At 38.0% G+C, this 57,640-nt stretch carries 42 protein-coding genes and 1 tRNA gene; 2 read left to right on the plus strand and 41 right to left on the minus strand.

What is annotated here, in order from left to right; all coding sequences use genetic code 11:
* Nucleotides 1-257: 257 nt before the first annotated feature.
* From CWC02_RS18330 to CWC02_RS18345, 4 genes are all read right to left on the minus strand, one after another.
* Nucleotides 258-2,330: a M13 family metallopeptidase gene (locus tag CWC02_RS18330; RefSeq protein WP_138619693.1), complete on the minus strand. Its 2,073-nt coding sequence runs from the start codon at nt 2,328-2,330 to the stop codon at nt 258-260.
* A gap of 485 nt (nt 2,331-2,815) precedes the next feature.
* Nucleotides 2,816-3,217 carry an 8-oxo-dGTP diphosphatase MutT gene (gene mutT / locus CWC02_RS18335; RefSeq protein ID WP_138619694.1) on the minus strand — a complete coding sequence of 134 codons (402 nt, stop codon included), beginning with the start codon at nt 3,215-3,217 and terminating at the stop codon, nt 2,816-2,818.
* A gap of 62 nt (nt 3,218-3,279) precedes the next feature.
* Entirely contained in the window at nt 3,280-5,988 is a 2,709-nt protein-coding gene (gene secA, locus CWC02_RS18340; protein WP_138619695.1) for a preprotein translocase subunit SecA, read from the minus strand.
* Between the two features lie 724 nt (nt 5,989-6,712).
* Complete coding sequence (locus tag CWC02_RS18345) at nt 6,713-7,189, minus strand: DUF721 domain-containing protein (protein WP_054552875.1); 477 nt, start codon at nt 7,187-7,189, stop codon at nt 6,713-6,715.
* 617 nt (nt 7,190-7,806) lie between these two features.
* On the opposite strand from CWC02_RS18345, the gene CWC02_RS18350 reads away from it, so the two are divergent.
* The gene (locus CWC02_RS18350) at nt 7,807-9,204 is read left to right on the plus strand and encodes an MBL fold metallo-hydrolase RNA specificity domain-containing protein (protein ID WP_138619696.1); all 1,398 of its coding nucleotides are present in this window, start codon (nt 7,807-7,809) and stop codon (nt 9,202-9,204) included.
* A gap of 72 nt (nt 9,205-9,276) precedes the next feature.
* Here CWC02_RS18350 and CWC02_RS18355 read toward each other — a convergent pair whose 3' ends face one another.
* From CWC02_RS18355 to CWC02_RS18525, 35 genes are all read right to left on the minus strand, one after another.
* Nucleotides 9,277-10,899: a hypothetical protein gene (locus CWC02_RS18355; protein WP_138619697.1), complete on the minus strand. Its 1,623-nt coding sequence runs from the start codon at nt 10,897-10,899 to the stop codon at nt 9,277-9,279.
* Nucleotides 10,900-11,108: 209 nt separating this feature from the next.
* Nucleotides 11,109-13,253 carry a YjbH domain-containing protein gene (locus CWC02_RS18360; RefSeq protein ID WP_138619698.1) on the minus strand — a complete coding sequence of 715 codons (2,145 nt, stop codon included), beginning with the start codon at nt 13,251-13,253 and terminating at the stop codon, nt 11,109-11,111.
* 178 nt (nt 13,254-13,431) lie between these two features.
* Nucleotides 13,432-14,340, minus strand: a complete 909-nt coding sequence (galU, locus tag CWC02_RS18365; protein WP_138619699.1) for a UTP--glucose-1-phosphate uridylyltransferase GalU — start codon at nt 14,338-14,340, stop codon at nt 13,432-13,434.
* A gap of 289 nt (nt 14,341-14,629) precedes the next feature.
* On the minus strand, nt 14,630-15,637 hold the full coding sequence (locus tag CWC02_RS18370) for an NAD-dependent epimerase (RefSeq protein ID WP_138619700.1): 1,008 nt from the start codon (nt 15,635-15,637) through the stop codon (nt 14,630-14,632).
* A gap of 258 nt (nt 15,638-15,895) precedes the next feature.
* Complete coding sequence (locus CWC02_RS18375; protein ID WP_138619701.1) at nt 15,896-17,062, minus strand: nucleotide sugar dehydrogenase; 1,167 nt, start codon at nt 17,060-17,062, stop codon at nt 15,896-15,898.
* A gap of 76 nt (nt 17,063-17,138) precedes the next feature.
* The gene (locus CWC02_RS18380) at nt 17,139-19,106 is read right to left on the minus strand and encodes a polysaccharide biosynthesis protein (RefSeq protein WP_138619702.1); all 1,968 of its coding nucleotides are present in this window, start codon (nt 19,104-19,106) and stop codon (nt 17,139-17,141) included.
* A 190-nt stretch (nt 19,107-19,296) separates the two neighbouring features.
* The gene (locus CWC02_RS18385; protein ID WP_138619703.1) at nt 19,297-19,845 is read right to left on the minus strand and encodes a sugar transferase; all 549 of its coding nucleotides are present in this window, start codon (nt 19,843-19,845) and stop codon (nt 19,297-19,299) included.
* A gap of 15 nt (nt 19,846-19,860) precedes the next feature.
* Nucleotides 19,861-20,787 (minus strand): UDP-glucose 4-epimerase family protein, encoded by a 927-nt coding sequence (locus CWC02_RS18390; protein ID WP_138619704.1) that lies wholly within the window; start codon nt 20,785-20,787, stop codon nt 19,861-19,863.
* Nucleotides 20,784-21,938, minus strand: coding sequence for a glycosyltransferase family 4 protein (locus CWC02_RS18395; RefSeq protein WP_138619705.1), 1,155 nt, complete (start codon nt 21,936-21,938; stop codon nt 20,784-20,786). The genes CWC02_RS18390 and CWC02_RS18395 overlap by 4 nt, the downstream gene beginning before the upstream one ends.
* 48 nt (nt 21,939-21,986) lie before the next feature.
* Entirely contained in the window at nt 21,987-23,126 is a 1,140-nt protein-coding gene (locus tag CWC02_RS18400; RefSeq protein WP_138619706.1) for a glycosyltransferase family 4 protein, read from the minus strand.
* Nucleotides 23,123-24,466 carry a polysaccharide pyruvyl transferase family protein gene (locus CWC02_RS18405; protein ID WP_138619707.1) on the minus strand — a complete coding sequence of 448 codons (1,344 nt, stop codon included), beginning with the start codon at nt 24,464-24,466 and terminating at the stop codon, nt 23,123-23,125. The genes CWC02_RS18400 and CWC02_RS18405 overlap by 4 nt, the downstream gene beginning before the upstream one ends.
* Before the next feature lie 135 nt (nt 24,467-24,601).
* On the minus strand, nt 24,602-25,651 hold the full coding sequence (locus CWC02_RS18410; protein ID WP_171043869.1) for an EpsG family protein: 1,050 nt from the start codon (nt 25,649-25,651) through the stop codon (nt 24,602-24,604).
* Between the two features lie 77 nt (nt 25,652-25,728).
* Entirely contained in the window at nt 25,729-26,808 is a 1,080-nt protein-coding gene (locus CWC02_RS18415; RefSeq protein ID WP_138619709.1) for a glycosyltransferase, read from the minus strand.
* Nucleotides 26,805-27,833, minus strand: a complete 1,029-nt coding sequence (locus CWC02_RS18420; protein ID WP_212751482.1) for a polysaccharide pyruvyl transferase family protein — start codon at nt 27,831-27,833, stop codon at nt 26,805-26,807. Before CWC02_RS18420 ends, CWC02_RS18415 begins: the two co-directional genes overlap by 4 nt.
* Nucleotides 27,830-29,026 (minus strand): oligosaccharide flippase family protein, encoded by a 1,197-nt coding sequence (locus tag CWC02_RS18425; RefSeq protein ID WP_138619710.1) that lies wholly within the window; start codon nt 29,024-29,026, stop codon nt 27,830-27,832. The genes CWC02_RS18420 and CWC02_RS18425 overlap by 4 nt, the downstream gene beginning before the upstream one ends.
* A gap of 14 nt (nt 29,027-29,040) precedes the next feature.
* Nucleotides 29,041-31,296 (minus strand): polysaccharide biosynthesis tyrosine autokinase, encoded by a 2,256-nt coding sequence (locus CWC02_RS18430; RefSeq protein ID WP_138619711.1) that lies wholly within the window; start codon nt 31,294-31,296, stop codon nt 29,041-29,043.
* Nucleotides 31,297-31,310: 14 nt separating this feature from the next.
* Nucleotides 31,311-31,745, minus strand: coding sequence for a low molecular weight protein-tyrosine-phosphatase (locus CWC02_RS18435; protein WP_138619712.1), 435 nt, complete (start codon nt 31,743-31,745; stop codon nt 31,311-31,313).
* Between the two features lie 8 nt (nt 31,746-31,753).
* Nucleotides 31,754-32,875: a polysaccharide export protein gene (locus CWC02_RS18440; protein ID WP_138619713.1), complete on the minus strand. Its 1,122-nt coding sequence runs from the start codon at nt 32,873-32,875 to the stop codon at nt 31,754-31,756.
* A 973-nt stretch (nt 32,876-33,848) separates the two neighbouring features.
* Nucleotides 33,849-34,334: a transcription/translation regulatory transformer protein RfaH gene (gene rfaH, locus CWC02_RS18445; RefSeq protein WP_138619731.1), complete on the minus strand. Its 486-nt coding sequence runs from the start codon at nt 34,332-34,334 to the stop codon at nt 33,849-33,851.
* 243 nt (nt 34,335-34,577) lie between these two features.
* Complete coding sequence (locus tag CWC02_RS18450) at nt 34,578-35,321, minus strand: glycosyltransferase family 2 protein (protein ID WP_138619714.1); 744 nt, start codon at nt 35,319-35,321, stop codon at nt 34,578-34,580.
* 3 nt (nt 35,322-35,324) lie between these two features.
* Complete coding sequence (locus CWC02_RS18455; RefSeq protein WP_171043870.1) at nt 35,325-36,275, minus strand: exopolysaccharide biosynthesis polyprenyl glycosylphosphotransferase; 951 nt, start codon at nt 36,273-36,275, stop codon at nt 35,325-35,327.
* A gap of 461 nt (nt 36,276-36,736) precedes the next feature.
* Nucleotides 36,737-37,528, minus strand: coding sequence for a glycosyltransferase family protein (locus CWC02_RS18460; protein ID WP_138619716.1), 792 nt, complete (start codon nt 37,526-37,528; stop codon nt 36,737-36,739).
* Nucleotides 37,529-37,576: 48 nt separating this feature from the next.
* Nucleotides 37,577-38,779, minus strand: a complete 1,203-nt coding sequence (locus CWC02_RS18465) for an O-antigen ligase family protein (protein ID WP_138619717.1) — start codon at nt 38,777-38,779, stop codon at nt 37,577-37,579.
* Between the two features lie 19 nt (nt 38,780-38,798).
* On the minus strand, nt 38,799-39,824 hold the full coding sequence (locus tag CWC02_RS18470; RefSeq protein ID WP_138619718.1) for a glycosyltransferase family 2 protein: 1,026 nt from the start codon (nt 39,822-39,824) through the stop codon (nt 38,799-38,801).
* Nucleotides 39,809-41,077, minus strand: a complete 1,269-nt coding sequence (locus tag CWC02_RS18475) for an ATP-grasp domain-containing protein (RefSeq protein WP_138619719.1) — start codon at nt 41,075-41,077, stop codon at nt 39,809-39,811. The genes CWC02_RS18470 and CWC02_RS18475 overlap by 16 nt, the downstream gene beginning before the upstream one ends.
* Nucleotides 41,074-41,820, minus strand: coding sequence for a LicD family protein (locus tag CWC02_RS18480; protein WP_138619720.1), 747 nt, complete (start codon nt 41,818-41,820; stop codon nt 41,074-41,076). Before CWC02_RS18480 ends, CWC02_RS18475 begins: the two co-directional genes overlap by 4 nt.
* A gap of 3 nt (nt 41,821-41,823) precedes the next feature.
* Nucleotides 41,824-42,291 carry a glycerol-3-phosphate cytidylyltransferase gene (gene tagD / locus CWC02_RS18485; protein WP_138619721.1) on the minus strand — a complete coding sequence of 156 codons (468 nt, stop codon included), beginning with the start codon at nt 42,289-42,291 and terminating at the stop codon, nt 41,824-41,826.
* Nucleotides 42,288-43,397, minus strand: a complete 1,110-nt coding sequence (locus CWC02_RS18490) for a DegT/DnrJ/EryC1/StrS family aminotransferase (RefSeq protein WP_138619722.1) — start codon at nt 43,395-43,397, stop codon at nt 42,288-42,290. The genes tagD and CWC02_RS18490 overlap by 4 nt, the downstream gene beginning before the upstream one ends.
* A 5-nt stretch (nt 43,398-43,402) precedes the next feature.
* Nucleotides 43,403-44,842: a lipopolysaccharide biosynthesis protein gene (locus CWC02_RS18495; RefSeq protein ID WP_138619723.1), complete on the minus strand. Its 1,440-nt coding sequence runs from the start codon at nt 44,840-44,842 to the stop codon at nt 43,403-43,405.
* The gene (gene rfbA, locus CWC02_RS18500) at nt 44,839-45,717 is read right to left on the minus strand and encodes a glucose-1-phosphate thymidylyltransferase RfbA (RefSeq protein ID WP_138619724.1); all 879 of its coding nucleotides are present in this window, start codon (nt 45,715-45,717) and stop codon (nt 44,839-44,841) included. Before rfbA ends, CWC02_RS18495 begins: the two co-directional genes overlap by 4 nt.
* Nucleotides 45,718-45,719: 2 nt before the next feature.
* The gene (rfbB, locus tag CWC02_RS18505) at nt 45,720-46,814 is read right to left on the minus strand and encodes a dTDP-glucose 4,6-dehydratase (RefSeq protein ID WP_138619725.1); all 1,095 of its coding nucleotides are present in this window, start codon (nt 46,812-46,814) and stop codon (nt 45,720-45,722) included.
* 34 nt (nt 46,815-46,848) lie between these two features.
* Nucleotides 46,849-47,799: a Wzz/FepE/Etk N-terminal domain-containing protein gene (locus CWC02_RS18510; protein WP_138619726.1), complete on the minus strand. Its 951-nt coding sequence runs from the start codon at nt 47,797-47,799 to the stop codon at nt 46,849-46,851.
* Nucleotides 47,800-47,852: 53 nt separating this feature from the next.
* A complete protein-coding gene (locus tag CWC02_RS18515) occupies nt 47,853-50,522 on the minus strand; it encodes an SLBB domain-containing protein (protein WP_138619732.1) in 2,670 nt (889 codons plus the stop codon).
* A gap of 126 nt (nt 50,523-50,648) precedes the next feature.
* Nucleotides 50,649-51,428: a DUF481 domain-containing protein gene (locus CWC02_RS18520; RefSeq protein WP_138619727.1), complete on the minus strand. Its 780-nt coding sequence runs from the start codon at nt 51,426-51,428 to the stop codon at nt 50,649-50,651.
* 26 nt (nt 51,429-51,454) lie between these two features.
* A complete protein-coding gene (locus CWC02_RS18525; protein WP_054552509.1) occupies nt 51,455-52,273 on the minus strand; it encodes a mechanosensitive ion channel family protein in 819 nt (272 codons plus the stop codon).
* 279 nt (nt 52,274-52,552) lie between these two features.
* On the opposite strand from CWC02_RS18525, the gene CWC02_RS18530 reads away from it, so the two are divergent.
* Nucleotides 52,553-52,628: transfer RNA gene (locus tag CWC02_RS18530), tRNA-His, on the plus strand.
* Nucleotides 52,629-52,998: 370 nt separating this feature from the next.
* Here CWC02_RS18530 and nagP read toward each other — a convergent pair.
* Both nagP and CWC02_RS18540 read right to left on the minus strand, forming a co-directional pair.
* Nucleotides 52,999-54,282, minus strand: coding sequence for an N-acetylglucosamine MFS transporter NagP (nagP, locus tag CWC02_RS18535; protein WP_138619728.1), 1,284 nt, complete (start codon nt 54,280-54,282; stop codon nt 52,999-53,001).
* A 402-nt stretch (nt 54,283-54,684) separates the two neighbouring features.
* Nucleotides 54,685-57,333, minus strand: a complete 2,649-nt coding sequence (locus CWC02_RS18540; protein ID WP_138619729.1) for a beta-N-acetylhexosaminidase — start codon at nt 57,331-57,333, stop codon at nt 54,685-54,687.
* Nucleotides 57,334-57,640: the final 307 nt, after the last annotated feature.

Here is a 57,640-nt window from a genome sequence, read left to right on the forward strand (position 1 = left end):
TCGACCATCGCGCGAAATAAATTTCGCGCCTACATCACCGTGGGCGTCACGCTTGCTTGGCGCGTCTTATATGCAACGCCATTCCATCAACCTATGCCTGACCAACAAACAACACAATTCGGCTCAAAACTGACGGCTGAAAGCTGATGGCTCACTAAATTTCACGTCTACATCAAATGTCGGCTTAAAGCTGACAACTCCTAAAACAAAAAAGGCTCTGAGCGTTCACTCAGAGCCTTTTTAAAATCGATAATCAATTACCAGATTTTTACGCGATCTTCTGGTTTGATATACATCTTGTCACCTTCTTTCACATCAAATGCCTGATAGAATTCTGGCATGTTTGAAAGAATACCGATTACACGGTAGTGGCTTGGTGAATGAGGGTCTGTCATTAGGCGGTTACGTAACTCTTCGTCACGATATTTACGACGCCAAATTTGCGACCAACCCATGAAGAAACGCTGATCACCTGTGTAACCATCAATAATAGGCGCTTTTTCATCACCAAGTGATAACTGGTATGCCGTATAAGCAACTGTTAAGCCGCCTAAGTCACCAATGTTTTCACCTAATGTAAGCTGACCATTTACGCTTGCATCTTCAAATGGTTTGTACTCGTTATATTGAGCAACTAACTGACCTGTGCGCTCCTCAAACTGTTTAAGGTCTGATTCGCTCCACCAGTTACGTAAGTTACCGTCACCATCGTACTTCGCACCTTGGTCATCAAAGCCGTGACCTAATTCGTGGCCGATTACCGCACCGATTGCACCGTAGTTAACAGCGTCATCAGCTTCTAGGTTGAAGAATGGCGGTTGTAAGATAGCCGCTGGGAATACGATTTCGTTGTTCACAGGGTTGTAGTAAGCGTTTACTGTTTGTGGTGTCATGTGCCACTCAGAACGGTCAACTGGCTTACCTAGTTTTGCAGTCATATCTGCATATTCCCACTCGCTGTGGCGAATGTAGTTACCTACTAAGTCATCACCTTTAACTTCAAGTGCTGAGTAGTCTTTCCATTTATCTGGGTAACCAATTTTTGGTGTGAACTTATCAAGCTTTTCTTTAGCCGCGATTTTTGTTTCAGGGCTCATCCACTCAAGATTTTCAATCGCAACTGCATAACCTTTGATAACGTTATCAACTAACTCTTCCATGCGCGCTTTTGCTTCAGGCGGGAAGTTTTCTTTTACGTATACTTTACCTAAAATTTCACCTAGTACACCGTTTGATGCATCAACCGCTTTTTTCCAAAGTGGAGATTGTTCTGTTACACCGCGAAGTGTTGTGCTGTAAAAATTAAAGTTAAGGTCTACTAGCTCTTTATCTAATAGGCGAGCATAGTTGCTAACAAAATGGAACTTAAGGTAGTTCTGCCACGTTGCTAAGTCTGTATCGTTGTAGATACCAGCAAATTTTTCTAGGTAGCTAGGCTGGCGAATGATTACATCTTCAGTTTTGATACCTGATGCATCAAGGTAAGCTGCAAAGTCAAAGTCGCCAGTAAGTTTGTTAGCATCTGCAACGCTCATTTTGTTGTAAGATTTAGTCGCATCACGGCTCTCAACACGGCTCCACTGCGCATCAGCAATGCTTGTTTCAAGATCAATAATTGCTTTTGCCGCAGACTCTGCATCAGCTACACCGGCTTTGCTTAAGATAGCTGTTACGTATGCTTGGTAAGCTTCACGAATTTTTGTGAATTTTTCTTCATCTTTTAGGTAGTAGTCGCGATCTGGTAAACCTAAACCAGACTGATAAACATACATCGCGTTTTCGCTAGAATTTTTCGCGTCGTTATTTACGTACCAACCAAACGGTAAGCTACCGCCTTTAATGCGAAGTTCTGCCATTAAAGCAACTAGATCAGACTTGTTCTTAACTGCATCAACGCTTTCTAGCACTGGTGTTAATGGCTTGATGCCTGCCGCTTCACGGCCTGCTTCGTCCATGTAGCTGTTATAGAATGCAGCTAGTTTAGCTTCATCAGAGCCTGGCTTTACGTCTTTATTTGCCGCTGCTTTTTCTAGTACTTCTTTCATCGCTTTTTGCGAATCATCGTAAAGCTGAGTGAATGAGCCGTAGTTTGATTTATCACCTGGAATTTCTGTTTTCTCTAACCATTCGCCGTTTACGTGATAGTAAAAGTCATCTTGTGCGCGAACAGACTTGTCCATGTTCGCCAATTCAATGCCTGAATTTAAAGGAGCTTTTGCTTCAGTGACGGTCGCAGTTGCTGGTGCTTTAGTTTCTTGTTCTTTTTCACCACAACCAACAAGACCGAGCGCAAGTGCAATACTTGCCGCGGTAAGTGTTACTTTTTTCATGAGGTTCCCGTACCAATTTAATTTATAAAGTATTTATCGAAAAACGAGTAAACCATACCAACAGTTAGTTTTTCGCTGTTTCCATAATAAACCTCTCGAGCAAAACAACAAAACCGAATATGTAACAATTCTTATCAAAACAAGATAAGCCGCATTTTTGAGCGATGAGAGGGGGAGATTAAGTGGTTAGTGGTTGCATTGTAGGCGCGATTTTATATCGCGCAATGTTTCTATGACTCACAAAGAGGATAAGAGGCGCTGCGCTTAAGAGAATACAAAAAAGCATTATTATCACTTCCTCATTCTTTTCTCATTCACTGCTCTTTGTGCAATTTTTTCGCGCGAAATAAATTTCACGCCTACATCAATCGTAGGCGTCACGCTTGCTTGGCGGGTCTTACATTCAGCACCAAGTCTGCAAATTAATAAAGAACCCGCAAACAATGCTGTTCAGCTTCAAACTGACAGCTGAAAGCTGACGGCTGTTACTGCTCGTACTTCTGTTTTATCTTTTCGATGATCTCAACATTGGCGGCAGGGAAGCTGTAATCATCAAGCTCGTTGAGTGCGACCCATTTGCCTTGTTGGCCTTCTGCGCCATGGGCTGTGCCTGTGAAATCATCAACAATGTGCACATCTAAGCGTACGCACTTATCGCCGTAGTCATGTTCGATAACCATTAGCTCTTCACTGCCATTTACGGTTAGGTTTACTTCTTCTAATAGCTCGCGCTGTAGCGCAGTAAATACGCTTTCGCCCTGCTCTACTTTACCGCCTGGGAATTCCCATAAGCCACCTTGGTGTTTGTCGTCTGGGCGTTTACAAATAAATAATTGCTGATCTTTATAAATAACACCAACTGCAACATGCACTATTTTTTTAGTCATTTGTTGTTTCCTTAATCATAAAAAAAGCGACGCAAGCGTCGCTTTTTATCACCGTGTTTTGGTTATTTTAATTTACCGCAACACTGCTTATATTTATTACCTGAACCACAAGGACACGGCTCGTTACGGCCTACTTTAGGTTCTGCGCGTTGTGTAACTACAGCACCTTCTGGTGTTTCGCCACCGATGTGCTCAGCTTCTTCGTGTTGGTATTCACGTGGCGCATTTTCGCTACGACGATGTTGCTCTTCAACTTTTTCAACATCTTCTTCAGCGCGAACTTGTACTTTACTTAAAATACCCACAACGTCGACTTTTAAGTTCTCAAGCATTTCAGAGAATAGCTCAAACGACTCGCGCTTGTACTCTTGCTTAGGATTCTTCTGTGCGTAACCACGTAAGTGGATACCTTGACGAAGGTGGTCCATCGCAGCCAAATGATCTTTCCAATGTTGGTCTAAGCTTTGTAGCATAATCGCTTTTTCGAATTGACGTAGTACAGACTCGCCTACCATCTCTTCTTTTTGTTTGTATGCTTGCTCAACCGCTTCTTCGATACGCTCACGAAGTTTCTCTTCGTATAGTTTGCTATCATCAGCTAGCCATTGCGAAATTGGCAGCTCGATTAAGAAATCTTGTTTTAAGCGTTCTTCAAGACCTGGGATATCCCACATTTCAGCAAGGCTTTGCGGTGCAATATACTGGTCGATTGTACCGTTTAGCACATCGCCACGAATTGCAGTGATAGTTTCTGAAATATCGCCTTCTTCAAGTAGCTCATTACGTTGCGAGTAAACAACACGACGTTGGTCGTTCGCTACATCATCGTATTCAAGTAATTGCTTACGAACATCGAAGTTACGTGCCTCAACTTTACGTTGTGCGTTTTCGATTGCGCGGTTAACCCAAGGGTGCTCAATCGCTTCGCCGCGTTGCATACCTAGTTTACGCATCATGTTAGTCATGCGCTCACCAGCGAAGATACGCATTAGCGCGTCGTCCATTGATAAATAGAAACGGCTTGAACCGGCATCACCTTGACGACCAGAACGACCACGTAGCTGGTTATCGATACGACGAGATTCGTGACGCTCAGTACCAATGATATGTAGACCACCCGCTTCGATTACTGCATCGTGACGTTTTTGCCACTCATCTTTAATCGCTTTGATTTGTTCATCAGTTGGGTTTTCTAGCTTTTCAACTTCGCTGTTCCAGTTACCACCCAACACGATATCGGTACCACGACCGGCCATGTTAGTTGCAATAGTTACTGTGCCAGGTAAACCTGCATCAGCAACGATGTCTGCTTCTTGTGCGTGGAACTTAGCATTAAGTACGTTGTGCTTAATTTTTTCTTTACGTAAGAACTGCGATAAGTACTCAGAACTTTCGATAGAGATAGTACCCACAAGTACCGGTTGACCACGTTCTTGACAATCTTTGATATCAGCAAGGATTGCTTCGTACTTTTCTTCTTGTGTTAGGTACACAAGATCAGCACGATCGTCACGGATCATCGGTTTGTTTGTTGGCATTACTACTGTGTCTAGACCATAGATAGACTGGAACTCAAACGCTTCTGTGTCTGCTGTACCAGTCATACCCGCTAGCGTGTCGTATAAACGGAAGTAGTTTTGGAATGTGATTGATGCCAATGTTTGGTTTTCGTTTTGAATGCGAACACCTTCTTTTGCTTCAACAGCTTGGTGTAAACCTTCTGACCAACGACGACCTTCCATTGTACGGCCTGTGTGCTCATCAACAATGATAACTTCGTTTTCTTTAACAACGTAATCAACGTCTTTTTGATAAAGCTTGTGAGCACGAAGTGCCGCATACACATGGCTTAATAATGTGATGCTTGAAGCTGAGTAAAGTGAATCACCTTCTTGAATTAAGCCGCGCTCAATTAGTAGCTCTTCAACTTTAATTTGACCACGTTCTGTTAGGTGAACTTGCTTAGACTTTTCATCGATCGTGTAATCGCCATCGCCTTCAACGCCTTCTTCATCTTCTTTTTCTTGTAGCTCTAGGTCAGGCACAATTTTGTTGATTTCGATGTAAAGCTCAGAGCTATCTTCAGCTGGGCCTGAGATAATCAGCGGCGTACGCGCTTCATCGATTAGGATTGAATCCACCTCATCCACTACAGCGTAGTAAAGTGGGCGTTGTACACGCTCTTCAATGCTAAATGCCATGTTATCGCGCAGATAATCAAAGCCAAATTCATTATTAGTACCGTAAGTAATGTCAGCAGCGTAAGCGATTTTCTTCTGCTGTGGCATCATGCCAGGTACGTTACAGCCTACTGTTAGGCCTAAGAACTCAAATAATGGGCGGTTAGTTTCGGCGTCACGTTTTGCAAGGTAGTCGTTCACGGTAATTACGTGAACACCTTTACCTGTTAAACCACGAAGGTATGCAGGTAATGTTGCTGTTAGTGTTTTACCTTCACCGGTACGCATTTCTGCAATGCGACCTTGATGTAAAACCATACCACCTAGTAGCTGTACGTCGAAGTGACGCATGCCGTTTACACGCTTAGATGCTTCACGTACCACAGCAAATGCTTCTGGTAAGATATCATCTAGGCTTTGTCCGTTATCGTAACGCTCTCTAAATTCAGCTGTTTTTGCTTTTAAATCTTCATCAGAAAGCGCTTCTAATTGCTTTTCAAGCGCATTAATTAGAGCGACCGTCTTTCTTAGGTTTTTAATAGTGCGGTCATTGCGACTACCAAAAATCTTGGTAAATAAATTAGATATCATGATAAAACCGTTACAATATATTCTTTGTTAGCTAGTCATTAGCTAACCCACTTTCTTCAATTGATAATTAATATGCGCTTATGCTCATGATGTAGGGCATATTAATTAACAATTTATCAGTACGCTGTTCAAAACACCGCTTATTTCGTGCGCTATCATACCAGAGTCTGCGCAACATCAAACCTTCTGTTTATGAAGATATGGAATTTCGGCAAGAAAATTTAAAAATCAGCCATAATCTTTGATCTAACCCCATAAAAAGGGTGAAAACAAGATTACTGAATAGATATGGCGACAATAAGGATAAAATCAAGATTAGGGGAGAAAAAAGGCGATTAGAGGGACGAAATTCAACTTTGTAAATGTAGGTGGTCATTTATGGCGACAATACATTACATCGCCTTCACCAATGACGCGCTAAAGCACGACCTACAAGATAACACGCGAAATAAATTTCACGCCTACATCAAAGACATTTAATCGCACAAAGAGGATAAGAGACGCTGCGCTTAAAAGAAAACAAAAAAGCACATTATCGCTTTCTCATTCTTTTCTCATTCACTTCTCTTTGTGCAAATATTTTCGCGCGAAATAAATTTCACGCCTACACCATAGGCGTCACGCTTGCTTGGCGCGTCTGACATACTGCGCCATTTCACCAACCTATGTCTGACTTACAAACAACACAATTCGGCTTCAAACTGACGGCTGAAAGCTGAGGGCTTTACTTCTTTTTCCGCCCATGTTGTGCTAAACGCTCTAACTTGGCTTTTAAAGAAGGCGGGGCATCTGCGGCGATGGCGCTGAGGTAATCGGCTGTTTGTTCGCTCATTTGGCGCTTCGAAACAGGCTTTTGCTCTGGCTTATTTGTTGCTGATAAGCGCTGTGTTGCCTGTGGGTTTGCGGTAATTTTAATTTGCCCAAGCTCTACCATGCCAGCGGCACGAAAATGCGAAAGCATATCCATTTTTAAGTAATTTAAACGCAGTGCAATCGGTGCCGAAACTGCTTCTATCATCAAAGTACCATCACGGTAATTACTTACCCGACATTTTTTCGAAAGCGTTTCACCTAAGAAGTCATCAAGAATGGTTTGTTGAGAAGACAAACCTTGGGTTTTACCAGCATAAGATGCCAAGCGACCACTCAAGCCCGCCATAATATCGCCAACAGCTTTTGGCGCGTATCTATCTTTTGCCATTAATCGTCTACCTAAAAAGGTTAATCACCACAAAGAGAATATATCACCTACGTAAATATGAAGCTATTAGGTTCGGGGAACGAGATACAAGATGCGGTTTTGTACAAAGTGGTCATTTATGGCATCAAGCGATTACGTACCTCTCATCAATGATGCGCTAAAGCACGATCTACAAGAAAGCGCGCAAAATAAATTTCACGCCTACATCAAAGACATCTAATAGCACAAAGAGGGTAAGAGGCACTTCGCTGAAGAGGAAGAAAAAAATGATCCCGTGGTTCCCTCATTTTCTTCTCATTCACTTCTCTTTGTTAAAATATTTTCGGCACTGAAGTACCTCCTACAAAATGGGCCTTTGGATAAGACCCGAAAACAACACCGCTCGGCTTCAAACTTACAGCTCAACATTTAATAGCACAAAGAGGGTAAGAGACGCTTCGCTGAAGAGGAAGAAATAATGACCCTGTGGTTCCCTCATTTTCTTCTCATTCGCTTCTCTTTGTGAAATAGACCTTCAACGAAATAAACTTCACGCCTTCAAATATCTCAATCCTGCCCCCATTGCCCTAAGAGTTATTTACCTCTATGCTGAAATTAGCTTCAAAAAGGAGGATATTATGCATATAAAACACCACGGAGCGGTGAAAGGCGTAACTGGGTCTTGCCACCAGCTATTTATAGATGACACAAATTCTGTACTTGTTGATTGTGGGCTATTTCAAGGGGAAGACAGTAAACAAGATCTAGCAATTGATTTTGATATCTCAACAGTTAAAGCGCTGATTGTTACACATTGCCATATAGACCATGTTGGCCGCATACCCTACTTACTTGCCGCAGGTTTTAAAGGCCCAATTTATACCTCGATTGCCACCGCAAAACTCTTACCTATGGTGATTGAAGATGCCTTAAAAGTAGGTGTAACTCGCGATGAAGCGGTGATCCGCACCTGCTTAAAGTTACTAAAACAGCAAATTATCTCTCTCGATTATAATACATGGTACTGCATTCCCGTAGGAGTGGGCTTAAGCCCCGAAAAAGCAACCTCAAGCAATCAAAACTCTTTATATAAAATTCGCCTGCAACGTGCTGGGCACATTTTAGGCTCTGCCTATGTTGAAATTGAACTGGGTAAACGACCAAACACGCATAGAGTGGTATTTTCAGGTGATTTAGGTGCGCCTTACACACCATTGTTACCGACGCCAAAACCACCCTACCGTGCCGATACATTAGTTATTGAGTCTACCTATGGTGATAAAAACCATCAAGGCCGCAAAGAGCGCGTAGCCGTGCTTAAAAAAGTTATAGAACGTGCCGTAAGTGATAATGGCGTGGTACTCATACCGGCTTTTAGTATTGGCCGCACACAAGAGTTGCTGTATGAATTTGAACAGCTTATTCACTCTGCACGTAAGCGCTCTATGTGGCATAAGCTGCAAATTATTGTTGATTCACCAATGGCAGCCAATTTCACAAATGAGTATTTACACTTTAAAGCGCTGTGGGATAACGAAGCAAAAAAACGCGTAAAACAAGGCCGCCACCCGCTCGACTTTAAACAACTACACACTATTGATAGCCACCAAGAACACCTTGCATTAATAAACTTTTTAGCCTCGAAACAGCAGCCCGCAATAATCATAGCTGCCAGCGGAATGTGCAATGGCGGCAGAATAGTTAATTATCTAGAACGGTTTTTACCAGACAAAACAACCGATGTCATTTTTGTTGGCTACCAAGGTCAAGGAACCTTAGGCCGAGATATTCAAAAATATGGCTCTCGCGGCGGATACGTCTTTATCGATAATCAAAAAGTAATGATTAAAGCACAAGTTCATACCATTAGCGGTTATAGCGCCCACGCAGATCAAAAAGGGTTAATAAATTTCGTTACTGGCATACGCAAAAAGCCAAGTTTAATTAAAATAGTTCACGGAGACGAGCAAGCCAAACAAGCATTGGCTAATGAGCTTTGTACAAGATTAGCAACAGCAACAATTAAAATTCCGTAATGCACATAAAAAAAGCCGCATAAATGCGGCTTTCAGATTTAATCCCTATTTAGGAACTAACAAAAATGGTTACTAACCACCAGTGCCACCAGTAGAACCAGTACCACCTGAACCAGTTACTTCAGGGCAAGTGAATTCAAAGTTTTGAGTTAAATCATCACCATTCACATTGTCTAAAGTAATTGTGTTTGAACCTTCTAGAGGTAAACCACGGAAGTTAACAGTAACTTCGTAGTTTTCGCCTTCGCGTAGGTTAGTAAGCTGGAAGTTACCATCTGCATCTTTAAGCGCAGTACGTACAGCTTTACCATCACGCTTATAACGTACAGCAGAGTTAGTTACATCTACCGCTACGTCTGAGTCGTTAGCACATGAACCAGTAATAGTTAAAGTCTTATTAACTACAGTGTAAGGAGCAGCTAAAGTAAAGTCATTAACCGTACCACAAACTGGTACTTCGCCATCTGTTTCACCCCAGATAGCACCGTCTCTATCTAGCATTAGTACTGTAGCAGTTGCTTCAGAAGAGATACCGTAACGCTTTAAGAAACTAGCAGGAACAACACGAGAAGTGCTGCCTGAAGCTACACGTGCCCATAAAATGCCGTCAGAAGAGTATGCGATTAGTGAAAGGCCACCAGCAGGTACTGCATCACCATCAAAGTTAACAGTTAGACCATCAGTACATACAGGAACAGACTTATTAACAGAGAACCAAGTTAAGTGGTCTGTTTCAAAGCTAACTGTACCCGTACCTTTAGTTACTGGGAACGTTTCTGGCATCCAGATACCAGTTTCTTCATCTAAAGAGCTTACGCTTAATACTTCACCAGCATCTAGATCAGCAGGAGCAGCAAGTGTTACGTTTAATGTATCACCAGCGAATTTTTTAACGCTATTACCGTCAACGCTTAATGTAACGTTTGCTAAAGAAACAGGCACTGCAATGTTAGCACTGCTGTCATCGCTATTTAGGCCTTCAGGTAGAACTAAACCTTTCGCGTCAGATGAAGGGTCAGTACCCAATACATTTAATGCTACTTCAGCACCTGTAACAGGTTGACCATCAGCGTCTTGTAAAGTAATACCTGTTGGCAATGTAGCTGAAGCTAAAGATGAGCCTTCAGCAGATGCATCAGCTACAATTTCAGCTGTTGTAGTAGAGCCTGTAATGTCTGATGAAGTTGTAGTTGTAGATGCAAGACCTTCTTCGTCAGTAGGTGTTAGTAAAAATTGTGCAACTAATACGTCGTTATCGTCTTCGTTAGAAAGATCTAAGCTAAATGCTTTAGTAACAAAGCCTGGAGCTGAAACGATAGCTGTAACGCTGTCTGTTGAAGAACCACTTTTACGAGTAACAAGGAAGCTACCTTCATCGCCAACATCTAAAGTTTGAACTTGATTACCTTCAACATCAACGATGTTAGTTGAAAGAACGCCTGATTCTAAAAATTTGATTGTTGCATCACCGATAACGTCAAATTCGTCATCATCGTTTGATTGAACAACAGAACCACTTACAACAAATGTAAGTGCCGCTGGAGTTTCTGGTGCAACGACAACAACACCACCATCGCCACCATCACCACCGTCATCTGGTACTGGTTTATTGTTATCATCATCGCTAAAACAACCTGTTAAAGCGAAAGCCGATGCTACTGATAACGCTAGTAGCGATTTTTTGTTAGTAAACATAGGGAGTCCTTCTATTCCTTTATCAACATTTGTAAATGAATTTACTCATTTTATAAAATAGTAGCGCGAACTTCCAAAAAGTATAGTCAGCACCATAATTTTTTTACAAATTAAAAACGAGGCATTAAAGCTCTTAAATTATCTAAAACACCTCATCAATAATATAGCTAAATTACCTAATTGTACAATACTTAACCCAACATAAATTGTTACCGATAAGTTAAATATGCCTCTTTTAACCTTGCAAGATTTTGGTATACATAATCACTAGACATACGCCCCTGATTAAGGAACGTACGGTAGGTGCTTATTGCACTTCCTGGAATAAAGCCTTGACTGAACACTAAGCGGTTAGTGCTTTCACCAATCTCAGTACTCGCTGTATGCCTGTAAGATTCAGTGCCTTTAATTTGCCCAAATTTATAAGCTTTCATATCTTTTCGTGGTGAAAGTGGAATACTAAATGCCAAACCTGCTTTAGTCGTATTTGTATCTTCGTAATATACAGCTAAGTAACTGTCACCAAACCAAAAACGGCTTTCTAACTTATAGCCAGAATCTTCATACCAATAATTACCTGCTTGAGCATGTAAGGTAATGTCTTGTTCAACCCAGTTATATTGGTAGTTTAGTGCTTGGAATGTTTTGCTACCGCGATAATCTTCGTATTTATACGAACCCAACTGAGCACTAATTCTGTGACGCCCTTCATCACTCAACCAAGTTGTTTCGTTAGTGATACCTGTTAAATCGTAGCGCTCTTTTATAAAACCAACTTGCGTTTGGTTATAAAAACCGAATGGCAGCTTAAATGTTTGGTAGAACATAGCTCTATCAAATTCAGTTTCTTGACGATAACGCCTAAATGGACCTCGCTCATCATAGTCATCACTATTTTCAACATTAACTTGTCCACCTAAAATAACACCCGCACCTTTCCAAAGAGGCACATCGACATCTGCTCTAATTGCAATAGAGTAGTCAAATACACCTAACTCAGTAGCGTACGTATTACTAATAGCAGGGCTTAAAGTTAAACGCGGTTTAAAGTAAGGGCTCACCTGCGCTTTACCAGCCCATGTAACACCCTCAGGAATAACGGCTTTGTCTTGTTGAACATTTAAGTCAGGGCTAACGCCCTTTTCAATAAACAAACGATAATTGTCGATGTTGCCGCTAATTGCTAGTAACGGGATATCTGTTTTCGAAAGCTGAACGCTATAATGAGTATTTTCATTAACTATATTTTCGGCGATGCGACCAAGTACTACACCAATAGCGTCAATGTCGTTGCGGTTAAACACTGAGTTTTCAAAGTTAACAAATACGGTAGTTGAGTTGTAACCAACAACCACGTTTTCAAAACCATCATTAATGAGCGCATCTTTCAATGTAATTGCTTGTTTGCTTAAGCTAGAACTAACAACTTTTTGTGAATTTTGTGTTTGACTTTGCTCAGCACTAGTAACGATTAACGCATCAGGCTGTTCAGCTAGCTTGGGCGCTACTGACGTTTGAATAAAGCCTAAACCATAATCGTTTACTTTAGCCGCAGGTGTATTGCTTGTTGGGGCTACATAAGGTGCAGGCTTTACAGGCTCATAATTAGTTTTAGCTTCATCAGATAATGGTAGGGTAAAATTTACCCCCCAGTAGGTGTCTTTATCTTCAGAAAAGTCAGTACTGCTGTAAAAACGGCTAGTAAAGGTTATTTCACCAATATCATATAGCCACTTTTTAGGAATCGTTATACGTGCTGCTGCATTTACAGCTTCGGCATCATATTCGGTGAGTAAGCTAAACCACTCAAGCGGTTGCCACTCAATACCAGCAAATGCGCCATCCATTTCACCAGTAAGTCTATCACTTGAACCTAGGCCGGCACTAAAACGAAAATCCCATAATTCTTTTGAGGCCACTGCATAAAACGTTTTATAGTTGTTAGCGGCACCACCTATATCTTTAGCACCTATAGCTACACTAAACCAGTCTTTAGGTATATAAGGTAGCTGATATTTTGCGTTGAACGATAAATCTCGGGTTTGCCCACGACCTTCGCTATAAAACAAATTATCGTGTATTGAGTTAGAGGATATTTGCCCACTAACTTCAAGACCTTCAAATAACCCTGCAGAGAAAATAAAGTTATGGCCATCTAAATATCGCTGCCCTTTAAAATCTAATAAATTGTTATAGCCTATATCAACACTACCAGAGCTGAGCGCTTCTGCATTAGGAGTGTTTATCAACCCCGTATAACCAGAAAAAGACTGGTGGCTTTTTATTTCGTCAGCGGCTATTGGCAAGCTAAGTGCGGCGGCACAGCTTAAAAACAATAAATTTAATTTTGGCATTAGGAAATCCGAGTTAAAGTTATAAGTTCCTTCATTGTTTTAAATATAACATCAGAAAACAAAAACAAGAAGCTATCAGCCAAACTAAACCTTTAGGGTCAAAAATAAACTGCTATGTTAAAACTAAAAAGGGTAAGAATTTGCTTCTTACCCTTTTTTAAATATTTAGTTTTAAAGGTTATACCGCTTTTAAATGCCTTGTGTTTGGCGTAACCATTTCTGTTACAAAGTCTGTAAACTCTGCGCCAAGTTTTTCATCGCGCATGCTGTACTCTACAATTGCTTTTAAATAACCTAGCTTGTCGCCACAATCATGAGCACGACCGCTCATGTGAAATGCTTCAACAATTTCATGTTTCATTAGCTCATCGATTGCGTCAGTTAATTGAATTTCGCCACCTGCACCAGCAGGGGTATTAGCAAGCAGCGGCCAAATAGCTTTAGATAACACATAACGACCAACAACTGCTAAGTTAGAAGGAGCCTCTTCTGCTTTTGGCTTTTCGACCATCGTTTTAATAGGTGCACTTTCGCCCGCATTGATTTTAACGCCACCAATATCAGCAATACCATATTTATGAACACTTTCCTGTGGTACTGGCTCAAGCATAATTTGGCTTGCTTTAACCTCATTAAAGCGTTTTATCATTGCGGCAACGTTTTCGGTTTTTTGATCAGCAGTATAGCTATCTAAAATAACATCGGGCAGTACTACAACAAAGTCGTCATCACCTACAATTGGTTTAGCACACATTACCGCGTGACCTAATCCTTTAGCCTCGCCTTGACGAACATGCATAATGGTTACATCTTCAGGGCAGATAGAGCGAACTTCTTCTAGAAGAGTACGCTTTACGCGCTTTTCAAGCGTTGCTTCAAGCTCAAAGCTGGTATCAAAGTGATTTTCTATAGCATTTTTAGAGCTATGGGTAACCAATACAACTTCTTTAATTCCGGCCGCTACACACTCATTGACAATGTATTGAATAAGCGGTTTGTCAACTAAAGGCAGCATTTCTTTAGGAATTGCTTTAGTCATAGGTAACATGCGAGTACCAAGGCCCGCAACAGGAATAACAGCTTTCATAATTAGTCCCTTATTTAATAATTTAATCTACAATAACACCAAACTAACAGTACCAAAGTAGATACAAGCTGAATGGTTTTCAATTTAACTTTTCGTTAAAAACGAATATTTAGAAGAAGCAAAGAGACGCTGCGCTTTAGAGTGAAACAAAGTATTTTTGGTTTACTCTTTTACGTCTCATTCATTTCTCTTTGTGCAAATATTTTCGCGCGAAATAAATTTCACGCCTACATCACCTTAGGCACCGCGATTGCTAGATGCGTTCCCAATGCCACACAATGTGAAGCAATTATTTATTATAAAAACCTTTATACCAGCTGATTAACTCAGCCACGCCTTGCTCTACCCCAACCGCTGGTTTATACCCGGTTGCTGCAAATAAGTCTTGTGTATCGGCATAGGTTTTATAAACATCACCTGCTTGCATTTCACGAAAGTTCTTTTTCGCTTCAATATCTAATTCAGACTCAATGGCCTCAATAAATTTCATTAAATTAATAGGGCTGCCATGACCAATATTATAAACCTTAAATGGCGCAGAACTTGATGCAGGCGAGCCTGTTTCTACTTTCCAATTGTCATCCCGTTCTGGCACTACATCGGCTGCACGAACAACACCCTCGACAATATCGTCAATGTAGGTAAAGTCACGCCACATATCGCCATTGTTATTTATATCGATGGTATCGCCATCAAGCATTTTTTTAGTAAAAATAAATGGCGCCATATCAGGGCGACCCCACGGGCCATAGACTGTAAAAAAGCGTAAGCCTGTAGTCGGCAAGTTATACAAGTGCGAGTAACTGTGCGCCATAAGTTCATTGGCTTTTTTTGTAGCAGCATAAAACGAAACAGGGTGATCAACGCTATCGGTAGTTTCAAATGGTGTTTTTTCGTTCAAGCCATAAACTGAGCTAGACGAAGCATAAACTAAATGCGCAACTTTATTATGCCTACATCCTTCTAAAACATTTAAATGCCCCACTAAGTTTGAGTCAGCGTAGGCATCTGGGTTTTCAATTGAATAACGCACACCGGCTTGAGCTGCTAAATGAATTACACGGTCAAATTGCTCGCGGGCAAACAACTCTGCCATTGCAGCTCTATCTGCAATATCTAACTTGATAAAAGTAAAACGCTCGTGCTGTTCAAACTGAGCCAGACGCGCATGCTTTAAATTTACATCGTAATAATCATTTAAATTATCAACACCAACAACAACATGTCCTTGCGCTAGTAACTTTTGACTTGTAGCTGCACCAATAAAACCTGCAGCGCCAGTAACTAAATATTTCATTATATTCCTATCTTATTGAGCCCGTAGGCTGCCAATTCATTTGACTTAATGAGAGTTAAGAGCAGCTTCATAGAGAAACCAAATGTTCACAAAGAGATAATGAGGCGCTTCGCTTTAGAGAAAACAAAAAGCATTTATATCACTTCCTCATTCTTTCCTCTTTGTGAAAACATTTTTGCGCGAAATATATTTCATGCCTACGCTGCCATCAACGACCTCTGCAGCGAATGTGCAGATTCGGCCCAAAGCTATTTCGGCTTAATCACTACCAAATAAATCACGTGTATAAACTTTTTCTGCAACATCTTCTAACTCTTCAGCCATGCGGTTAGAAATAATTACATCAGCAGTTTGTTTAAGCTCGTCTAGCGATTTAATAACACGAGAATTAAAGAATGAACCTTCTTGTAAACTTGGCTCATAAATAACAACTTCAATGCCTTTTGCTTTTATGCGCTTCATTACACCTTGAATAGCAGAAGCTCTAAAGTTATCTGAACCTGACTTCATTACTAAGCGATAAATACCAACCACTTTAGGGCTTCGGGCAATAATAGAATTAGCAATAAAGTCTTTACGAGTAGTATTAGCATCAACAATTGCACGGATCATATTGTTAGGTACATCTTGGTAGTTCGCTAATAACTGTTTAGTATCTTTAGGTAAGCAGTAACCACCATAACCGAATGAAGGGTTATTATAATGCTTGCCAATACGCGGGTCTAAACCAACACCTTGAATGATCTGCTTTGCATCAAGGCCATGGCTTTCAGCGTAGCTGTCTAGCTCGTTAAAATAAGCAACGCGCATTGCGAGGTAAGTGTTAGAAAAAAGCTTAATTGCTTCTGCTTCGGTAGAGTCTGTAAACAGCACCTCAATATTTTGCTTTACTGCACCTTGCGCCAAGAGCTCAGCAAAAACTTGCGCGCGTTCACTTTGCTCACCCACAATAATACGTGACGGGTGCAAATTATCGTAAAGCGCTTTACCTTCACGCAAGAACTCTGGCGAGAAAATAACATTATCTGTATTAAACTTCTCTTTAATCGATTTTGTATAGCCAACGGGTACCGTAGACTTAATAACCATAGTTGCACTAGGGTTAACCGCTAATACATCGGCAATTACAGACTCAACAGAGCGCGTATTAAAATAATTGGTTTCTGGGTCGTAATCTGTAGGGGTAGCAATTACAACAAATTCGGCATCTTTAAGTGCCAATGTTTTATCTGTTGTAGCAGTAAAATTAAGTGATTTGTTTTGTAAAAAATCACTAATTTCAACATCTACAATAGGAGACTGCTTATCTTTTAATAAGGCAACTTTTTCTTCGTCAATATCAAGTGCAACTACTTGATTATGCTGCGCTAATAACATTGCGTTCGACAAGCCAACATAACCTGTACCCACTACTGCAACTTTCATTACATTTTCATCCTTTTTCTAAACCTGAACTTTAATTACTTAACTACTAAGTTTCCGTAAGATAAGAGATATTCTGTTAGCTTTTTAAATTTACAACCTTAGCTTGTTCAGTAAAGTCATCATCAAACTGGTTTGTAGCTTTTTGCTTAACATTCCAAACTAAGTCACAAATACCATCGGTTGGGTTAAAGCCAGTAGGTGCATCTAACAGGAGTTGCCTTATAGTTTCGTGTTCAAAGTTATGACAAGCAATATCAAGCGCTTCTAAAAATACATTTAGCTCGGCTAAGGGTAACATTACCTCATTGGCTGTCATGATACGCTCATGCGATGTTTCACCTACATTATCGCCGATTAGCAATTCTTCGTATAGTTTTTCTCCAGGCCTTAAACCTGTACATACTATTTCAATATCGCCATGGGGGTTGTTTTTATCTTTTACTTCAAAGCCAGATAAGCGAATCATTTTACTTGCAAGGTCTTTTATTTTAACCGACTCCCCCATATCAAGCACGAATACATCGCCTCCTTTGCCCATAGACCCTGCCTGTATAACAAGTTGGGCGGCCTCAGGTATGGTCATAAAGAAGCGGGTAATATCTTGATGAGTTAATGTTATTGGGCCACCTTCACGTATTTGTCTACGAAATAGTGGCACAACAGAACCACTCGAGCCTAATACATTACCAAAGCGAACCATGCAAAAACGCGTGTTATGTTTTGCTCCTTTGTTCTGTGCTAAGCCCTGTAAACATAGCTCTGCCATGCGTTTGGTCGCGCCCATAACATTTGTTGGGCGTACAGCTTTATCGGTTGATATAAGTACAAAGGTTTCAACTTTAGCGTTTACAGCAGCTTTTGCTGTATAGTAAGTACCAAACACGTTGTTACGTACCCCTTCAACAACGTTATGCTCAACAAGGGGAACATGTTTATATGCAGCTGCGTGGTAAACTGTTTGTACGCCAAACGCCATCATCACCGTTTCTACGCGGTTAATACGCTGAACAGACCCCATAATAGGTATTAACTCAACTTGCAGCTGGTTCGATTGAATATATTCGCAAAGCTCTTTTTCGATTGAATACAAGCCAAATTCATTAACTTCAAATAGAACAAGTTTAGACGGCTTTTGCTTTACAATCTGCCTACAAAGCTCAGAGCCAATTGAGCCACCTGCACCTGTTACCATAACCACTTTATCTTTAATATTTGCGGCCATTAGGTCAGGCTTTGGCGCAACAGGATCACGCCCTAACAAATCTTCGATTTCAACATCTCTAAACTCAGAAAGTTTAGCTTTACCTTCAACAACATCAGCCATACCTGGTATAGAAAGCACCTTAACAGAAAGCGGCTCAAGCTGTGCAAGTATCTGTTTTCGGCGAGCTCTGCTTTCGCTTGGTAAGGCAAGTAATACCTTTTTAGCTTTACCCTTATTGACTAATTCATAAATTTCTTTAAAAGCCAATACAGGAATACCTTGAATAATAGAGCCTTGCTTTGTTTCGTCATCATCGATAAATGCGCGAACATAATATTCAGGCCCTGTACCTAGCGCTGTGGCAAGCTGTCGGCCTGCTGAGCCCGCACCATAAATAATCACTGACTCTTTATTTGCAGTAGTTAACTTACCTATCATAGCTCGTACAACAATTCTCGAACCACCAACAGTTAATAAACATAGCCAAGCAAAAATAAACGGCATAGTCCGCGGTATTTCAATACCAATAAAAAAAGCAAACATAACGAGTGCTATGGTGGTTATTAATGTACCTAATACTATTGCCCATAGAGCTTGAGCATTCATGTAACGAAGTACAGCTCTGTAAAGACCGAGGTTGATAAAGGCAAATAAACTTGTGGGCACAAGTAAGGTAAGCAACATCCAGTTATCAAGCTTACTTAGAGGAGCAAAACTATCTAACCTAACGATTAATGCAAGCCAAAAAGCTGAAACAATAAATAATGAATCAATAAAAAGCGTTATACCACGCTTAGTTGCACGAGATGAATTTAAGATAGAGCGAATAAAATTATCCACAACAAGTTCCCTGTCTTGTTTTTGTCAATAAGATACCAACCTAAGCTTACAGCCAGCTTAACGATTGTTAAATTTTTATGAATTATAGCTTATAACAGAAAATCTAGCCACAATTCTAATACATTATCATTACCATTTGATTTTTAAATAAAAAACAAATAAAGAAGCTTCCTTTCTGGCTATAAACTGTTTATTTAACTCTGTCGCCACTACCACTACCTGTTATAGTCATTAAAATAAACTTAAAATAGTTAACTAGGTTTAGGTTATCAATCATCTCACGATCAGTTTTTGCAAGTAACTCTGGGGTAGACATATCAATTTCGTTAACTTGTGCAAGCCCTGTGATACCTGGGCGTACAGAGTAAACATTTTTATCATCGCGAGCTGCTGTAAGCTCTTGTTGGTTAAATAAGCCCGGTCGGGGGCCTACCAAGCTCATTTCACCTTTAAGCACATTCCACAATTGCGGTAATTCATCTAGTTTCGTTTTACGTAAAAAACCACCAAAAGGTGTAATTGAAGCTGTGCTTGCCAAATGGCTCGCAACAGAAGCTGTATCAACCTTCATTGTTCTAAATTTAACAAGAATAAACGGTTTTTTGTTACGCCCTACTCGCTCTTGAGTAAAAATCGGTGAGCCAGTATCGAATAAACCAATAATGTATAGAACAACCAAAAATGGTAAAGCAAATAGCAAACCAAATAAGGCAAATAAAAAGTCAAGTAATCGAATCATTATGCATTCCAAATATCAATTTTTAGCAGCAAGCTTAAAGCCATCTTCAACAGAGTAGGGCGGTGTCCAATTAAGTGTATTTTTTGTATGTGTAATATCTAATTGAAGTGAGCCTGTTAGCCTATCTATTACGGCTTGTTTGCCTAATAATTTACCAGCTAGCTTAAAGCACCACAAAGGCACGGGTATACCTAAATTAGGCTTACCTTGTACCTTTGCCATCAGCGCAACCATTTCAGCAGTAGATAAGTCTTGATCATCACTTGCTAAAAATACTTTATTAGCTGCTTTTGGATGGTCAATACACTCTTTAATTAAATCAACTAAATTATAGACTGATACCAAGCTACGTTTATTTTTAGTGATTAACCTAAATGGTAGCGGTAAACCTTTACCAACCAACTTCATTAAAGATGCAAAGTTCGCTTTCACACCTTCACCGTAAACTAGCGGGGGGCGAATTATAACTATCTCCATACCTGTTTGCTCACCTAACTCTAACAATTGCTGTTCAGCTTCAGCTTTTGATATACCGTAAGGATCTTCAGGTGCTGGCTCATCAGCACCTGAAAAAGGCTGTTTACCTGTTGTGCTCTCACCATTTACTTTAATAGAGCTCACAAAAATAAAACGCTTTACACCTGCTTGCGCTGCTTGTTCAGCTAATTTTAGTGTACCATCGGTATTAATAGCTCTAAACTCTGAAAGTGGGTCAACTGCATTATCGTTCATTACATGAACTCGTGCAGCACTGTGTATAAGTACATCGACCGGCCTTAAGCTACCTTTCAGATCAAGATTTTGCGTATCAGATAAATCAAAAAAATTAAAATGGGGATAACTCGGTGGTGCTTTACGACCTAAAAGTAAAACATCATCGGGGTCGAGGGCTTTCAACAATTTACTTCCAACAAACCCTGAATATCCCGTTAAAGCAATCATTCTGAAACCTTAGCTTTACTTAATTGCGTTAAATATATTTCACGATGCTGCTCAAAAACACTATGATTTGAAAACTTATCTTCAACTAATTTACGACCATTTTGTCCGAGTTCAGACTTTAAGTCTTTATTAGTTATAAGCTGTTTAAGAGCTTTTATTATTGACTCTACAGAATCAGGTTCAACGAGTAATCCACTGTAATTATCTACGCATATATCTTTACAACCACCAAGCGGCGTAGTAATGATTGGGCGACCGACAGCACACGCTTCAATTAAAATTCTTGGTACGCCTTCACCATAGGTTGTAGGAAGACAGACCACATCAGAGTTTGCAATCAAATCTTTTATATCACTTCTTTTACCAAGCCAATCAACAAAATCGAAAGAAGCCATTTCTTCAATTTCATCTTGCGTATATGCAAAGGGCGAATCAAAATCAAAAATACCTGCAATTTTTAATCTTACATTAAACCCTTGGTTATTTAATTTTTTTACTGAATCAAATAATAATGAGAGACCTTTATTTTTTAATAGTCTGCTAGCAAATAGTAGATTTAGAGAATTAGCATTGCCATTTTTTATATTTGAAAAAGAAAATGAATCCAAATTAATCCCTGCACCAAAAACTCTTATTAAGCGACTTTTAGGTATTACTTTCATATCTTCAAAAAGTTGAAGGTCTTCTTCATTCTCAAAAAGAGCCACATTGCTTTGTTTTTTTGAGAATACCTTGATTAAACTAAAAATGACTTTTCTTGATATCACATACTTAAGATCTTTAGAAACACCAAGCGTACCAAGACCAGGATATGTTGAAACAAGAGGTATATTATTTAAACGACATAAAATTGTAGAATAAAGATTAGGCTTAATTGTAACCGAGTGTATTATATCAGGGTTAACAGTTTTAATTAGCTTATTCAGTCGATTCAAAATCTTGATTTCATTAATTATTGACATACTGGTTCTTTCAATAGGTAAGACAGTAATATAAAGCCCTAGCGTTTCAAGCTTTTTAATGATTTCAGGTTCATTAACGGGCATTACCACATGAATTTCATAACCAATACCTTTAAAAAAGATTGCTCTTTCAAGCCAGTGCAAATCAAAATACCAATCAGCATTTATTATGTATAACAAGCTTTTCAAATTTTTATAACTCCTGATTAAATGAAGCAGCCTAAATTAAATAAAATTTTAACTAATAATAAAGTGGCTATAAAAGTCTGCACGCTTTTGTTTTAGGGTTGCTCCAAGGTACTTTTCAGCGGTAGCTAAACTATGCTCAGAACTAGTTTCATGCAGACTTTTATCGTTTAACAAACGAATTAAATCGGCTCTTAACTTTAAATAATCACCTGAACTATGTATAAAACTGCTCAGAGTAAGCTCAGCTAAACCACCAGCATCAGAAGTAATTACAGGGCAACCTCGGCTCATAGCCTCTATGGTCGCTCTGGGTAGGCCTTCTTGAAAAGATGGTTGAATATAAATATCAATACCATCAAGCCACTCGAAGACATCTTGTTTATTAGATTTAAAGCCATCATAGTAAAAATTAACATTTTTTTTCTTAGCTAACTCTTTAAACCTACTAGACTCACCAGTACCTAGAATATGAAGATTAACACCGTCGATACCCGAAAGAGCTTTAATCGCTATATCAATTCCTTTGGAATCATTTAGCATAGTACCGATTAAACCTATCTTGATTTCACTAGAGTTAGAGCTAAGCAAAAACCTTTCATAACGCGTATGTAAAAAGCTATTATCAACAACCGAATTTATTTCAACATTAGAAGCGTTAGAAATATAGCCATTACAAGGATATCTAGCCTGTAACGCTTTTTCAGTCACATACAAAGCACCATCACATTGTTTGACCCAATACTTCATCCGTTTTTTTATTATAGGGGCATATAGTTTCGCAGCCTTACCACCGTGATAGCTCAAACCATCAAAAGGGCATGCAACAACCTCACAAATAACTTTTTTATTTTGCTTTTTTGCCTCTTTAATTGCTTTGAAGCCAATTTCACTTGGCAGTCTGGCCACTACAATATCAGATGCTAAAACGGCTTTTTTAACTTCAGCACAATTCGCGTTAAGCAGTAAAGAGGATAAATTTGACAAATCTTCCGAAAAAATGAAAGACACATTCTCTCTCTCCGCGATAGGTCCTAGCTTAACATTCTCAGAAAACCTTCCACAGACAATGACTTCTGAAGCTCCGGCATCAAAAAACCTATCCCATACTTGTGAAGCTAACGTTCCACTAGTATGAACTGTACTGCCATGCTTTGTAAAAATATGATCATGAAAAAAACCTATTTTCATTTTAACATTACCCTTTTAAGATCTTCGGAAACTGATTCCCTATCATTTTCAATAGATTTAAAAGCAATTTCTAGTTTTGCTTTATACTCCGAAGTATTTTTAATAAGTTTTGTGAAAATCGCTTGTAGATCAGGGGCCGTTATTTCATTTATGTCGATCACATATTCGTCAAGGTTAATTTCTTTCATAATCCCATGCGTTTTGTTTCCTCCATAAGCTATAGCTGCGGCTGGCACACCTTGAACCTGAGAAAATATTACAGAATGGAATCTCGTACCCAACAAAAGATCAAACTTACTATATACAGTCATTATTTCTTTGTAATTAATATCAATATCAATAACAGTATATTCAACATCAGATTCAAGTTTAGAAATTACATCATTAATAGCTATCATATCAGTTTCGTGAGCACTGGGGCCTTGAACCTGCACGATGAAATGATATGCACTGTTTTCTTTATTTTTATTACAAAAAGTTGCAATCGAATTTATGTAGTTTTCATACCTTTCTGTAGGGTTTTCTGCCGAAGGAAAACGATATGGCCTTACAGTTATACCTATGTTTGTCTTTTCTTTACTTAGCTTATTTATGCAATCATTCACAAGCTCTTTATTTAAAGCAGTAGGTAAACTTTCTTCAGCATAATAGCCTAAGTCAAATGCATACTTCGCATTGTTGATGCCTATTTTATGACAAAAATCTAATGAAACACGTTCACGTACATACAATAAGTCACACTTATTTAATACCCACCTAGTAAATAATCTATTACTAAACCCGGTAATTGGACCTATTGAATTTGGTAAGACTATTAACTTTTTATTTAATCTCTTACCAAGTAATAGGTAATAAAGCCCAAACCACAAATAATAAAGATCTTCAACTTTACCATATGTGTGTAAGAAACCTCCGCCTTTCACAACGATCGAATCAGAATTTTTAATAACCCTAAATGTTTTTTGATGCTCTTTATTTGGAAAAAGTAATTTAAACAGTAACTCAAAAGGCAGACACAAGACTAAAAAGTGCCTTATAAAATCAACAACAGCCAACAGGCCAGCAAGAATAATACCAAATTTTGAGCTATGGACAGTTGACTCAGATATAATCCGTTTAGGGTTTTCTACTATATTTCTAAAAACTTTAAAACCCGCAGACTTTGTCTGCCTTGACTGCCTTTCTCTATCTTCGTCTGTATTTCCATAATCTACTATCGAGATATCGACCTTTTCATTAATTGCATGTTTTAGCAAATATGCAGCTTCCCATACTAAGGCTTGATCACCTCTATTTAAGTCTGTACAAGCTGGTACAATTACAACTTTGTTTGTCATCATGACATCCTAATGTTTTAGATCTTTGCAAGCTAATATTTGATTATATTAAACTTAGAAAGATGCATTACAACTGATAAAAAATAAAAAACCATTAGCCTTACTAGATAAAATATAAAATGCGTATAAAGTATAAATCTAAAAAATATAATAACTAGGTAAAAGCAACCAAGTTTCTGCACTTAACACATCTCTACTATAAAAATTATAAATTTTAGAAACCACATAAAAAAGTGGAATAACAGCAACTATCAATCTAGATACAACCCCAACATTCGCTTTTTTTAAGAAAGAAAACAAATCAGGTATAACAAAAGCAAAGAAAAGCATATAAATAAAGTTAAATCTATATGCTATTGGAATTGCGAAATAAAGAGGGATTATAAAGACCATCGTGGGCATCAATTTTAGAATAGTATCTGAAACCCTATTAACAACAACGTCTTTTTTAAGAAAAACATAATATATAAAAGACAAATATATAGCATATATATAATTAAAACCAGAGAAGCCTTCGCTTTCTTTAGAGATATAATGCCCGTAATCAACACTAACGAGTATAGCTTTAAAAACTTCAACTATAAAAAAAGAATTGGCGATAACAAATAGATAAAGCAAAACAAATAGCGATTTACTTTTTGTTTTACTCAGGACATAATAATATATTATAAATACAAGCCCCCAAAGACAAACCATTTGTATCAGTGACGATAACAATGTAACAAGTATAGCTTTTTTATAATTATTTTTTGAAAGAAAGTAGACAACAAAGAAAAGTATAAACACACCCATCATCATTCTTGATAGGTTAAAGCTAATAATTAAAAATAAAGCTATTAAGAAATAAGACAGGATACCTGATACATTCTTAGATATTTCTCTGGTAATTAACCTATATAAAATTAACATTATTAAAAAATAAAAAAATTGAAATATCTGATAGTTGTCAAATATAGCTCTAAAAAACCAAACTAATGTCGCATAACCCTTCTCATACCTTTGTTGCGACAAAGCTTCGCTAAAATTATATGAAAGCCCATCAAATACTGCTTTATATGTATCAGCATCAATTCCCCCATATCCATCTTGTATTAGTCGCCACCCATAAAGTGACGAGAGAAAAAAACTCATGATACAAATAAAAATAAATGCAACGACTTTTAATTCATTTGAGTTAATTCTAGTCAAAAAAATATCGTATAAGTAAAATGATATTGTTATAACTATGGGAAATAAAATGTAAGAAACCATAAATTTAAAACAACCTAATTTAGGTAAATTTCATTGAGCTTTTTTATATTATATCTAACACTCAATGGAGAAGTATCAAGTCGATTCCTACATTCAATAATACTAGTAACATCAGGTTTTCTTAAGTTTTCTATTGCACTTTTAAAGTCGTTAACTCCATTTATACTTCTGTAATCAATGTAATTAGACAGCGTATGTTGTTCAGACAACGTATTTGAGACAACTAGAGCTTTCCCATAATACTGGGCTTCAAGAGCAACCATAGCCAAGCCTTCATGAAGGGAAGGAAGAATTACGTAATCGAATCCATCAAGCATTAACTCCTTAACGTCGTCCCTTAACCCGAGGAAAGTAACAACATCCGATATATTCAATGATTTTACTTTTTCTTTTATTGAAGGTAATAACTCACCATCTCCAACTAGTTTAAATTTATATTTACCAGGGTACTCATCTTCTAGATTTTTAGCTAAATCACAAATGAATGTATGGTTTTTTTGTTTAGAAAAACTACCTACATGCCCAATTACTATATGGCCCACATTCTTATCAACTTTTACGGGCAGTGGAGCAGACAATCTCAAACCACAAGGTAATATATTCACTTTTTTTGAAGCAGGAAAGAGTGATACTGCTGCCTTATCACTAACAGCTATTTTTTTATTCGCAAATACCTGCAATAATAACTTGCAAACTATAAAATAAATTTTCTTTTTTAAATTAACATCCTTGTATTCTTCACGCTTATCATTGTGGCTTTGAGCAACTCTAACTTTCACTCCAGCTAAAAATGCCACAAACATTACAATGCCACTAAAATGGTGCACATGAGAATGGACAACATCATACCTACCATTTCTTAACTCTAAAAACAAATCGTATAGGTACTTTATAAAGCTACGTCTCAAATCCATTTTTTTGACATTAACAGATGTATTTTGAGTTTGCTCCTCAAAGAATCCTAAATCTTTACTTTGCAGCAAGAAAGTTAAATCAAAACGCTTGTCCTCACTATTTTCAATTGCAACATCAGTAAGCCACTTTTCAATACCACCTGCGGCTAATGACTTGAAAACATGCGCCACTTTCATCATTTAAATTGCTCCTTCCAACGATTAATATTTTCTTCTGGAATATTAATTGAAGTAGTAAAACTGCTATTTACTGATTTTAGTAAATCGCTTTCTAGGTTCTCACGCAAAACAACGTGAATATTAAAATCTTTTTGTTTCTCGATAGCCCTGTTATCTACACCTAAAATAATAGCCCGTCGACCTTTTTGAAGGGCTCTAATACCTGCATGAAGTCTAGTACCAATAAACTCGAGAGATTCATCACTATCTAAAACAGCATCATATGCATCTAATCTTGGGCTAACTAGAATCACCTTAGAAGTTAATACTGGGTCTAATTTTTTCAAGTAAGCTAGATCTTTGCTTCCTTGCACCCAAAAATAGACCTTCTTGTAATTTAAAAGAAGTAACTTTATCAACTGTGTGTCTTTAACTAAATCTTGCCTATAATCAGTTAAAGTAAAAATCACATTATCAGCTTTATCTGAAGGGATTTCTTTGCAATGCTCTTCATTTAGCCCCCACATAGTTGGACATGATGTGTTAATTACATTTTCAACACCTGCTGACTTGAGCATGTTCATTGAATAACTATCTCTTACAGAGTGTAAAATTCTCTTATCTAATTTATTTCTATAGACCCACTTTGTATAAGCAGTTGGCTTACTTTGATAATTAGACCAACCTACACCCATCAATGTTAAAGGTTCGATCCGTAAAAAATCTAATGGAGAAAAATTCCACTGCTGCGCTGTAAGTAAGTTTGAATTCAATATATTAGAGCCACATATAAAACGATGCGAAGCAACACTAGAACGATTTAAACCTACATTACTAATTCCGTCATGCGTACTAAGGTTTATGAATTGCTTTTCTGGAAAAATTTCTTTGAGCCACTTTTTTGCAGAGTCATTAATAATTTCATCCCCTACATTCATTGTTCCAATACTAGTATCAAAAACAGTTATAGCATCATTAAACTCTGATTTTTTAACGTGTAATTTTGATAAACCTAATCTATTTAATATTTTGTTTCTAATTTTCAAAAAAACATCCTTCTAGTTTTTTTAAATATGCTCATAAAAATAAATGAAGAACTAAACCAAAAAGCTAGCAAAGCAAGCAAAGCTTCTTCTAGGTTAAATGATTCATTAAAGTAAACTACAAAAATAAAGAAGAAAACCAAGCTAAATAAACTTCTAAAAAATGCAAACTTATACAGCTCTTCAACAACCAGCAATCGACCATTGTAAATTGCAATAAAATTAAAAAATACCAAGAAACTAATTAAAAGGCAGTTTTTATAGCTATAAACATATCCAGTTCCAAATATGAAACTTGATATAAAAAAGAAAAATATAAATGTTAAAAGCATACTGAAAAAGGATAAAGCATACATATTTCTGATATACAAACGTTTTTGGCTAAAGTATTTATCAGTGCCATAATTTGATAGTAATGCTTTCAAACCTATCATGGATGAAGCTACAGCAAGCAAAAGAGCTGCTTCAACTACCCTCATAGATAAAGCAAACTGCCCTACCACTTCTAACGAAGAGGATTGTTCAACTTTTAATAACGTAACCTTTGAAACTGAACCTATGATAAGAGTAGAGATAATTAATGGAAAACCATCTTTAAAAATACTTTTTAACACCGTGTAATTTGGAGTACATACAATACCTACCTGCCTAATAAAAACAACTGAATATACAACTGTTAACAGGAGTGCCTCCATTGAGTAGGCTAACGCATACAACTCTATTTTTTCTGAGAAAAAAAACAAAAAAACACGGAAAATGTTAGAGATAGCAATAATGCTAAAGCTGATTTTTATTATTTCCTTATACTTCTCCTCATATAATAACCCTTGATAAGAAAATGATAATACTAAAGAGATTGTAAACGGCAAAAAACAAACAATTAATAAATCAACTCCCTCCCCTGAATATAAAACATAAAGGAAATAGAAAGAAGTCGTAACTAGCACAGGCACTAGTTTAATTAAAAAAAAGCTAAAAAATATGTCTGATTTTTCTTTAGATATAGATATTTTTTTTTGAAAAAGGCCATCGACCCCAGCTAAAGCAAAAACTCCCAGTAAACCTGCAACAGCTAATCCAGCACTATATGCTCCATAATCTTCAGGTCCTAAGTATCGAGCTAAAAATAAAACATATACAGCCCCTGAAGCTACTTTGACATAACGCTCAAGCATTAAAAGAAAAGATATTTTCATAAGTGATGCTAATTCTAATTACCCGGTTTATACTCATAATTATAGTAACCATAATAACCGTAAGCGTTACTTGCTTTTTTTATAACACCATTAAATACAACGCCCTTAACATCAATCCCATTTTGTTCAAAGCGGTTACGCGTTAGCTCAATTTCGCGGGCATGGTTTTGCCCAAAACGGGTTACAAGTAACGTTGTACCTGTGTGGGCACTGACAATTGCAGGGTCTGTTACTGCTAAAATTGGTGGTGTATCTATTATTACAATGTCGTATTTGTCTTTTACCTGTTCTACCAATTTAGTAAAGTTGCTATGCATTAATAACTCAGACGGATTTGGCGGTATTTGGCCACGGGTAATTACATCTAAGTCTTGTACTTGAGATGTTTTAGTTACTTGCTCAAGCGTAAGTCGGCCCGATAATAAATCACTTAAACCATCGTCCCATTTCATACCAAACTGGGTTTGTAAGTAGCCTTTGCGCATATCAGCATCGATGATCAGTACTTTTTTACCACTTTGCGCCAGCACTGTTGCCAAGTTAACTGATATAAACGACTTACCCACACCAGGGCTTGGGCCAGATATTGCAATAATATTATTTTTTGCTTCCATCATCGCAAAGTGCAAGCTTGTACGAAGGCTACGTAGCGCTTCTATCGATAAATCAGCTGGGTTATCAACCGCGAGTATTGATTTTGGTTTATCTTTACTCTTACGGGCACGGCTAAAACCGGTAAGCTTATCTTGGTAATCTGAGTAAGGTACGCTAGCGTAAACTGGCAAGCCTAAAGCTTCAATTTCGTTAGGGTCTTCTACGCCCTTATGGATTGCTTTTTGAATAAGCACTATAGCTACCGCTAACATGCCGCCCAGCATGGTTGCCATTACTACTATTAATGCTTTTTTAGGCTTAACTGGCTTAGAGGTATTTACCTCAGCGTGGTCAATTATGCGTACATTACCAACTGTGCCTGCACGTACAATATCTAGCTCTTGTGTTTTACTTAAAAGAAGTGTGTAAATTTGGTTGCTTACTTCTACATCACGTTTTAAACGAAGTAGCTCTTGTTGTGTTTCTGGCAGGTTACCTACTTCACCCACTAAGTTTTGCTTTTGTTTTTGGACTGCTTCGATTTGCTCAAGTACACCTTGGTAGGTTGGGTGGCTCTCTTTAAATTTGCGGCTTAGCTCAAGGCGTTTTAATTCAAGCTCTTGTAGTTTAGTTTCAAGCTCTACTACTTGCTCAAGCACACCTTGAGTCTCTAAAGTAATGTTGATTGATTGGCGTTTAATTTGGTAGTCATTAAAACGCTGTTCAGCATACTCTAGCTGCTTTTTAACTTCGGGTAGTTGTACTTCTAAAAATTCGAGTGATTTTTGCGCCTCTGCGCTATTACGCTCTACATTTCGGCGCACATAAATTGCCGCTACTTTATCAAGCACTTTTTCGGCAAATTGTGTACTTTCGCTTTGTAAACTCAAGTTTATTATACCTGAGTCTTTACCTTTTTCGCTTGCACCTATAGCAGCTTGTAAGTCTAAAATCGTATTTAAGCGATCTTTACGCACTAATGTAAATTCTGTACCTGCTCGAGCAATTAAACTACGTATAGTTAAGTTAAACTTGCCATTAGTGAGCTCTTCACCCACTTTACCTTGCAAGATTACTTCGTCTTCATCATTTAAAAGGGTAAAGGTTTTATTTTTATCAGTGCCCTCACCTGCAACGAGTGTAAAACCAGCACCAATCGCTGAGCGGGGCACATCAAACCTAAATACGTCAATGCTCTCGCCACCCCAAGCGTAACTCGATGCGCCAAGACTTGGGTCGGCTAAATCGCCTGCTTCCATTGGGGTAAATTTACGAAACGCTCTATTACCAATCACCGGGAATAGTTTAGGTTCAGCTACTATATCAAGTTTTAAAGTATCGACGGCCTCGCCTATCACAGAGCGTGACTTAAGCAGCTCTATTTCGGTTACAGCAGCTGAGGTACTTTCGAACATACCGGCCATATCATCAAAGCCTGGTACTGATGCACCGCCGTCTTCAACTTGGATCATAGCGGTCGCTTGGTAAACAGGTGTTGCAAACACCGCATAAAACACACCCACAGCCATAAATACTGCGGTGACGGCTGCGATAAAATACTTACGGTCGATTAATGCGCCTAATAACGCCATTAAATCGATTTCTTGACTGGTTTGGTCTTGCGTTGTTCTATTTTGTTTATTGTTTGCTGCTAATGCAGTGGGCTGAGCATTCATGTACTAGCCTTTCCTTATAAATACTTTTGCCAAGCGCTACATGCGCTATCGATTAATGCGTAAACATGCTCAAAGGCTTCTTGACTTTGGCGGTAAGGATCAGGGATTTCTTTATCGCCAATCCATTTACCAAGTAAAAATGTTTTGCCGCGAGCTTGAGGGTAACGTGCGCACAAATCGTTAACATGGCGCTGCTCCATCACTAAAATAACGCTATTATTTGCCACCAAATTTGAGTTTATTTGTCTGCCTTGGTGCTCGCTCATATCAATATTATGCGCGTTGGCAATTTGCTTTGCTTGTGCATCGGCAGGTTTACCCTCAAGGGCAGTCAACCCTGCTGATGAAACAGCTACATTTTTACCTTCTAGCTTACTTTTTAATACATATTCGGCAGTAGGGCTTCGGCATATATTACCTGCACAAACTACTAATACAGAATCAAACATACCTTTTCCTAGTTTACAATAGGCGAAATATCATCAACCGTTTCAAAAGTACTTAACGACGGTAATATTAAGCTAATTACGCGATTCCAACGCGCTAGTGGTGCTGACGTTACATATACAATGTCGTGCGGTTCAAGTTCAAATTGTTCGGCAAGCACTAATGCAGCAATATTCTTAGCATGAAGTTGGTATACATCAGCAATTACACCATCAGTGTTTAAGTTGCGTTTGCGAAGAACAAATACACCATTAGCGTCGGCTGTATTTTCGTTTAGGCCACCAGCATCGCTTAATGCTTCTGCTAAATTTAAACCATAGCGATTAACACCCACTGTACCAGCGCGCTTTACATCGCCAAGTACAAACACTTTTTGCATATCATTACGACTTACGTGCACAATATCGCCATGCTGCAATAAGCGGTTTTGCGAAATATCGCCATAGGCATAAAAATCATCTAACTTAATAATTTCTGTTTTATCACCGCGAGTAAATGTTACAGTACGCCAGTCAGCACTTTCTGTTAGGCCGCCGGCTTGGTTTAGAGCATCAATTAAAGTTAATGGGATCTCTGTAACTGGTAATACACCTGGTTTGTTTACTTCGCCTGTTACATAAGCTTTTTGACTTCTAAACCCAACAACTTTTACATCAACCTGTGGCTCTTCAATTACTCGGCTTAGGCGCTTTACAAGCTCTTTATGAACTTGTTGTACTGTTTTACCAGCGGCTTGAATATTAGGTGCATATGCATAGGTAATTGTGCCATCTGCTTGAACACGAAAGCCATCAAACTCAGCTGTACGTTGCACTGCCGCGGGAATGGTTAACTCTGGGTGATCCCAAACACCAATTGTAAGTACATCACCTACACCTAATTTGTACTGATAATTAGATGTATCTATGCCATCTAAACTGGAAGGCGTGAAGTTTTTAACTTGAGATTGCTTTTGTTGATTTATTAAAGAAGAGTCAATGATTTGAATATTAACCTTTTCGAGTTCCTTCTCTACATTATCTACTTGTTCGCCCGACTCGATTCCTTCGAAATGGCTGCCGGGGATGATTGTACAGCCTGTCATTGCTAGTAACGCAAATGACGTCACAATTGTTTTACAGCTAAGCGCCATTGTTATTTCCCAAATAATTTTTCTTAAAACGTCCAGTTTAAATAAAACCATATCTGTTTATTTTTTTGCTGCCTAATTAAAGCATGGCAACTAGATGTTCGCAAGACTGAGTGTTTAGTAAACGCTCACTTGTGACAGTTTTTTGCAAAATAGTTAATAAGTACTTCTTGGCTCATTCACTTAGTACTAGTCTAGAAGTCCTATTTGGATAAACGAGAAACTAAGAAGCTTTAACCTAACAATTTGTATGTTGACTTCTAAGCTGCCTACCAATTAAGGCTTTATCACTAGTTTTCATTAGCACAAAGAGAAGTAAACGAGATTAAATGAGTAAGACAAAACTTCTTTCTTTACTCTTCATCGCAGCGTCTCATAGTCTCTTTGTGCGATTAAATGTCTTTGATGAAGGCGTGAAATTTATTTCGCGTGACATCGCGACATGTTAACAGTAACGCTATGCTTAAGACGCGCCAAGCAAGCGTGTCGCCTATACCTTGTCTAGCCCTTCGGGCACGCTTCCGTTCCAGTTCGTCGCAGAGCTCCTCTCGCTCCAACTTGAAAGCAAAACTATTTGCTTGTCTAGCCCTTCGGGCACGCTTCCGCCCCTAGGTTGCAGTTCCTACGTACTGATTTTATTGTTATTTTTTCATGTTGAAGCACAAAGTCTACACTGTAGGAGGTGTTTTAACGCCGAACATTTTGAGTATGTTCACGGCTAAAGCCGCTCCTACGTATTACCCGTTCTGTAGGAGGTGTTTTAACGCCGAACATCTTGAATATGTTCACGGCTAAAGCCGCTCCTACGTATTACCCGTTCTGTAGGAGTGTTTTAACGCCGAACATTTAAAGCATGTTCACGGCTAAAGCCGTTCCTACGTATTACCCGTTCTGTAAGAGGTGGTTTAACATCGAACATTTAAAGCATGCTCACGGCTAAAGCCGTTCCTACATAAGCGTCGCGCTGGAGCACGATTTATAAACTGATTTCTTTATTTTCTACACTTACGCTTATTTGTTTATTCAGCAAATTAATGAGAAGTATGCTGCGCATATCGCCATCTGGCTCTTGGTAAATAGCCTGTACGTTTTTAAATGACTCTGTATTCAAATAAACAACATCCCCCGTTTTTGGTAACGCAGAAGTTATCTCACACATATCATTCATAGATTTGAGTTGCACAATCAACTGTTCTGAGACAAGCTGAAATTGCTGGCCGTATGTAACAAAGCCACTTATGCCTCGAGTATTTTTTACCGCAGAAAAGTTACAGTTTTTCGTACATAATTTTATGAATATATAATTAGGGAAGAGAGGTGATACTCGAATAGTACGGCGCCCTTTAGCAATGCGCTCTATTTGGTGTTCAGGAATGAAGACTTCAAAACCTTGGTTTTGAAGGTTAATTTTAGCTCTTTGTTCTTGTTTTGATTTACAAAAAAGTAAGTACCAACTTTCCATAGCCACACCTAAAATACTCATGTTCCTTAAAACCAATCCAAAAGGACTGGTTTTTATGAGCCAGCGATTATACGCAGAGAAGTTAGGTGTGTCTATTAGAAACGGATTAAATGTATGATTTATTAATTTGCTGTGCAATTCTGGTATTCTCATCACAGCTGAAGATAAACTTTCTTTTTGGAAGAAAACCCTTGATGCCTAGAAAGGAAATAGCTTTACAATTGTAAACCTCGAACCATAGACTCACTTAGCGTGTTTTTTAAAGCCTTTCATCGCATATACGCCAAAAGTGTAGGTGGCTCTTAATAAGCCAAGCTTTTCTACATCTCTATAAAATCGCCATTGATATGATAAAATTTTAAGTTTATTAGCACTCATACCAACTCCAACACGGTAGCGAGCAAGAGGCTCTCTCAAACAATATGCTGCGGGAACTTCTTTTAAAATATCTAACCATAGCCCCATATCTTGTCGCTTACGAATTAATGGCATATATTTTTTTCCAAGTTGCTCAGCATCGTACATCGCGGTTAAACAACCTATAACATTGCTATACATTAATTTGCTATAAGTTGTACTCTTTGGAGGAGTTACGATCCCAGCTAGTTTATTACCTGAAAATTTTTGGTAACTTGTATAAGTCAAAGCATGATTATTTTTTTGAGCAAACAAAACCTGCTTTTCTAACTTTTTAGGTAGCCAAAGATCATCAGCATCCAGAAAAGCAATATACTTACCCTTTGCATTCTTTATAGAGTTGTTTCTAGCAGCTCCAGCTCCTTGGTTCTGTGGTTGAATAAATAATTTAACCCTAGAGTCAGAATCAGCATATTTTTTAGCAAGAGCAACTGTATTATCTGTTGAGCAATCATCTGTTATTAATAGCTCCCAGTTAGTATAAGTCTGGGCTAGAACCGAGTTTATGCTTTCAGCTAAATACTTCTCTGCATTGAAGGTCGGCATAACAACCGAAACTAAAGGCTTCATTTATTATCTACCTAAACCAAACAAGACCACTTTGATAGTTTTCAAAAAGATCTTCATATCTAAAAAAGTGCTATGATGTTTTATGTAGTGAATATCGTATTTATGCTTCCAGATAGCATCATTTAGCGAAGCGCCATAAGGGTAGCTAACTTGTGCAAGACCTGTTAAACCTGGCTTTACGGCATGACGAAAACGGTAATATTGAATCTCTTGTTCAAGCTCTTTGATAAAAACTTCCCGCTCAGGCCTAGGTCCTACCATCGACATATCCCCTCTTATAACATTAAATAGCTGTGGCAATTCATCGATTCTGGTTTTTCGTATAAAAGCCCCAACCTTTGTTACTCGAGAGTCATTTTCGCTTGCCCATTGTGCTCCGTTTGCTTCAGCATCAACTCGCATAGAGCGAAATTTGACTACATTAAACTCAATATTGTATTGCCCAGTACGAGACTGTCTATATAAAACAGGTCCTTTGGACTCGAGCTTTATTAAAATAGCTGTAATCAAAATTATTGGGGACGTCAAAAAAAGCAGCAGTAAAGCCGACGATAAATCAATAAACCTTTTTGCTCTTTGAGTGCGTTTTGTTGATAAAATTGAAAAAGCTTTTTGGTGTAAAAAGTAACTACTTTTTAATAATGAAACCTCTGTATAGCCAAACCTTTCATCAAGATAACTTACCAATGGCTCAACCCACGCACCTAGCTCAGTTGCTGTTACCAAAAACTCTCTTTGATGGTCAGAAAGGTGAATATTTTCATAATGAGTTATGATTTTTTCATCAAGATTAACTAAAGAGTAATCATTGAAGTGCACTTTAATTTCATAATTTGATAAAACACTTCTAATCGCTTCGACTTGCGCTTCTGGGCAATAAACGTATATTTCACTTGTATTATAAGCATACTTAGGCGCCTTAAAGGGCTTTCCATTTTTTAAATTTTTAATCATTAATAATATTCTATAGAACAAGCTAGAAGAGAAAAGTGTCAAAGTCATTAAGTAAGTAACTCCATGTGCTATATCTATGCTTAGTAGCCTCATTGGCAGTTATGGTTTATTCAACACTAGATGACTACATCAGCGTTGCCACAGCAGTTGTGACACGAGATTACCTATTTAATAAAATTGAAACAAAATACATTTAGTATTCAGTTTAACTATTTATTACGCATAAAAGAAAACCACCCCAAAGCATAAAAACATATCCTTGTAAAAAAAACTGTTACCTAATGTAAAAACTTTTTAAAAAGTGCGACTGCATTCAGCAAAAATTTAAAGAGCGGTATTATACACTAAATTAATATGTTTTAAAGAAAGGGAAAGCTCTACATTTTTTATTTTCTGATGTAAATTCAGGTGAATTGATTAATCAACAACCCAAACATGAAATGAATGGATTAGGCCTATTTCTATAACCGAAAAAAGCCTTTGAGAGATGTAAAAACACAGGTAAATGACTGATAAGCTTTGATTTCTTTATTAATAAGTTTTCGGCCATAAAAAGCAAATAAAATAGGTAGGCCCCACCAGCCAAAGACTCTTTTGAAAATTGCTCCTTTTGAGATATTTGTTAGTGGGTTACTAAAGTCACCTCCAGATGTCACTTCTCTATGAATAGAAGTTACAATAGGTAGATACTGCCCTTTTCCCCCTCTTGATAAAATATCAGCTAAAAAAACGTTCTCCTCTCCAGACTTGTATTTTGCCCCAAGCCCAAATCGAGAATCAAAACCGACTCCTAAGTTTAAAACATTTTGCTTATTGATGATTATTTCTATCGAGCTTACTTTCATAATGCTCAGATTAGAGTGATTAAAAACTTGACCCGAATAGCTCTTTCGCTCCTGAGTTTCATTTATTGCATACTTCGTAGTTATAAAGTCATTACCTGCACTTTCTAGTGCAGAGAAAGCTTCAATTGCGCCTTCAGGCACGACTTCAATATCGTCATCAGCAATCCAAATTAGGTCAGCATTTGAAGATAAAATTCCTAGCATCCTACTTTTAGCCAACCCCCTGTCATTTGAATAAACAATATCGTACGCCTCTGTGTACTCATTCTGTTTTGAGCATTCAGCTATTTCAAATAACTGGCAAACTATAGTTGACCTGATACTTGTAGACTCAAAACATTGCTCGGCAAGCATTTTTGTTTTTTCTAAATTACTAAAAACAGTAGAAATAACTAATTCTCTTTTCATAATACTCTTCATGACTAATTGTTCTATATTAAGCGATTTAGGAGTTAATTAGGTTGAGGGTTGTGGGTTAATTTTCAAGTCTTTAAAAAGTAAATACGCAAGAGCCATAAAGAACCACATTACAACGATAAACAATGCACTGGTAGTGAAAAAGACCAAGGTCATAGTTATAAGTGATAGCCAATATTTCTTCACACATAAAAAATAGACAAAAGGGACCATAAAGATTGCCCCACCTATCAACCCTGTTGATACAAATGCTTCAATAAAGCCGTTTTGAGTAGAGATAACTGTAAAGCTGTTTGTGACATCATAATGGTAAATACCCTCTATGCTGTTACCTATTCCCGTGCCAGTCATATTGTTTTCGAGTACTAATTTTAGCTTTGTGAAGGAATCAAAAATCCGCGTATTTGATGAGCCATCTGTGCCACTAAACACCCCCATTAATCGCTTCAATAAAGCAGAATCCGGATTCAGCAGTATAAGAGCAGGAAGAGCAATAGAAATAAATACTACACTTCTAATTTTAGCCCGAATACTCCCACTCAATATCTTATAAGCTATTAGAATAACGATTGAAGCTATTCCTGCAATAGAATACGTAAAAAACAAAGCGGATAATATTAATAACCACTTCCTCTTAGTAATTATCGAAACTCTATTCACTATTTCAAAAGAAATAATCAAACCTATACATGCCACCATAAACCAGGAGTACCATGAAGGCTCTTCAAACACTCCACCAAACCTAGTGTAAAACGTATAGTCATAAACATTGAGCCATTCTTGTCTAGATGATTGATCGCCATGTGGTACCAAATTCAAAAATGGAGCTTTATTGAGATAAAATAGAGCAACAAATACAAGCTGGACAATGCTGTGAAAAATAACGATAGATAGCAAAGCGCCAATAGCTTGGAACTGCTCCTCCTTACTTTTCAGCCATAGTGGCAGGCATAATAGTAAAGCCATTGACACCAATATCCGCAAACCAGTCCCTAGAAAACCTGTTACTGTAAAGTAGTCTTCATAAATTAGACCTAAAGAAGAAATTAGCGATACCAGTACCCAAACTAAAAAAACTACATTAAAGTCATTAATGACCACACTTCTGAACTTTAATAGCGATATAAATATAAATAGCATAGCCCCAAAGTCAGCAACTGATAAAGGCCCTACAAGTCTTAGTGTATACAGTGACAAAAGTAGCGTTAGGATGAAAAATATTGGTTTAGTATTAATGGGCATATCTAGCCTTCACAGAGCTTCATCTAAAACTTTTAACTGTATTATGTAATAATCTAAAAAATGGCAAACAATGTTGAAAAGCAATTAATACCTGTTTTCTTTTAGAGCTATGAGGGAGCTCTTTTGATTTATTAATAAAGTACTTAGCAAGCCCATATCTTTGTTGTGAAATAGCTTTTAATGCGTTCGCAATATATAGATTTAATTTAGCAATTTGATAATCATCATAATTATCGTTATCTTCAGCTAGCAAATTATAGCAAGAAGCTAACTTTGCAACCTGCGACTTAACTTTTTCCTCAGGTACATGCTTTTGCGATACACTCCATGAACCAACAGCATCTACTCGATAAACAACTGTTACATCAGGAAGATATAAAGCTCCTTGGGGCTTAGAACCATTTATTTGGATAAAAATATCACCAACAGGAGCGCTTTCAAACCAACTTGGTAAGCTCTCCATCACGCTTCTTCGCATGAAAATACTGGCAGTAGGAATCAAAGCTCCACCACCTATAATAATGTCACTAAACGAAAAAACTTTTACTTTTTCGTTATAATTAGCGGTTTTATTTACTTGTCCATTAGGAGCTAATGTATAAGCTGATGTAAAACACAGTTTTAAGTCAGGGCATGCAAGTAAACCCTCTAATTGCTTTTGTAACTTTAGTTCATCAACCCAAAAATCATCTCCTTCACATAAAGCAATGTATTCACCACTACTTTTTCTGAATGCAATATTTTCTACTTTAACATTACCCTTAGAGTATTGGTTTTCTGTTTGGTAGATAACTTTGACGATACTTGGATAGCTCTGCTCATACGCTTTTAATATATCGCTTGTTTTATCAGTAGATGCATCATCATGAATTATTATTTCAAAAGCGTATTCTGTCTTTTGAGCAAGAAATGAGTTTATAGCGTCGGCGATGTAATCTTGTTGATTAAAACAAGTACAAATTATACTGATATATGTTTTATCAACATGCTTCCAAAATGATTTTATCTCTTGCTCTGTTGGCAGGGGGGTTAGTTCTTTAAACATGTCAGACCTTGAACCATATCCACTGAAAAGCAAGGAATGTTACATACACCCATTACATCTAACCTTTCTGCAAATGAATCATCAATAAAGATTGCGTTTTTTTCTGTTATAAATTGAGACTTAGGTGCACCATCTGTTATATGAATAACTTGATCAAAAAGCTGGGAAAGCCTCATATTTTTTAAGGTTTGATGGATATCGTCCGCATGACGTGTGATTAAAACCACTTTAATATTTTTATTTATACACTGATAAATGAATTGCACTAATTTGTCGTTGACTTTATCACCGAAAATTAAACAATCATCAAAGTCAGTATAAAGGACATTAAAATTTAAGTTTATATCAAACTGATATGCTAAATTTCTAAAAAGCTTAATTTCCAAATTATTTTTTAAAGCTTTTACTGGAATACCATTTGAGATAAAAAGCGACATTTCGGCAAAATTAATACCGTTCATTCTGCTCGTGATCATTGATCCAGCGATTCGAGTTGCAACTTCTAGTAAACAAAGTTCACCGAGCGAATCTTTTTTCACTTGAAAAAACCAAGCTCCTTGGAGTTTTAAAGATTTGTTTATTTTCTCAGCGAATGAATAAAATAAACTATTGTCATTTACTAATTCTGTCTCCGTTGCAATACCGTTTCTCATAGCATTGCGCTTTCTGGCTTGAGCATATTGAAGCTGGTTATCTGCATCACTGATACAGTCAACAGTGAACTCTTCTCCTGGTAAATATTCACAAAGAATATCATCCTCGGTAACATCTAGAAGTTCACTCGCTTTCGTTATAAGTTTTGTTCCAACACTTCCTTGCCCAATATTAGGTTTTACGAAAACAGGAAATGACTCTACTTCATTCTTTGAAAGATATGTTTTTGGGACTTTGACGACCTTTTCTAGCGCTTTGTAAGTTAGAGACTTTGATCTGCATACTTTATTTGTTTCGTAGCTTGAACTGATCACTTGTGCACCTAATGAGTCAGCAAACTCACTTAATTTTAAAGATGCTGAATCATGCGCTGGAAAAATATGAGTAATCCCATTTTCTTTAATTAAGCTAGTAATTACATCTATAAAATCAGGCTCATCAATAAATGGAATACCTACAATGTGACGAGCACGAGGGATCTCAGTAAAGCAATCAATACCATTAGCACCATAAAGCTCTACACCTTTTACAACAGATAATGATCTGACAATTTCTTGCGCAACTTCAGTACCACTAGGTACAACTAACACCCTATTCATCGCCAAAAAGTTTCCTCATAATGTATTGCTTTATCTATTTCTTCTTGAGTAGGTAATTTCTGCCAGTCACCGTAGCGGCTTTCTAAAAACTTTTCAGGCTCTGTAGGGGCGCGAAATTTAAATTCTTCAAAATCGATATATTCTGTTTGTGTGAACAAAGTTGGTTGATAATAAATTCGACCAGCATCGGTGTAATACTTACCTTCACTAGAGTTCGCACGTAAACTTAGTATTGCGAAGCCAAGCTTCTTGATAAAATTAGATTTTTTTGCAAAAGATTTACGAATTAGCCAGCTTGATACTTTAGTGAAAAGCTTATGGGTTTTAAACTTAAAAGCATTATCAGGCAAACAGTAAAATGGATAAATATCCACACATAGGCCAATATCTTCTCTACTCATGGTGTGGTTATAAACATCCCATTCAGTCTCTTTTGAAGTCGTTTTTGTTGATTTGTCAGTTACCCTTAAAACCCAGTCAAAGTAATCATCTGATGCAAGTGAAAGAAAATGGTATTTAGATATTTTGCTTAAAACCTGAATTGCCTTTTTCTGGTAAGTTGCGGGAATAGCTATATCGAAATCATCATCCCAAGGGATAAAACCTGAATGACGAACAGCACCAAGCAATGTTCCATATGTAAGGATGTAAGGTATCTTGTGCTCATCTAGAGTTTTTGTAATATCAACAGCCATAGTAAGTAACTGCTTACGGATATCTTCACTGCTTAATTTAGAGTCCATATGTTACTCGCTATAGTTCAGTTGTTTAATAATTTCAATTGCATCATTTAGACTTTTTTGAACTTTATCCAAGTCATTTTTCTTTAATTCAGCTATTAAAGTTTTGATTTCAGAGGTTGAGATACTTTTAGTTCTTGGTAAATATACAACTTCGCATAATGATTTAAGAGAATCAAAACGTCCCTCCCAATCGTCTCCCATTGCAAAAACATCTACATTATACTTTTTAATATCAGTCTCTTTTTGTTCCCACGAATGCTCTGGAATTACTAAATCTACAAATTTACATGACGAAAGTATTTCAGCTCTTTCTTGATATGAGAAAAACGAACTTTTGCCTTTACCTTTGTTAAATTCATCAGATGAAAGACCAACAATAAGCTTATCTCCCAACTTTGAAAGCCTCTCAAGAAGTCTTACATGTCCAACATGGAACAGATCGAATGTTCCGTAAGTTAATATGACTTTCACTTTTTCCCCCCACGACTATTCAAAATCGTATCAATAACTCTTTGCTGTTGTTCCAAAGTAAGATCAGCATGAATTGGTAAACATAAAACTCTATTAGAAATATCTTTAGCTATTGGCGTATCTGAATATTCACTTTTGAACACTTCAAATTCACTTACAATCGGATAAAAATAGCGTCTAGCAAAGATATTATTTTCTTCTAACTTTAGGGCTAGTGTATCTCGGTCAATTCCAAATTTATCCACATCAATAATTATTGGGAAATATGAATGATTAAGGCTGACCTCATGATTGATTCGCAATGTCGATAGGCCAGAAACATTTACGAGACTTTGTTGATATAGAGCTGCAATTTCAGAGCGTCTTTCAATTGCAGCATCAACTTTTTTCAATGATGCCAACCCAAATGCTGCTTGAATCTCATTTAATTTTGCATTCATACCACATGCTTTAATTACAGTCTCCGATTCAAAGCCAAAGTTTTTCAATTGGTCTAATTTATCTTTTTCTTCTTGGCTTTTACAAATCACAGCACCACCTTCTATTGTTGAATATGTTTTCGTAGCGTGAAAACTCAAAATAGACAGATCTCCATAATTTAAAATTGATTGCTCTCTTTCTTTTACACCAAACGCATGTGCTGCATCATAAATAACTTTAAGATCATATTTTTTCGCGATAGCAGCAATCGTCTGATTATCACAGGGGGTACCATAAACATGCACCGGTAAAATTGCACATGTATTATCTGTTATTGCTGCTTCAATACAACTAGGATCCAAGTTCATGGTTACTGGATCAATATCCACAAATACTGGTTTTAAGTCATTCCACATAATTGCATGTGCGGTGGCTGCAAAAGTGTATGGTGTTGTTATTACCTCACCTTTTAATTCTAACGATTGAAGAGCTGTTATTAGTGCAAGTGTCCCATTTGAAAATAAACTGATATAAGGCACACCTAAATACTCACAAAGCTTTTTCTCTAACTGTTGATGATATATGCCGTTATTAGTCAACCATTTACGATCCCAGATATCTTCTAAGTAAGGAATCACTTCTTTCAATGGTGGAAGCAATGGTGAAGTTACCGTAATTTTATCCATTTAAGTTAAACCTTTCTTCGTAAGATAATATTTAGAATTTGCGTGTACAAATCTCGTTGAAAGACCCTTGCTGAGGCAATATATATTAGCGGCATAGTTATTAATAAAAGAAACAACTGCATGTAGCTATTTAAGAGGAGTACAGAAACGATACTTGTGACAATAAAATATGAGCATAAAGCACTCAACGCAACCATCAACCAAATAGGCGCCAGTGCATTTAGTTGATCACGTATTTTAAGCTTACTAAATTGACCTGTATAATATGAATTAATAAAAAAAGCTAAATATGTATGGATAAGCATCCCTATACAAATAGCCTTAATACCAAAAGGTATTGTTATAAATAATATTAAAACAATGAATGCTTTTTTTATAACTTCAAGCTTTAAAAAAATATCTGAACGACCTTTGACCTGTAATAAGTTTAAATTAATAGCATGGATAGGATACAACATAAAAGTGAAACTCAAGATCGTAAGTAAATCTGCGGCTTGTAACCAGTCATCTCCTAGTACAACTTTAATAAACGGCTTTGCAATGATACCTAACCCAGCCATAAGCGGAAAAATAACAAAAGCAGCCATTCGTAGCGTTAACTTGTAGCTGTATTCAAACTTGTCAGTTTCACTTTGTATATTACTTAACATAGGATAAGTAACTCTTTGGACTATCGTGGTGAAAGTCATTGCAGGAACACTAGCAAGTTGATTCGCTTGAGTAAAAATACCCACTTGAGTTGGGTTAAATTGTTTACCTATGATTAACTGATATATATTTTTAAACAAAGTATCGAGCATTGCCGCAAGCAATAATTTGTAACCGAAACCAAATAAATAACTGAATGACTGTATATTAAATGAACTTTTAGGTAACCAGGGATGAAATATATTTAATAACACCATTGTTAAGAATGAGTTTATTAGTATTTGATAAACTAAAGCCCAAACTCCATAGTCAAAGTAAGCTAAAGTAATAGATACTACACTACTAATAAATACAGCTGACAAAGAAGCTTTTGCTTGAGTTTTAAAGTCCATTTTAATCGTCAATTTAGCTTTTTGAACCAGCGTAAAACTATTGATAATTATAGATAAACCTAAAACTTTAATTAGAGCTTCAAGCTCTGGCTGCTCAAAGAAAACAGCTATCTGATTTGCGCCTATAAATAAAGCTAAATAACAAAGTAAAGCAACTAAAATGTTAAATTGGAAAGCAGTTGAAAAATCAATTTCTGTGCGTTCTTTTAGCCTAATTAAAGCCGAACTGAAGCCACTATCAGATATCACCTGGCTTATGGCAATAAAAACGGTGAGAATACCAATTAAACCAAAAGCATCGGGCCCTAAAAGACGGGCAAGTAACAACATTACGATTAGTTGAATAGCTTGAACACCCAACCTTTCTAGAGCACTCCACTTCAACCCATTTACTGCTGTTTTCATATATCTTTTAGTAAGCCTGAAAGATATTGCCCGTAGCCGTTCTTAGAAAATAGTTTTGCACGCTCTTTAATACAATCAGCAGAAAGCCAACCATTATTAAAAGCTATCTCCTCTAAACAGGCTATTTTATAACCTTGTCGTTTTTCAATTGTTTCAACAAAGCTTGCTGCCTCTAATAGGCTTTCATGAGTACCAGTATCTAACCAAGCAAAACCACGCCCAAGGATTTCAACGTTAAGTTTATTTTTTTGAAGATACATTTCATTAAGTGTTGTTATTTCTAGCTCACCACGATGAGAAGGCTCAACTTTTTTTGCTGCTTCAACCACTGAGTTATCATAAAAATATAACCCTGTTACCGCATAGTGAGACTTCGGCTTTGCTGGTTTTTCTTCAATTGAAATTGCCTTTTGCTCATCATCAAACTCTACAACGCCAAAGCGTTCAGGATCTTTAACTTGATAACCAAAAACAGTTGCACCATTACCATTTTTAGCATTCTCAACAGCATGCTTAAGTTTAGGGGAAAAACCTTGCCCATAAAAAATATTATCCCCTAATACCAAGCATACATCATCATTTCCAATAAACTGCTCACCTAAGATAAATGCTTGAGCTAGCCCGTCAGGAGTGGGTTGGACAGAATAGCTAAGTTTGATACCAAACTGCTCACCAGTCCCAAGTAAACGATGAAATGAGTCTCTATCTTCAGGTGTAGTGATTAAGAGAATTTCACGTATCCCTGCTAACATTAAAACTGATAAAGGGTAATAGACCATTGGTTTATCGTATATTGGTAGTAACTGCTTTGATACCCCCATAGTAATAGGGTAAAGTCGAGTACCTGAGCCACCCGCTAAGATTATGCCTTTCATTATTAACTATTCCCTTTTAATTGACCAAGGCGCTCACGCTTATAAGAGCCATCTTGAACACTCTTACACCAAGACTGATTATTTAGGTACCACTTAACCGTTTTTAAAAGGCCTGTTTCGAATGTTTCTTCTGGTTTCCATCCCAGATCCGAGTGAATTTTTGAGGCATCAATAGCATAGCGTTTATCATGCCCCGGTCTGTCTGCAACAAAAACAATCTGTTCCGAATATTTCTTTTCTTTTGGAACAAGGTTATCCAGTATTCCACAAATACTCTGGACAACTTCTAAGTTTTTCTTTTCATTATGACCACCAATATTGTATGTTTCACCAACTTGCCCTTTTGTTACAACTTCATATAGAGCCCGAGCGTGATCTTCAACATACAACCAATCTCGAATTTGGTTCCCTTCCCCATATACAGGTAAAGGCTTACCTTCTAAAGCGTTTAAAATAACTAATGGGATTAATTTTTCAGGAAAATGGTATGGTCCATAGTTATTTGAACAGTTAGTTATTACAACAGGTAAACCGTATGTTCTTAACCAAGCCCTAACAAGGTGATCGCTTGATGCCTTTGATGCAGAATACGGGCTACTTGGAGCGTACGAAGTCTCTTCAGTAAAAAGAGGAAGTACATCTTCACAATTAGGCTCCTCAAAATCGTCTGGGTGTGGCAAATCTCCATATACTTCGTCTGTTGATATGTGATGAAATTTAAAAGAATCTCTCTTATCTTTATCAAGGGTCGATGTGTATTCTCTTGCTACTTCTAGCAATGTATACGTGCCTAATATATTGGTTTGAATGAACTCTGACGGACCAGTAATTGATCTATCAACATGGCTCTCTGCGGCCAAGTGCATTACAACATCAGGCTGATAAGCTTTGAAAATACGCTGCATCTCTTTATGATTACATATGTCATGACATTCAAAAGAATAGCGCTCACTTTCTTCGATATCTTTCAAAGATTCCAAGTTGCCTGCATAGGTTAATTTATCAACATTGATAACTGAATCAGTTGTATTATTTATAATATGACGGACTAGTGCAGAGCCAATAAACCCAGCACCACCTGTTACTAATATGTTCACAAAAACCTCTAAGCTAAGACTTTATCTTTTATCATTAAGATTTACGGCGATTATTTGATATATAAAAGCGTATTAAAACTATAAAAACACCGATTACGCCGGCAAAAAATGTGCTTACAATAACTATTAAAGCTCGTTTAGGTTTTAATTTCTCTTCGGGAACAAGAGCTGGATCGATAGTCTTGAAAACATACTCATCTCTGACGTTAGCAAACATTATCGTTTTCGCCTGCTCCTCTACTAATTTATATAAAACGACTCGAATATCAGCTACATTAGTTTTTTCAATTTGTGCCATTAAAAACTCAGTGCTCTTCGTTGCTTCAATTACATCACGCTTTTTCATGGTAAGATTAATATCTTCTATTAACCAATTTACCCATTGTTGAGCAATGAACGGAGAAAAATGCTCCACAGCAATAATTATCATGCCTGAGTCTGGATCTTTTGTAGCACTGACTATTTTTATAAATTCTTTATAAGCTTCCTGAGTTGATGGTTTTGGTTTAAATGGGAACTCTACTTTTCTGACCCATTTTTGATCCACTTCATCATAAATATTTTTATCATAGATAACTGTATTATCGATGGAGTTCCATGATTCGATCGCCATTAAATCAGGCATAATACTGTGCTTTTCAATAAACTCAGAAATGAACTTTCGTGACTTGAGTATAGCTAAAGCAAGATCAGTATTATTGGAACCTGAATCCCCCAAGTTAACGCCAGCCAAACTAGCTAGACCACCAAACTGACCTGCTAAAGCACTTAAGCCGTTTGACTGCTGTTGCTCAGCTGGCGCCAGCAATGCCTCAGAGCGATATATATTTGGTTGGTAAATAGCATAAACCACTGATAATAAAGATAAAACAAATGTTACCGTTATAATCAGCCACTTCCCATTCATTATTACCAAGAACAAGTCATATAAATCTATCTCACCATCTATTCGACTATGATTATCAGACGCAAAATTTTCTTTCATATTTATCTCAATTGAAGCTGCTGAATTAAACTAAGCTACTAAACATGCATAGCTTATATACTACTAATTGCAGCTAAAGCTACACCTAACTGATAAACAATCTGCGTTGCTGTGCTCCACAGTGTTAGGTTATCCATATAGTCAGAGTTCATAGGGACAACAATAGTATCGCCAGCCTCTAATAACTTAGAGTCATTCACAGCGAACCAAGTGCCAGTATTTGGTATAGTCACAGAACCATTTGCTTTGATTATATAAATACGATCCTCAGCAGCGCGCTCCTTTAAACCACCACTAAGATCAATATATTGATCAACACTGACTCCAGGCTTAAATAAATGAGAAGTAGTATAGTTCACTTCGCCTATTACACTGATTGAATCACGCTGACTTGGGACATAAAGCGTATCACCATTTTGTAACACTAGATTTTGTTTATTCTCTGCAATGAGAGGTAAGTCAATGACAAGCCTTCCTACTGCTTCAACATTAGCTAAATCAAGCAAGAGCTTATTCATTTCATCATAAGATAAGCGGATACTGCTAACTGACTTTTCGAAGCTTTTTGTAGCAATATCTCTTCGTAAGTCTTCAGCTAGTTTAGCTAATTGCATTTGCTCTTGTTGACGAATCGATTCACGAGTAAAAATAGCAGCATCGGGCTCAGCAAATTCAGAAAAGCCACCCGCACGTTCAAGTAAGTTGGTTAATGTTTCTCCACGACGAATGGTATAAACACCAGGAAATTTAACTTCACCTTTTAGCTCAACTTTTACGTTTTCTTGCCAGTTAGGAATAGAGAAAATATTTATACTATCTTTACTTCTAAGAGTTTTATTTTCAACTTTGGTACCCAACATAGCCTGAGCTAGATTAAATTTGATGTGTTCAACTTTAGAGCCTTCCCCCGCAACAACACGAGTTATTTCAGCTTGCTCAGTGTAAGCAGACTCCAACAAACCTCCAGCTGCAGAAATTAGTTCATTAACTTCACTACCTACAGTTAAAGGGTAAATACCCGGATAGGTTACATGACCATTGATTTCAACTAGCTGCATTGCATTATGCACTGAAGCCTGCTGCTTTAGCTTTGCAATAATAGGCTTTAATAAAGTGTATCGACTAAAAGCAGCATAATCCTCTGGCTTTAGCTCTACCTCTTCTTCTTTTGCTTTTCTTTTTGAAATTTCCGCAATGCTTAGCTCTTCTTCTTCCTCTTTTTTAAAAGGATCATCAGCTTTTAAAACACCTACATACCTTTCAAACTCTTTTCTCTGATATTCGTGCCACTGCTTTACTTTGACTTGCTGCTGCTGTTGTTCAACAGTTAGGGCCATGTTGGCAAGCGCGGCTTCTTCAGCTTGTTTTTCTTGGAAACGACTAAAAACAAAAAGTTTATCATTTGCTTTTAGTTCTAAATCATGTTGTTTTGCTTTAACTATTGCTTGGGCAATATCGAATTGATAAACCTCAATATCGCCAGAAATGTTAATTTCTCGAACAAGTAAGCCATAGCCTAAATCAGCTTGAGGAAGCAGGTCACCACGTACGGAAGTTAGAACATCAGAAATGTGCTTACCTTCATACCATTGATAATGACCAGGTCGAGCAACTGCACCAATTAGGCTAATACTGTTTTGGTATTGTAAACTGACAGGGTTAAAACGAATGCGGTCGCCATCGCGAGGAATATAATTAATTTGATTTCCGCTAAAGTCCACTGATAATACTTCTTTCATGTTATTGTTATTGAAGCGTTCAACAATTGCTTTTTTAGCGTAAGCTTGCGGTTTTAAACCACCCGCCATTTTTAATAACTGTGCTGCTTTTTCACCTTTTTTTAGCTCAAAAATAGCAGGACGTTTTACTAAGCCTTCAACAGCGACTTGAGAACCAACTGATGGGATGAACACGACATCACCCGGCTTTAAAATAATATCGTTACTGCTATCACCATTAATCAATAAATCATATAAATCAAAATTAGCAACAACTTTGCCGGCACGCTTTACTTGAATATTTCGTAAAGACGCTATATCTGACACACCACCGCTTACAAAAAGGGCGTGCGAAACTGTCGCAAGAGAGGAAACACTATAGCTACCTGGTTTATATGCTTCACCCAAAACAAGGATGCGAATACTGCGTAATCGACCAACGGAGATAAACGCTTTAACGCCAATCACTTCTTGCTCAACTTTAGCTTTGATGAGTTCTTTAACCTCAATAAAGGTTAATCCTGCTACCTGTACAGGGCTTAAGTTTGGAATATTAATTCGGCCCTCTCGATCAACAACCAGATCGTAACTTTCACTTTCTTTGCCGTAAAAGTTAACTGTTAGCTCATCTCCACGACCAATTAAGTAGGTATCAGGAACGGCCGCATTTTCTGTTGGCATGAATGAAGTTGGTTCGCCTGCAAAAATATCATAGCCAAAAGGCTCTACTTCACTTTCTTTGGGAGCGAAACGTTCTTCATCGGTTAGCGGCTCTTTTTCTTTATCTAAACGAGGTTGAATGGTTGATTCAGTTTCTATTGGCTCTTCGTCAGAAGATTTACCTGTAATCGTAGATAAATCGACTCCATACTGTCTTGCAAGCGCTTCTTGTTGAGCCTTTGGGAGCTTTTTGAATTGCTCAATTTGAGCTGCAGTAGGAGTAAATGCCAATACCGATGAAGTGGTTAGAAACAAAAAAGTAAGGAATAATCTTTTAAATAACATCACAAGTAGGGATATCCATAGTTCTACAGTCAAAAAGATTGTGTATTCTACCTGAAACTCAAGGAAATAAAAAAGGGACTTTCGCCCCTTTTTGTCATTAAATTGTCAACAAAACGATTTATTTAGTTAAAAACTGTAAACTAGCGTTAGTGACGTTTCTGTATCTGTGTTTTCTTTATCATCCGCAACGTCTGAGTTGTGAGTGATGTTGTAAGCTACTTTCATTTGTAGTGAGCCGTTGATTTTGGCAAGAATTGCAGACTCTGAACGCGTTTTAGTATTGGTATCACCATATTCAACTGATACTAACTGAGTAAAACGTGCGCTGTCTGAAATCTGCCAGTTATAATCAACTTTACCTAACGCGATAACTTCACCTTCGCGCTCGCCGGCAAGTGAATTACCGTTGTCATCAACTTCAGTGCTGTCATCAGGGTATTGGAAATACTTATAACCCGGACCGATTTCAGCGTTTAACCACATATCAGAACGGTCGATTACGCGTAAACCATAACCTGCTGAGATTACTGATTCGTTGCGATATGCACCAAAGTAATCAGATACGTGCGAGCCGTAGATGAATAAGTGTGAGTGCTTTTCGTTTAACTTGTAGTTACCTTGTGCAGAGATTGAGTACTTTTCGTTAGTACGTTGTGTTTCTTTAACACCGTCGTCGTTTTCGATCTCATCTTCTTTATAAAGACCGTCTAACTTGTACTCGTTATTCCAGTTTTCTAGGTTATGTAAAACCTTAACACCACCTTTTAGTGTTGTTGTTTCGGTGTTACCACTTGTAATAATGGCACCTAGTTCACTGGTTACATCCCAAGTTTTAGTTTCATCTGCTGCGAATGCGCTAGTTGCAGCACTTGCTGCAACTAGAATTGATAAAGCTTTTAATTTCATTAAAAAATAACCTTTACTACTTGTGATTAATCTTCTTTATGCAAATGAACATCCATTTGCGGGAATGGGATCGTGATATTTGCGTCATCTAGTGCGATCTTAATGTTTTCCATTAGATCGAAATACGTTGGCCAATAATCTGATGAATTAACCCACGGGCGAACTACAAAGTTCACACTTGAATCTGCAAGCTCAGACACAGCGACTGTGTATGCTGGATCTTTTAATAAACGAGTTTCTTTATCTAATACTGATTTAAGAACTGCTTTTGCTTCTTTAAGGTCTGCATCGTAACCCACACCAATTACTAAATCGATACGACGAGTTGATTCACGAGAGAAGTTTGTAATTGGGCTGCCCATGATTGATGAGTTAGGCATGATAATTACTTTATTATCTGGTGTACGTAATTCTGTAGAGAAAATTTCGATTTTCTTAACAGTACCCGCTTTACCACCGGCTTCTACATAGTCACCTGATTTGAAAGGGCGAAGTAGGATGATTAAAACACCTGAAGCAAAGTTAGACAGTGAACCTTGAAGTGCTAGACCTACAGCTAAACCAGCCGCACCTAAAATAGCAATGAATGATGTTGTCTCAATGCCAAGTTGAGATAGTGCCATTAAGATAGTTGCTGCAAAAACAATAGCATAAACAATGCTTGCTACAAATGAACCTACGGCTTTGTCTACTTTCTTTTTATCAAATGCTTTTTCAGTCATCCCTTCGCAAAATTTTGCGATACGACCACCGATGAAGAAAATGATTAGCGCAAGAACAGCCTGAACGGCGTAATGTATGATTAAACCTGAATTCTCATTGATCCAGTTCATTATAGTATCCATATTCTCTCCTGAAGTTCATTTTTAGCATAACGCTGTTCAAATTATATATGATCTTTGGTTAAAAAATCATTAAATTACAGCCAAACTAAAAAATGAGTAATTGCTCAATTGCAAAAGTCGCAAGTCTAAATACCGAAACTGAACACTAACTGACTAAACCTGCTTTTCTGAATTTTCTGAAGCAAGTAAGTTTTTTTTACTTTTTTTAATTTAGGGGGTTCACAAGCCTAAGTTAATTATGTAATATGCGCGCCACACCAAACGAGGTGTATCTCAGTGGCGGCTGTAGCTCAGTTGGTAGAGCCCCGGATTGTGATTCCGGTTGTCGTGGGTTCAAGCCCCATCAGTCGCCCCACTTCTCCCCCTTAGTAAATCCCTATATTTTCCTAAATATTTTTTATTTTGAATTTCAAGATTTATCTTTAAAACCTGTTTTCAGATCTAAAAGCCGTCAGCTTTGGCTGTTCGGGTTTGTTTGTGGTTCAATATTTCTTTTGCACAAAGAGAAGTGAATGAGGAAACCACAATATTACTTTCTCTTAAGCGAAGCGCTCTCTTATCCTCTTTGTGAATAAAAGTGGTTTACTCTGTGTAACGAGAACCTTAAATTTCAAACAAAAAAATGCCACCTTTCGGTGGCATTACACACGGGATTATTTCTATTTACTAGAAATGCTTTTCAAAGTTCAAGGCGGTGCATTTTACGCCCAACCTCAAACTCATAATTACTTCCAACTTTTCATCTTGTGGCCTTTAACAGCATAGAAAAGTATGAATAAATAACAAGGCAACATCACAATATAAGCCATTTGTTGTGCTTCTGCGCTTTTTACGCCGCCACTTGCTAGGCCCCAAAATAATGGGCCGAATGCGCCACCAGCTATACCCATAATAAGTAGACCAGAGCCTACACTAGTTAGCTTGCCTAAACCAGATAATGCGAGCGGCCAAACTGCAGGCCAAACAATCGCATTAGCAAAGCCTAGCACAGCAATGAGCAATAAGGTATCAGGTAGTACCGATTTTAGGCCAAATAATGTTGATATAAATACAGTTTCATTACTACCAGTGACTATCGCTAGGGTTAACACACAGCCCAATACCGCTGAAATAGTTAACGCGGTTTGTTGTGACAACACTCGTGGGATAAGTAACACCCCTAAAAAGTAACCAAGCACCATACAACCCATAGTGTATGACGTCATAACACTATATTTTTCAACACCTAATGACAACGCAAAGCTACCAATGGTATCGCCTGCGATGACTTCAACGGCTACATAAACAAAAAGGGCCACAATCCCTAGCGCAAGACTCGGATGGCTCAGCGCTTCTTTTACCTGCCCCGGCTTTTGTTCATCTACATCATCAATTAACTCTGGCAATGGCATTTTGGTAACTGCAAAGCCGAGTATACCAATAAAAATAGCCATCCCTAAATACGGTAAAATTAAGCCGTTGGCCATGGCATCAACTTCTGTTTGGCTAAGTTCTTTACCTACAAAGCCTTCAAAATCGCTGAGTATCAGTGCGGTAAACACGATTGGTGCCACAACACCGGCCGTTTTATTTAATATACCCATAATACTGACGCGAGCCGCGGCTGATTCTTCAGGGCCGATTCTGACTACGTATGGGTTAACCGCTGTTTGCAATAATGTTTGCCCAGCCCCCATAACAAGCTGTGCAAATAAAAACAGTGCAAACACTTGTGTTTTTGCCGCAGGGATAAACAGTAAACCTGCCACCATCATGGTTGCCATACCCAGCGCCATACCATTTTTATAACCTACCTTTCTGATGATCATCGCCGAAGGTAGAGCCGTAAAAGTCACGGCGATATAAAACGAGAAAATGATCAGCGATGCCTGAAATGGTGAAAGCTGCAAAATTTGCTGTAAAAATGGCATCAGTGAGCCATTTAACCACGTAGCAAAACCCAGTATAAAAAACAGCGTGGCAACAATCGCCATGGGCACTACACTGCTTTGTTTATTTATTTCAGACATAACATTTCCTATAACAGCACAGTTCGACTCTACAGCGCTGCTCATTCAGATGATTATATAAAAGAGATATTAAATATTTATAACACTATCGCAACAAAAATGACAGCGCTGACATATTTCTTTTAAATACCGTAGGTGTGAAATTTATTTCGCATGATGAGTTTGGATTAGCCGTCAGCTTTCAGCTATCAGTTTTGAGCGAACGGTGTTGTTTGGTTGTAATACGTTCCCTCTTCAGATAGATGTTGAATGCAAGGCGCGCCAAGCAAGCGTGACGCCTAAGATGTATGGGGAGTTTTAACGCCGAACAGGTTTGAGCTATTCACGGCTAAAGCCGTTCCTACGAAATAAAAATGACGCCTACACTTTACTGCAGGCGTCACATTTATTTATCGCAAAAAATTACTCACCCACAACGGTCACGCGGCTGGTTTGCTGTGCGTTTAAACGGGTGCGTAGCGCAACTTTTGCATTGTTATCAACCTTCACAGGCTCGGCATAAGTTTGCCAGCTTTGGCCGTTGTCTAAGCTGTATTCAATCCTCAAATATGCAAATGCGCTGTTGGCATACAACTTACCATCTTCAATCACACCGCCAGGTACTGGTAAATGCAGGTTGATGCCGTCTTTAGCTAGTTTCTCAAGCTCTTTTAAGCCAACTGCACTTGAAAACTCCGCCCAGTCTTTTGCTTGTTTTTTACTATCGACGTTTTCGCCTTCCCAATCGGCTTTATGCCATGCGCGCTCTGCCACTGACAGAATACGCGGGAAGATCATTGCTAATACTTGCTCTTCAGTACGGATTGTTTCTGACCATACCTGTCCTTGCATACCCAGAATGTTCTCTGGCTTTTCAAGTTTAGGTAACGGGCGGCCCACCAACGCTTCTAAATTAACAATTGGCTCACGAGTGCGGGTGTAATCAGCATTGGCATACACGTCATCTGGCATATAGTTAAAGGCCTTTTTAGTATCTGTGTAACGAGTTGCCCAGTAATAACCGCGCTCTTCAGGGCTTGCTTCGTATGGGTGGTCAAAGTACAAATGCGTACCGTGTGATAACACCACTTGGTAACCAGCATTTGCTAGGCGGTATGCTCTATCGGCAACGCCCCATTCCCAAATGTTATCCCAAGTATTAACGGTAAAGGTTTTGTTAGGGAACTCATCTCGTTTAAACGAATTTTCACGGTCATACATGATGCCATCTTCCCAAATCCCCGGAGAAATACCGCGTTTTTCAAGTAAGGTAGCAACACGTTGTGTGAAATAAGGTTTTAAATCAGCCGGGCCAGCTACACCGTTATTAGGATCAGCAAATAACGCCTGACAGATTGGCGAGCCTATCCACGAACCTGCTCCAACTTCATCACCACCAATATGCAGGTTCTTTAGCTGCACACCTGCTTCGCGGTACATCTGCTGAAGTTCATAAGTTACTTTATCTAAAAATGCGTAGGTTGAGTCCATACACACATTCATTGAGTTATCTTTGTAGTTTTGTACCGTCATGTACACAGAGGTATCTTTAGGGTCGGTAAGCAAGTATTGCGTTGCTGGCCCCATATCTATGTGTTGAATTTCTTTGTTTGCAGAGCGCGTTTTAATATTGTTTTTAGCGGCTTTCTCAGCTTCTTCTAACATGTTGTGATAACGTGCTTCCATCGCTTTGATTGAAGCACGCGCATGACCTGGCCCTTCAACTTCAGGGATGATTTGAATGTGGCGGTCTTTCGCAAACTTTAATAGCTCAACAAACTCATCACGTTTCAAATAACCATTACCTGAGCCTGATTTAAACGGCCCAGTGCCAAGTTGAGTTAATAAACACTCGCGCTCTTCTAAATCAAAGCAGCGATAGCCGCCAACGTCGGTAAGCTCTGGTAGACCTGGGATCTCAAGTCGCCAGCCTTCATCTTCTGAAAAGTGCCAGTGTAGCTTATTCATTTTATAGCGAGCCATTTGCTCAACCAGCTTGAACATTGCTTCTTTGCCATGATAGTTACGACCATTATCGTAATGCATACCACGCCAACCATAACGCGGTGAGTCTTCAAGTTCTAACTGCGGTAAGCTGGCACTGCCTTGGCTATTTGCAGGAATGAGGTTTAATAAGCTTTGCATCGCATAAAACACACCGGCGTTATCGCTACCTACAATGGTGATCACTTCATCATCAATCTCTAGGGTGTAGCTTTCTGCTTTTGCATTATTGAGTTTAGGGTCGACTTTTAAGCGTATTACTTTGTCTTTGCCAACATTGATATGATCAGGCTGTGCTTTAAGGCTAATGCCATAGTCATCTTGTAAGTCTTGCATAAACACCATAACTTCGTGCTTAAGCTGGCCTTGATAACTGATTTGCCAATTATTGTTTAACGTTGCGCTACCACGATTAAAATCGACTTTACGAGGCTTAGGAATAATACGCTTTAAAGCATCCTCTTTACTAATCGACACCTTATCTGTGCTATTACGCTCGAAGCGTACTTTTGCCGTTGCTAAAACCGATAAATCTTTTGGCTCATTGTAACGGCGTAACTGATTCTCACGGGTAAATGGCGTCACAAACTGTTTAAAGTCTTCTGTGTCGGTATTAGCAAATACGGCTGGTTTATTCTTACCCGAAACAAAAAATGCCCGTGGCATAAAGTCACTATAAGCAACAATCCATACTTGCGCATCGAACGGCAGCTCTAAACTTTTACCTGCTGCTAAACCTTTAAAAGAGCTCGTTGGTACGATGCGGTGCAAGTCACCATTAACGTGTTCAATGTTTAGGCCCGCAACATGTTCGGTTGAGATTTTACGAACTGAGTGAATATAAAGCTGCCAGTCGCTCTCGCCCGCAGGTAACGCCACATCAGAGCCATTATTAAGAGTAATTTTTCCTAAAAAGCCCGCATCTTTATTACGAAAGTTATCTTCTACCGAAAACAACAGTTCGGTACCTTTCGCAAACTGATCAACTTGTGATTGAGTTAATGCTGCACTAGCCATTAAAGGCGCAGTCGCTAGCATTACCGCGAATAGTGACTTCTTAAAATCCATTACTTTCTCCTCGTTTAAGCCCTGAGTGTACGGTATTTCTGCGTACTATTTTTCATTTTTGTTAATAATTCGTTCCTATCATATAAAAACTAAAATGACAGCGCTATCATTTTATGAAAAATAAAGGTGAGGAGTTAGAAGCTTTAAGCCATAGCTGTAAGTTTGAAGCCGAATTGTGTTGTTTGTTGGTAAGGCGTTAATCCACCGAAAGAGTGTTGAATGTAAGACGCGCCAAGCAAGCGTGACGCCTACGTGGTAGGAGGCGTTTTAACGCCGAATAGATTTGACCTATTCACGGCTAAAGCCG

The organism is Pseudoalteromonas sp. S2721 (assembly GCF_005887425.1).
In the GTDB taxonomy this organism is placed as follows: domain Bacteria; phylum Pseudomonadota; class Gammaproteobacteria; order Enterobacterales; family Alteromonadaceae; genus Pseudoalteromonas; species Pseudoalteromonas simplex.

Bases quoted from the DNA above. Each gene is read 5' to 3' on its own strand.
- CWC02_RS18330 (WP_138619693.1), bottom strand. From the start codon at position 2,330: ATGAAAAAAGTAACACTTACCGCGGCAAGTATTGCACTTGCGCTCGGT.
- mutT (WP_138619694.1), bottom strand. From the start codon at position 3,217: ATGACTAAAAAAATAGTGCATGTTGCAGTTGGTGTTATTTATAAAGAT.
- secA (WP_138619695.1), bottom strand. From the start codon at position 5,988: ATGATATCTAATTTATTTACCAAGATTTTTGGTAGTCGCAATGACCGC.
- CWC02_RS18345 (WP_054552875.1), bottom strand. From the start codon at position 7,189: ATGGCAAAAGATAGATACGCGCCAAAAGCTGTTGGCGATATTATGGCG.
- CWC02_RS18350 (WP_138619696.1), top strand. From the start codon at position 7,807: ATGCATATAAAACACCACGGAGCGGTGAAAGGCGTAACTGGGTCTTGC.
- CWC02_RS18355 (WP_138619697.1), bottom strand. From the start codon at position 10,899: ATGTTTACTAACAAAAAATCGCTACTAGCGTTATCAGTAGCATCGGCT.
- CWC02_RS18360 (WP_138619698.1), bottom strand. From the start codon at position 13,253: ATGCCAAAATTAAATTTATTGTTTTTAAGCTGTGCCGCCGCACTTAGC.
- galU (WP_138619699.1), bottom strand. From the start codon at position 14,340: ATGAAAGCTGTTATTCCTGTTGCGGGCCTTGGTACTCGCATGTTACCT.
- CWC02_RS18370 (WP_138619700.1), bottom strand. From the start codon at position 15,637: ATGAAATATTTAGTTACTGGCGCTGCAGGTTTTATTGGTGCAGCTACA.
- CWC02_RS18375 (WP_138619701.1), bottom strand. From the start codon at position 17,062: ATGAAAGTTGCAGTAGTGGGTACAGGTTATGTTGGCTTGTCGAACGCA.
- CWC02_RS18385 (WP_138619703.1), bottom strand. From the start codon at position 19,845: ATGATTCGATTACTTGACTTTTTATTTGCCTTATTTGGTTTGCTATTT.
- CWC02_RS18390 (WP_138619704.1), bottom strand. From the start codon at position 20,787: ATGATTGCTTTAACGGGATATTCAGGGTTTGTTGGAAGTAAATTGTTG.
- CWC02_RS18400 (WP_138619706.1), bottom strand. From the start codon at position 23,126: ATGAAAATAGGTTTTTTTCATGATCATATTTTTACAAAGCATGGCAGT.
- CWC02_RS18405 (WP_138619707.1), bottom strand. From the start codon at position 24,466: ATGATGACAAACAAAGTTGTAATTGTACCAGCTTGTACAGACTTAAAT.
- CWC02_RS18415 (WP_138619709.1), bottom strand. From the start codon at position 26,808: ATGATGAAAGTGGCGCATGTTTTCAAGTCATTAGCCGCAGGTGGTATT.
- CWC02_RS18425 (WP_138619710.1), bottom strand. From the start codon at position 29,026: ATGAAAATATCTTTTCTTTTAATGCTTGAGCGTTATGTCAAAGTAGCT.
- CWC02_RS18430 (WP_138619711.1), bottom strand. From the start codon at position 31,296: ATGAATGCTCAGCCCACTGCATTAGCAGCAAACAATAAACAAAATAGA.
- CWC02_RS18435 (WP_138619712.1), bottom strand. From the start codon at position 31,745: ATGTTTGATTCTGTATTAGTAGTTTGTGCAGGTAATATATGCCGAAGC.
- CWC02_RS18440 (WP_138619713.1), bottom strand. From the start codon at position 32,875: ATGGCGCTTAGCTGTAAAACAATTGTGACGTCATTTGCGTTACTAGCA.
- rfaH (WP_138619731.1), bottom strand. From the start codon at position 34,334: ATGGAAAGTTGGTACTTACTTTTTTGTAAATCAAAACAAGAACAAAGA.
- CWC02_RS18450 (WP_138619714.1), bottom strand. From the start codon at position 35,321: ATGAAGCCTTTAGTTTCGGTTGTTATGCCGACCTTCAATGCAGAGAAG.
- CWC02_RS18455 (WP_171043870.1), bottom strand. From the start codon at position 36,275: ATGATTAAAAATTTAAAAAATGGAAAGCCCTTTAAGGCGCCTAAGTAT.
- CWC02_RS18460 (WP_138619716.1), bottom strand. From the start codon at position 37,528: ATGAAAAGAGAATTAGTTATTTCTACTGTTTTTAGTAATTTAGAAAAA.
- CWC02_RS18465 (WP_138619717.1), bottom strand. From the start codon at position 38,779: ATGCCCATTAATACTAAACCAATATTTTTCATCCTAACGCTACTTTTG.
- CWC02_RS18470 (WP_138619718.1), bottom strand. From the start codon at position 39,824: ATGTTTAAAGAACTAACCCCCCTGCCAACAGAGCAAGAGATAAAATCA.
- CWC02_RS18475 (WP_138619719.1), bottom strand. From the start codon at position 41,077: ATGAATAGGGTGTTAGTTGTACCTAGTGGTACTGAAGTTGCGCAAGAA.
- CWC02_RS18480 (WP_138619720.1), bottom strand. From the start codon at position 41,820: ATGGACTCTAAATTAAGCAGTGAAGATATCCGTAAGCAGTTACTTACT.
- CWC02_RS18490 (WP_138619722.1), bottom strand. From the start codon at position 43,397: ATGGATAAAATTACGGTAACTTCACCATTGCTTCCACCATTGAAAGAA.
- CWC02_RS18495 (WP_138619723.1), bottom strand. From the start codon at position 44,842: ATGAAAACAGCAGTAAATGGGTTGAAGTGGAGTGCTCTAGAAAGGTTG.
- rfbA (WP_138619724.1), bottom strand. From the start codon at position 45,717: ATGAAAGGCATAATCTTAGCGGGTGGCTCAGGTACTCGACTTTACCCT.
- CWC02_RS18510 (WP_138619726.1), bottom strand. From the start codon at position 47,799: ATGAAAGAAAATTTTGCGTCTGATAATCATAGTCGAATAGATGGTGAG.
- CWC02_RS18515 (WP_138619732.1), bottom strand. From the start codon at position 50,522: ATGTTATTTAAAAGATTATTCCTTACTTTTTTGTTTCTAACCACTTCA.
- CWC02_RS18520 (WP_138619727.1), bottom strand. From the start codon at position 51,428: ATGAAATTAAAAGCTTTATCAATTCTAGTTGCAGCAAGTGCTGCAACT.
- CWC02_RS18525 (WP_054552509.1), bottom strand. From the start codon at position 52,273: ATGGATACTATAATGAACTGGATCAATGAGAATTCAGGTTTAATCATA.
- nagP (WP_138619728.1), bottom strand. From the start codon at position 54,282: ATGTCTGAAATAAATAAACAAAGCAGTGTAGTGCCCATGGCGATTGTT.
- CWC02_RS18540 (WP_138619729.1), bottom strand. From the start codon at position 57,333: ATGGATTTTAAGAAGTCACTATTCGCGGTAATGCTAGCGACTGCGCCT.